Origin of the sequence: Microbispora sp. H10830, assembly GCF_014161375.1 — a bacterium.
GTDB classification, from domain to species: Bacteria; Actinomycetota; Actinomycetes; order Streptosporangiales; family Streptosporangiaceae; genus Microbispora; species Microbispora catharanthi.
The window spans coordinates 55,401-109,722 of sequence record NZ_JABBWX010000018.1; the positions used below are offsets into that span (position 1 = coordinate 55,401).

The 54,322-nt window shown below is 70.6% G+C and carries 63 protein-coding genes and 1 tRNA gene (2 of these 64 only partly in view); 29 read left to right on the forward strand and 35 right to left on the reverse strand.

Annotated features, from left to right (window positions below; genetic code table 11):
* A protein-coding gene (locus HHX35_RS44865) for a GH1 family beta-glucosidase (RefSeq protein WP_182902909.1) crosses the window boundary here: on the forward strand, positions 1-1,087 show its 3' end. It extends 1,268 nt beyond the left edge of the window; 1,087 of the gene's 2,355 nt are visible here — the last part of the coding sequence; the start codon falls outside the window, past its left edge; it ends in the stop codon at positions 1,085-1,087.
* 59 nt (positions 1,088-1,146) lie between these two features.
* Here the strand turns inward: HHX35_RS44865 and HHX35_RS34890 are convergent, their stop codons facing one another.
* On the reverse strand, positions 1,147-1,287 hold the full coding sequence (locus HHX35_RS34890; protein ID WP_220506240.1) for a hypothetical protein: 141 nt from the start codon (positions 1,285-1,287) through the stop codon (positions 1,147-1,149).
* A 97-nt stretch (positions 1,288-1,384) separates the two neighbouring features.
* Here HHX35_RS34890 and HHX35_RS42825 point away from each other — a divergent pair, with 97 nt between their 5' ends.
* The 4 genes from HHX35_RS42825 (at position 1,385) to HHX35_RS34910 (ending at position 4,324) form a co-directional block, all read left to right on the forward strand.
* A complete protein-coding gene (locus HHX35_RS42825; RefSeq protein WP_220506241.1) occupies positions 1,385-1,546 on the forward strand; it encodes a hypothetical protein in 162 nt (53 codons plus the stop codon).
* Positions 1,547-1,640: 94 nt separating this feature from the next.
* Positions 1,641-1,862 carry an EF-hand domain-containing protein gene (locus HHX35_RS34900; RefSeq protein ID WP_182902910.1) on the forward strand — a complete coding sequence of 74 codons (222 nt, stop codon included), beginning with the start codon at positions 1,641-1,643 and terminating at the stop codon, positions 1,860-1,862.
* 96 nt (positions 1,863-1,958) lie between these two features.
* Entirely contained in the window at positions 1,959-2,582 is a 624-nt protein-coding gene (locus tag HHX35_RS34905; RefSeq protein WP_310739511.1) for a TetR family transcriptional regulator, read from the forward strand.
* Between the two features lie 203 nt (positions 2,583-2,785).
* Complete coding sequence (locus HHX35_RS34910; protein ID WP_182902912.1) at positions 2,786-4,324, forward strand: FAD-dependent monooxygenase; 1,539 nt, start codon at positions 2,786-2,788, stop codon at positions 4,322-4,324.
* A gap of 22 nt (positions 4,325-4,346) precedes the next feature.
* Here HHX35_RS34910 and HHX35_RS34915 read toward each other — a convergent pair whose 3' ends face one another.
* Positions 4,347-4,916 (reverse strand): isochorismatase family protein, encoded by a 570-nt coding sequence (locus HHX35_RS34915; protein ID WP_139580458.1) that lies wholly within the window; start codon positions 4,914-4,916, stop codon positions 4,347-4,349.
* A gap of 89 nt (positions 4,917-5,005) precedes the next feature.
* Here HHX35_RS34915 and HHX35_RS34920 point away from each other — a divergent pair, with 89 nt between their 5' ends.
* A complete protein-coding gene (locus HHX35_RS34920) occupies positions 5,006-5,449 on the forward strand; it encodes a MarR family winged helix-turn-helix transcriptional regulator (protein WP_182902913.1) in 444 nt (147 codons plus the stop codon).
* A gap of 4 nt (positions 5,450-5,453) precedes the next feature.
* Here the strand turns inward: HHX35_RS34920 and HHX35_RS34925 are convergent, their stop codons facing one another.
* From HHX35_RS34925 to HHX35_RS34940, 4 genes are read right to left on the reverse strand one after another with little or no spacing between them, the layout of a single operon-like run.
* Entirely contained in the window at positions 5,454-6,689 is a 1,236-nt protein-coding gene (locus tag HHX35_RS34925) for an MFS transporter (protein ID WP_220506242.1), read from the reverse strand.
* 23 nt (positions 6,690-6,712) lie between these two features.
* On the reverse strand, positions 6,713-7,699 hold the full coding sequence (locus HHX35_RS34930) for a pyridoxamine 5'-phosphate oxidase family protein (protein ID WP_182902914.1): 987 nt from the start codon (positions 7,697-7,699) through the stop codon (positions 6,713-6,715).
* Positions 7,699-8,340 (reverse strand): hemerythrin domain-containing protein, encoded by a 642-nt coding sequence (locus tag HHX35_RS34935; RefSeq protein WP_182902915.1) that lies wholly within the window; start codon positions 8,338-8,340, stop codon positions 7,699-7,701. Before HHX35_RS34935 ends, HHX35_RS34930 begins: the two co-directional genes overlap by 1 nt.
* Before the next feature lie 43 nt (positions 8,341-8,383).
* Positions 8,384-11,650 (reverse strand): BTAD domain-containing putative transcriptional regulator, encoded by a 3,267-nt coding sequence (locus HHX35_RS34940; RefSeq protein WP_182902916.1) that lies wholly within the window; start codon positions 11,648-11,650, stop codon positions 8,384-8,386.
* Between the two features lie 125 nt (positions 11,651-11,775).
* Between HHX35_RS34940 and HHX35_RS34945 the strand changes: the two genes are divergently transcribed.
* Positions 11,776-12,315 carry a GNAT family N-acetyltransferase gene (locus tag HHX35_RS34945; protein ID WP_182902917.1) on the forward strand — a complete coding sequence of 180 codons (540 nt, stop codon included), beginning with the start codon at positions 11,776-11,778 and terminating at the stop codon, positions 12,313-12,315.
* A 105-nt stretch (positions 12,316-12,420) separates the two neighbouring features.
* Complete coding sequence (locus tag HHX35_RS34950) at positions 12,421-14,268, forward strand: FAD-dependent oxidoreductase (protein WP_310739512.1); 1,848 nt, start codon at positions 12,421-12,423, stop codon at positions 14,266-14,268.
* Between the two features lie 63 nt (positions 14,269-14,331).
* On the opposite strand, the gene HHX35_RS34955 is transcribed toward HHX35_RS34950, so the two are convergent.
* The 3 genes from HHX35_RS34955 to HHX35_RS34965 all read right to left on the reverse strand — a co-directional run bounded on the left by HHX35_RS34955 (position 14,332) and on the right by HHX35_RS34965 (position 15,833).
* Positions 14,332-14,721: a hypothetical protein gene (locus HHX35_RS34955; protein WP_182902918.1), complete on the reverse strand. Its 390-nt coding sequence runs from the start codon at positions 14,719-14,721 to the stop codon at positions 14,332-14,334.
* A complete protein-coding gene (locus tag HHX35_RS34960; RefSeq protein ID WP_182902919.1) occupies positions 14,718-15,275 on the reverse strand; it encodes a MarR family winged helix-turn-helix transcriptional regulator in 558 nt (185 codons plus the stop codon). Before HHX35_RS34960 ends, HHX35_RS34955 begins: the two co-directional genes overlap by 4 nt.
* Positions 15,276-15,347: 72 nt before the next feature.
* Entirely contained in the window at positions 15,348-15,833 is a 486-nt protein-coding gene (locus HHX35_RS34965; protein ID WP_182902920.1) for a MarR family winged helix-turn-helix transcriptional regulator, read from the reverse strand.
* Between the two features lie 83 nt (positions 15,834-15,916).
* Between HHX35_RS34965 and HHX35_RS34970 the strand changes: the two genes are divergently transcribed.
* Positions 15,917-16,561, forward strand: coding sequence for an FMN-dependent NADH-azoreductase (locus HHX35_RS34970; protein WP_182902921.1), 645 nt, complete (start codon positions 15,917-15,919; stop codon positions 16,559-16,561).
* 102 nt (positions 16,562-16,663) lie between these two features.
* Here the strand turns inward: HHX35_RS34970 and HHX35_RS34975 are convergent, their stop codons facing one another.
* Both HHX35_RS34975 and HHX35_RS34980 read right to left on the reverse strand, forming a co-directional pair.
* Positions 16,664-18,181, reverse strand: a complete 1,518-nt coding sequence (locus tag HHX35_RS34975) for an alpha/beta hydrolase domain-containing protein (protein WP_182902922.1) — start codon at positions 18,179-18,181, stop codon at positions 16,664-16,666.
* 88 nt (positions 18,182-18,269) lie between these two features.
* Positions 18,270-18,659, reverse strand: coding sequence for a nuclear transport factor 2 family protein (locus HHX35_RS34980; protein ID WP_220506243.1), 390 nt, complete (start codon positions 18,657-18,659; stop codon positions 18,270-18,272).
* Positions 18,660-18,714: 55 nt separating this feature from the next.
* Here HHX35_RS34980 and HHX35_RS34985 point away from each other — a divergent pair, with 55 nt between their 5' ends.
* The 4 genes from HHX35_RS34985 to HHX35_RS35000 all read left to right on the forward strand — a co-directional run bounded on the left by HHX35_RS34985 (position 18,715) and on the right by HHX35_RS35000 (position 21,292).
* Positions 18,715-19,674: an RNA polymerase subunit sigma-70 gene (locus HHX35_RS34985; RefSeq protein WP_310739513.1), complete on the forward strand. Its 960-nt coding sequence runs from the start codon at positions 18,715-18,717 to the stop codon at positions 19,672-19,674.
* 17 nt (positions 19,675-19,691) lie between these two features.
* A complete protein-coding gene (locus HHX35_RS34990; protein WP_182902924.1) occupies positions 19,692-20,297 on the forward strand; it encodes a DUF1707 domain-containing protein in 606 nt (201 codons plus the stop codon).
* A 64-nt stretch (positions 20,298-20,361) separates the two neighbouring features.
* Positions 20,362-20,535, forward strand: a complete 174-nt coding sequence (locus HHX35_RS34995) for a hypothetical protein (RefSeq protein ID WP_182902925.1) — start codon at positions 20,362-20,364, stop codon at positions 20,533-20,535.
* A gap of 25 nt (positions 20,536-20,560) precedes the next feature.
* Entirely contained in the window at positions 20,561-21,292 is a 732-nt protein-coding gene (locus HHX35_RS35000; protein WP_182902926.1) for a 50S ribosomal protein L11 methyltransferase, read from the forward strand.
* A 102-nt stretch (positions 21,293-21,394) separates the two neighbouring features.
* On the opposite strand, the gene HHX35_RS35005 is transcribed toward HHX35_RS35000, so the two are convergent.
* The 7 genes from HHX35_RS35005 to HHX35_RS35035 all read right to left on the reverse strand — a co-directional run bounded on the left by HHX35_RS35005 (position 21,395) and on the right by HHX35_RS35035 (position 27,417).
* The gene (locus tag HHX35_RS35005; protein ID WP_182902927.1) at positions 21,395-22,207 is read right to left on the reverse strand and encodes an AAA family ATPase; all 813 of its coding nucleotides are present in this window, start codon (positions 22,205-22,207) and stop codon (positions 21,395-21,397) included.
* Between the two features lie 106 nt (positions 22,208-22,313).
* Positions 22,314-23,222 (reverse strand): hypothetical protein, encoded by a 909-nt coding sequence (locus HHX35_RS35010; protein WP_182902928.1) that lies wholly within the window; start codon positions 23,220-23,222, stop codon positions 22,314-22,316.
* Between the two features lie 236 nt (positions 23,223-23,458).
* Positions 23,459-23,941 (reverse strand): hypothetical protein, encoded by a 483-nt coding sequence (locus tag HHX35_RS35015; protein ID WP_182902929.1) that lies wholly within the window; start codon positions 23,939-23,941, stop codon positions 23,459-23,461.
* Positions 23,942-24,384: 443 nt separating this feature from the next.
* Positions 24,385-24,813 carry a hypothetical protein gene (locus tag HHX35_RS35020; RefSeq protein WP_182902930.1) on the reverse strand — a complete coding sequence of 143 codons (429 nt, stop codon included), beginning with the start codon at positions 24,811-24,813 and terminating at the stop codon, positions 24,385-24,387.
* A 168-nt stretch (positions 24,814-24,981) separates the two neighbouring features.
* Positions 24,982-25,926: an acyltransferase domain-containing protein gene (locus HHX35_RS35025; RefSeq protein WP_182902931.1), complete on the reverse strand. Its 945-nt coding sequence runs from the start codon at positions 25,924-25,926 to the stop codon at positions 24,982-24,984.
* A 138-nt stretch (positions 25,927-26,064) separates the two neighbouring features.
* Positions 26,065-26,652 carry a thioredoxin domain-containing protein gene (locus HHX35_RS35030; protein ID WP_182902932.1) on the reverse strand — a complete coding sequence of 196 codons (588 nt, stop codon included), beginning with the start codon at positions 26,650-26,652 and terminating at the stop codon, positions 26,065-26,067.
* A 258-nt stretch (positions 26,653-26,910) separates the two neighbouring features.
* Positions 26,911-27,417, reverse strand: a complete 507-nt coding sequence (locus tag HHX35_RS35035; RefSeq protein WP_310739515.1) for a GNAT family N-acetyltransferase — start codon at positions 27,415-27,417, stop codon at positions 26,911-26,913.
* A 1,058-nt stretch (positions 27,418-28,475) separates the two neighbouring features.
* Between HHX35_RS35035 and HHX35_RS35040 the strand changes: the two genes are divergently transcribed.
* Positions 28,476-29,048 (forward strand): DUF6461 domain-containing protein, encoded by a 573-nt coding sequence (locus HHX35_RS35040; protein WP_182902934.1) that lies wholly within the window; start codon positions 28,476-28,478, stop codon positions 29,046-29,048.
* 840 nt (positions 29,049-29,888) lie between these two features.
* On the opposite strand, the gene HHX35_RS45230 is transcribed toward HHX35_RS35040, so the two are convergent.
* Positions 29,889-30,113 (reverse strand): DUF2283 domain-containing protein, encoded by a 225-nt coding sequence (locus HHX35_RS45230; protein WP_182902935.1) that lies wholly within the window; start codon positions 30,111-30,113, stop codon positions 29,889-29,891.
* 314 nt (positions 30,114-30,427) lie between these two features.
* On the opposite strand from HHX35_RS45230, the gene HHX35_RS35050 reads away from it, so the two are divergent.
* Together HHX35_RS35050 and HHX35_RS35055 are read left to right on the forward strand one after the other, a co-directional pair.
* Entirely contained in the window at positions 30,428-30,748 is a 321-nt protein-coding gene (locus HHX35_RS35050; RefSeq protein WP_182902936.1) for a hypothetical protein, read from the forward strand.
* Positions 30,748-31,389 carry a nucleotidyl transferase AbiEii/AbiGii toxin family protein gene (locus tag HHX35_RS35055; protein WP_182902937.1) on the forward strand — a complete coding sequence of 214 codons (642 nt, stop codon included), beginning with the start codon at positions 30,748-30,750 and terminating at the stop codon, positions 31,387-31,389. The genes HHX35_RS35050 and HHX35_RS35055 overlap by 1 nt, the downstream gene beginning before the upstream one ends.
* A 119-nt stretch (positions 31,390-31,508) precedes the next feature.
* Here HHX35_RS35055 and HHX35_RS35060 read toward each other — a convergent pair.
* From HHX35_RS35060 to cysS, 3 genes are all read right to left on the reverse strand, one after another.
* Positions 31,509-31,584: transfer RNA gene (locus HHX35_RS35060), tRNA-Thr, on the reverse strand.
* Between the two features lie 51 nt (positions 31,585-31,635).
* Complete coding sequence (gene rlmB, locus HHX35_RS35065; protein WP_182902938.1) at positions 31,636-32,595, reverse strand: 23S rRNA (guanosine(2251)-2'-O)-methyltransferase RlmB; 960 nt, start codon at positions 32,593-32,595, stop codon at positions 31,636-31,638.
* 22 nt (positions 32,596-32,617) lie between these two features.
* Positions 32,618-34,012 carry a cysteine--tRNA ligase gene (gene cysS, locus HHX35_RS35070; RefSeq protein WP_182902939.1) on the reverse strand — a complete coding sequence of 465 codons (1,395 nt, stop codon included), beginning with the start codon at positions 34,010-34,012 and terminating at the stop codon, positions 32,618-32,620.
* Positions 34,013-34,350: 338 nt separating this feature from the next.
* Between cysS and HHX35_RS35075 the strand changes: the two genes are divergently transcribed.
* Positions 34,351-35,862, forward strand: a complete 1,512-nt coding sequence (locus HHX35_RS35075) for a DUF2637 domain-containing protein (RefSeq protein ID WP_182902940.1) — start codon at positions 34,351-34,353, stop codon at positions 35,860-35,862.
* A gap of 153 nt (positions 35,863-36,015) precedes the next feature.
* Here HHX35_RS35075 and HHX35_RS35080 read toward each other — a convergent pair whose 3' ends face one another.
* The 3 genes from HHX35_RS35080 to HHX35_RS35090 all read right to left on the reverse strand — a co-directional run bounded on the left by HHX35_RS35080 (position 36,016) and on the right by HHX35_RS35090 (position 37,436).
* The gene (locus HHX35_RS35080; protein WP_139580418.1) at positions 36,016-36,285 is read right to left on the reverse strand and encodes a GlsB/YeaQ/YmgE family stress response membrane protein; all 270 of its coding nucleotides are present in this window, start codon (positions 36,283-36,285) and stop codon (positions 36,016-36,018) included.
* A 192-nt stretch (positions 36,286-36,477) separates the two neighbouring features.
* Complete coding sequence (ispF, locus tag HHX35_RS35085; RefSeq protein WP_139580417.1) at positions 36,478-36,936, reverse strand: 2-C-methyl-D-erythritol 2,4-cyclodiphosphate synthase; 459 nt, start codon at positions 36,934-36,936, stop codon at positions 36,478-36,480.
* 17 nt (positions 36,937-36,953) lie between these two features.
* Positions 36,954-37,436, reverse strand: a complete 483-nt coding sequence (locus HHX35_RS35090; RefSeq protein ID WP_030510364.1) for a CarD family transcriptional regulator — start codon at positions 37,434-37,436, stop codon at positions 36,954-36,956.
* A 257-nt stretch (positions 37,437-37,693) separates the two neighbouring features.
* Between HHX35_RS35090 and HHX35_RS35095 the strand changes: the two genes are divergently transcribed.
* A complete protein-coding gene (locus tag HHX35_RS35095) occupies positions 37,694-38,344 on the forward strand; it encodes a copper chaperone PCu(A)C (protein WP_310739516.1) in 651 nt (216 codons plus the stop codon).
* Positions 38,345-38,437: 93 nt separating this feature from the next.
* Here HHX35_RS35095 and HHX35_RS35100 read toward each other — a convergent pair whose 3' ends face one another.
* Both HHX35_RS35100 and HHX35_RS35105 read right to left on the reverse strand, forming a co-directional pair.
* Positions 38,438-39,127 (reverse strand): response regulator transcription factor, encoded by a 690-nt coding sequence (locus HHX35_RS35100; protein WP_182902941.1) that lies wholly within the window; start codon positions 39,125-39,127, stop codon positions 38,438-38,440.
* On the reverse strand, positions 39,124-40,314 hold the full coding sequence (locus HHX35_RS35105) for a cell wall metabolism sensor histidine kinase WalK (RefSeq protein ID WP_396781437.1): 1,191 nt from the start codon (positions 40,312-40,314) through the stop codon (positions 39,124-39,126). The genes HHX35_RS35100 and HHX35_RS35105 overlap by 4 nt, the downstream gene beginning before the upstream one ends.
* 104 nt (positions 40,315-40,418) lie before the next feature.
* Here HHX35_RS35105 and phoU point away from each other — a divergent pair, with 104 nt between their 5' ends.
* Positions 40,419-41,078: a phosphate signaling complex protein PhoU gene (phoU, locus tag HHX35_RS35110; RefSeq protein ID WP_139580415.1), complete on the forward strand. Its 660-nt coding sequence runs from the start codon at positions 40,419-40,421 to the stop codon at positions 41,076-41,078.
* Positions 41,079-41,256: 178 nt separating this feature from the next.
* Here phoU and HHX35_RS35115 read toward each other — a convergent pair whose 3' ends face one another.
* The 3 genes from HHX35_RS35115 to mshA are packed head-to-tail and all read right to left on the reverse strand — an operon-like array spanning position 41,257 to position 43,858.
* Positions 41,257-42,000, reverse strand: coding sequence for a phosphoglyceromutase (locus HHX35_RS35115; RefSeq protein ID WP_182902942.1), 744 nt, complete (start codon positions 41,998-42,000; stop codon positions 41,257-41,259).
* A gap of 39 nt (positions 42,001-42,039) precedes the next feature.
* Positions 42,040-42,525 (reverse strand): YbjN domain-containing protein, encoded by a 486-nt coding sequence (locus tag HHX35_RS35120; protein ID WP_182902943.1) that lies wholly within the window; start codon positions 42,523-42,525, stop codon positions 42,040-42,042.
* Positions 42,526-42,535: 10 nt separating this feature from the next.
* Positions 42,536-43,858: a D-inositol-3-phosphate glycosyltransferase gene (gene mshA, locus HHX35_RS35125; protein WP_182902944.1), complete on the reverse strand. Its 1,323-nt coding sequence runs from the start codon at positions 43,856-43,858 to the stop codon at positions 42,536-42,538.
* A gap of 118 nt (positions 43,859-43,976) precedes the next feature.
* Here mshA and HHX35_RS35130 point away from each other — a divergent pair, with 118 nt between their 5' ends.
* From HHX35_RS35130 to HHX35_RS35140, 3 genes are read left to right on the forward strand one after another with little or no spacing between them, the layout of a single operon-like run.
* Complete coding sequence (locus HHX35_RS35130; RefSeq protein ID WP_310739521.1) at positions 43,977-44,726, forward strand: SDR family NAD(P)-dependent oxidoreductase; 750 nt, start codon at positions 43,977-43,979, stop codon at positions 44,724-44,726.
* Between the two features lie 38 nt (positions 44,727-44,764).
* Positions 44,765-45,586: a class I SAM-dependent methyltransferase gene (locus tag HHX35_RS35135; RefSeq protein WP_182902945.1), complete on the forward strand. Its 822-nt coding sequence runs from the start codon at positions 44,765-44,767 to the stop codon at positions 45,584-45,586.
* A 26-nt stretch (positions 45,587-45,612) separates the two neighbouring features.
* Entirely contained in the window at positions 45,613-46,140 is a 528-nt protein-coding gene (locus HHX35_RS35140) for a GNAT family N-acetyltransferase (RefSeq protein WP_259405679.1), read from the forward strand.
* Between the two features lie 17 nt (positions 46,141-46,157).
* On the opposite strand, the gene HHX35_RS35145 is transcribed toward HHX35_RS35140, so the two are convergent.
* Complete coding sequence (locus HHX35_RS35145) at positions 46,158-46,676, reverse strand: O-acetyl-ADP-ribose deacetylase (protein WP_182902947.1); 519 nt, start codon at positions 46,674-46,676, stop codon at positions 46,158-46,160.
* A 51-nt stretch (positions 46,677-46,727) separates the two neighbouring features.
* Between HHX35_RS35145 and HHX35_RS35150 the strand changes: the two genes are divergently transcribed.
* The 5 genes from HHX35_RS35150 to HHX35_RS35170 all read left to right on the forward strand — a co-directional run bounded on the left by HHX35_RS35150 (position 46,728) and on the right by HHX35_RS35170 (position 49,391).
* On the forward strand, positions 46,728-47,084 hold the full coding sequence (locus HHX35_RS35150) for a BlaI/MecI/CopY family transcriptional regulator (protein WP_142564955.1): 357 nt from the start codon (positions 46,728-46,730) through the stop codon (positions 47,082-47,084).
* Positions 47,081-47,995: a M56 family metallopeptidase gene (locus HHX35_RS35155; protein WP_182902948.1), complete on the forward strand. Its 915-nt coding sequence runs from the start codon at positions 47,081-47,083 to the stop codon at positions 47,993-47,995. Before HHX35_RS35150 ends, HHX35_RS35155 begins: the two co-directional genes overlap by 4 nt.
* A gap of 68 nt (positions 47,996-48,063) precedes the next feature.
* Complete coding sequence (locus tag HHX35_RS35160) at positions 48,064-48,498, forward strand: helix-turn-helix domain-containing protein (protein WP_139580406.1); 435 nt, start codon at positions 48,064-48,066, stop codon at positions 48,496-48,498.
* Positions 48,499-48,501: 3 nt separating this feature from the next.
* Positions 48,502-48,861, forward strand: coding sequence for a hypothetical protein (locus HHX35_RS35165; protein ID WP_139580405.1), 360 nt, complete (start codon positions 48,502-48,504; stop codon positions 48,859-48,861).
* A gap of 179 nt (positions 48,862-49,040) precedes the next feature.
* The gene (locus HHX35_RS35170) at positions 49,041-49,391 is read left to right on the forward strand and encodes a DUF2516 family protein (protein ID WP_240809470.1); all 351 of its coding nucleotides are present in this window, start codon (positions 49,041-49,043) and stop codon (positions 49,389-49,391) included.
* A gap of 7 nt (positions 49,392-49,398) precedes the next feature.
* On the opposite strand, the gene HHX35_RS35175 is transcribed toward HHX35_RS35170, so the two are convergent.
* Together HHX35_RS35175 and HHX35_RS35180 are read right to left on the reverse strand one after the other, a co-directional pair.
* Positions 49,399-50,370, reverse strand: a complete 972-nt coding sequence (locus HHX35_RS35175) for a magnesium transporter CorA family protein (protein WP_182902949.1) — start codon at positions 50,368-50,370, stop codon at positions 49,399-49,401.
* Between the two features lie 113 nt (positions 50,371-50,483).
* A complete protein-coding gene (locus HHX35_RS35180) occupies positions 50,484-50,900 on the reverse strand; it encodes a VOC family protein (RefSeq protein ID WP_182902950.1) in 417 nt (138 codons plus the stop codon).
* Positions 50,901-51,011: 111 nt separating this feature from the next.
* Here HHX35_RS35180 and HHX35_RS35185 point away from each other — a divergent pair, with 111 nt between their 5' ends.
* The gene (locus HHX35_RS35185) at positions 51,012-52,643 is read left to right on the forward strand and encodes a DUF2207 domain-containing protein (protein ID WP_259405680.1); all 1,632 of its coding nucleotides are present in this window, start codon (positions 51,012-51,014) and stop codon (positions 52,641-52,643) included.
* Here the strand turns inward: HHX35_RS35185 and HHX35_RS35190 are convergent.
* Complete coding sequence (locus tag HHX35_RS35190) at positions 52,638-53,243, reverse strand: ABATE domain-containing protein (protein WP_182902951.1); 606 nt, start codon at positions 53,241-53,243, stop codon at positions 52,638-52,640. The genes HHX35_RS35185 and HHX35_RS35190 overlap by 6 nt on opposite strands.
* A gap of 85 nt (positions 53,244-53,328) precedes the next feature.
* Between HHX35_RS35190 and HHX35_RS35195 the strand changes: the two genes are divergently transcribed.
* Complete coding sequence (locus HHX35_RS35195; protein WP_182902952.1) at positions 53,329-54,210, forward strand: alpha/beta fold hydrolase; 882 nt, start codon at positions 53,329-53,331, stop codon at positions 54,208-54,210.
* An 11-nt stretch (positions 54,211-54,221) separates the two neighbouring features.
* On the opposite strand, the gene HHX35_RS35200 is transcribed toward HHX35_RS35195, so the two are convergent.
* A protein-coding gene (locus HHX35_RS35200) for an asparaginase (protein WP_182902953.1) crosses the window boundary here: on the reverse strand, positions 54,222-54,322 show its end. Its footprint extends 841 nt past the window's final position; the window shows 101 of its 942 coding nt (coding positions 842-942); its start codon lies beyond the right edge, outside the window; its stop codon occupies positions 54,222-54,224.

Here is a 54,322-nt window from a genome sequence, read left to right on the forward strand (position 1 = left end):
CATCGTCCACGTCGACTTCACCACCCAGCGGCGGCTGCTCAAGGACAGCGCGCTGTGGTATCGCGACGTCATCAAGCGCAACGGGCTCGGCGCGGAGCGGCCGAAGCGGCCCACTCTAGAGACCGTCGCCGCGCGCTCGGGCGTCTCCCGGGCCACGGTCTCGCGGGTCGTGAACGGGGAGGCGCGGGTCAGCCCCGATGTGCGCGCCGCGGTGCTGCGCGCCGTGCAGGAGCTGGGCTACGTGCCCAACGCCGCCGCCAGGAGCCTCGTCACCCGGCGGACCGACTCGGTCGCGCTCGTCCTGTCGGTCCCCCGGCACGGCGGCGAGGCGCTGACCTCCGCCGTCGTTCAGTACGTCACCAGCGTCCTGGAAGGAGCCGGCAAGCAGATCACCCTCATGCTCGCCGACACGGCCGAGAGCCATCGGCGCATCATCCGGCACGTGGAGGCGCGGCAGGTCGACGGCGTCGTGCTCGTCCCCCCGGACGGCCCGGACACGCTCACCGAGCGGCTCGCCCGCACCGGGGTGCCGGTCGTGCTGCTCGGCAAGCCCGCGATCGCCTCCCTCGTGCCGCACGTGGACGTGGACAACGCGGGCGGCGCGAGGGAGGCCACCCGGCACCTTCTCGACCGGGGCCGCCGCCGCGTCGGGGTGATCTGCGGCCCCATGGACCTCGTCGCCGTACAGGACCGCCTCGCCGGGCACCTGGCCACGCTCCAGGAGGACGGACTTCGGCCGGTGATCGCGCTCGCCGGCCTGGACAGCGGGTCGGGCGCCGCCGCGGCCCGCGAGCTGCTGTCCGGCGACCAGGACCTGGACGCCGTTTTCGCCACCTCGGACGAGCTGGCGATCGGCGCGATGGAAGCGGCGCGCGAGAAGGGGCTGCGGGTGCCGGGAGACCTGGCGGTCGTCGGCTTCGGCGACATCCACGCCGCCTCCTGCACGACCCCGGCGCTCACCACCGTCCGGGTGCCCGCCGCGGACCAGGCCCTGGCCCTGGCGCGACTGCTCCTGTCCCGCCTCGACGGCCGCCACACCAGCTCCGTCGTCCTCCCCACACGCCTGGTGGTCCGCGCCACGACCTGACCCTCGCGGGCGGGACTGCCGCCAGGGGAGCGCAGGACGCCCGGCCGGCTCCGTCCGTGTCAGGGTTGGGTGTCGAGCCACTCCTGGAAGGTGGAGCCGGCGAGCTTGGCGTGAGGGCTGGGCAGGAGGCCCCCGCCGGCGGCGTACTCGGCATCGGGCAGGCCGGGGTCGTCGACGCCGACGGACGGCGGCGGAATCAAACACGCCCTGCTCCGGCCCATCGTGGGGGTCGGCCAGGTGGCTCGCTTGCCGGCCGTCGGCTGATGGCGGCGCGGCGCCGACAGGTCGGCCGAGCCGGTGCAGATCAACGGTGGCCCGGGGCTGCTCGTCCGGATCGACGGGGAGATCGACGGCGTCCTGGCGATTCGGCTCGAGAGCGGCTACGTCAACGGCGTCTACCACGTGCGCAATCCCGAGAAGCTGTCGGATGTGGAGCGGGAGACCGCCGTGAGCCGCTGAGGCCGCCGTTCGCAAAGCTCGGCCTGCCATCGATCTTTCGCGCCGTACGGCATAGGTTGTCTGGTGTCGTCCCCCGGTGCGAAGGCAGGTCCTTGTGACTCAAGATCTCAGCCACGAGCGGTTCGAGACCCTCAAGCGTGAATTCGAGGCGATCGACGGCGACGGCGACGGCTTCATCACCGAGGCGGAGCTGCGGTCGTACTTTCCCGGCCTGCCACCGGAGGCGATCGGCGCGCTCGACCGGGACGCCGACGTGGACGCCGACGGCCGGTTCTCCCTGGAGGAGTTCATCCGCCTGACCGGCGCCGACGACTAGAGCCGCCGCCCACCGGGCGCACAAAAAGTGCGCCTCGCGCAAATTTACGTCTCACGCATCTTTGCGTGGCACGCAAGTAGTTGTATGGTGGTCCATGTGAGCAGGGAAGGCGAGCGTCCGGGGCTGCGCGAGCGCAAGAAGCAGGAGACGCGCATCGCGCTGAGCTGGGCGGCGATCCGGCTCGCCGTGGAGCGCGGGCTGGAGAACGTACGCGTGGAGGACATCGCCGCGGAGGCGCGCGTGGCTCCGCGGACCTTCAACAACTACTTCTCCAGCAAGGGCGAGGCGATCGCCGCCAGGCACCTCGAACGCGCCCGCCTGATCGCACAGGAGCTGCGCCGCCGTCCGGCGTCGGAGCCCCTGTGGGAGGCCATCAAGATCGCCGTGGTCACCCAGCTCGCGATGGGCGCGAGCTACGACGCCAGGCAGCCGGACCAGCAGTGGCAGACCGGCATCCGGCTCATGGTCAGCGAGCCCTCGCTGCAGGGCGAGATGCTCAAGGCCAACGCCATCGCCGAGGACGAGCTGGCCGCGGCCATCGCCGAGCGGACCGGCACCGACGTCGCCCGCGACCTCTACCCGCGCCTGGTGGCGGGCGCGGCCGGGGCAGCGATCCGTGTGGCGATGGACCAGTGGTTGCGGGCCGATCCGCCGGTGCCCGTCGGACCGCTCATCGAGGACGCGCTCGACCGGCTCTCCGCCGGACTGCCCGAGCCCTGACGGATGGACGCCCCCGCGGGGGCGTTCCCGAACTCGCGATGTGACGTGCCACGCCGGCACGCCGCTCGGCCTTTCACGCCCTGACACGAGGCGCGGTAAGCAACCGCGCCGTCCCGTCATTCGCCATGCCGCGAATTCGCCATGCCTTCCACCCGCCACGCCTTCCATTCGCCATGACCGCCGAATCCCCAAGGAGGACCGCCATGACCGCCGACGTCGTGATCGCCGGAGCCGGACCGAACGGGCTGATGCTCGCCTGCGAGCTGAGCCTGGCCGGAGTGCGGCCGATCGTGCTGGAACGCCTGCCCGGGCGTACGGAGGAGAACCGGGCCAACGGACTGGTCGGCCAGGTCGTACGCGCCCTCGACCGGCGCGGCCTGTACGAACGACTGAGGGGCAGCTCCGAGCCGCCCCGGCCGGCCCCTGCCTTCGTGTTCGGCGCGATGCCCCTCGACCTCGGCAGGCTCGACGACAATCCGATGTACGGCCTGCAGGTGCCGCAGCGCCGGATCGAGCAGGTGCTGGAGGAGCGTGCCCTCGAACTCGGCGTGGAGATCCGCCGGGGACACGAGCTGACCGGGCTCTCCCAGGACGAGGACGGCGTCACCGCGGAGATCGCCGGGCCCGAAGGGCCCTATCGGCTGCGAACCCGCCACCTCGTCGGCGCGGACGGCGGGCACAGCGCCACCCGCAAGCTGTGCGGCATCGCCTTTCCCGGGGTGACCAGGGACGACTCGGTCTCTCGCAACGCGCACGTCACCATGCCCGCCGAGCTGATCGACCCGGTTACCGGTGGGCTGAACGTGCCCGGCTACGGACCGATCCCCCCGTTCATGCACCACCGCACCGACCACGGCATGTTCGTGTACGCGCCGTTCCCCACCGGAACGCTGGTGAACGCCACCGAGTGGAACCAGGACGGCGGCGACGAGCCGATGAGCCTGGACGAGCTGAGGGAGAGCGTGCGCCGCGTGCTCGGCGTCGACCTGCCGTTCGGCCCGCCCGAGGGCCCTGGCCCGCACCAGTTGCGCCGCCTGAGCGGCGGCAACACCCGCCTCGCCGAGCGCTTCAGGGACGGCCGGGTGCTGCTGCTTGGCGACGCCGCGCACGTCCACAGCGCGATCGGCGGTCCGGGACTCAACCTGGGCCTCCAGGACGCGGTCAACCTGGGCTGGAAGCTGGCCGCCGAGATCCACGGCTGGGCCCCGCCCGGCCTGCTCGACACGTACGAGACCGAGCGGCGCCCGGCGGCCGAACGCGTGGTCATGCACACTCAGGCGCAGTCGGCGCTCATCGCCCCCGGGCCGGAGGTCACGGCGCTGCGCGTGCTGTTCACCGAGTTGCTGCGCGACGAGCGGACCACCAAGCACATCGCGGACATGATGTCCGGGGCGGACATCAGGTATGACCTCGGGGGAACCCACCCCCTCACCGGGTGCCCGGCCCCCGACCTGGTGCTGGAGACGGAGACCGGCTCCGTACGGCTGGCCGAGCTGACCAGGACCGCCCGGCCGCTGCTCATCGACCTGACGCCGGACGCCGCGCTCGCCGGGGCCCTCGACGGGTGGCGCGACCGGGTGGACCTCGTCACCGCGAAGACGGGTCAGGAAGGCCTCCCCACGGCGCTGTTGCTGCGCCCGGACTGCTACGTGGCCTGGGCGTCGGACTCCCCCAACCCGGACGCGAAGGAGCGCGACACCCTGCGTACGGCCCTGGCCTCCGCCTTCGGCCCGGCCCGCTGAGTCTTTCGGCGCGCTGGGCGGATCAGGCGAAGGCGGCGAGGATCGACTCGGTCGTGTCGATCTGCGCGATCCGCGGCAGGATCACCCCGAGAGCGTTCTCGTGGGCCGAGGCGACCAGGTCGGTGACCGCGTCGGAGGCCACCGCGATCTCGTAGCCCCGCTCCCGGGCGCCGCGCGCGGTGGACTCCACGCCGATGCTGGTGGAGATCCCCGCCAGCACGATCCCCGTGATCTTCCGGCGGCGCAGTTGCAGGTCGAGCTCGGTGCCGTGGAAGGCGTCCCAGCCCCGCTTGGTGATCGCGATGTCGGTCGGCCCGTCCGGCACGCGCTCGTCATACTCGGCGAAATCCGGCGCGGGTGCGATCGCGGGCCCGGGCGCGTCCGTCCGGGCCCGCAGCACGTCACCGCCGTCGGGGGAGAACGCCACCCGCACCCGCACGACCGGAAGGCCCCGCTCGCGGGCGGCCCCCGCGAGCCGGGCGGCGTTGGCGACGACCTCGGCCGCCGGATGCGCGGTGGGCAGAGCGGTGATCCCCTTCTGCAGGTCGATCAGGACGACGGCCGTACGGTCGTCGAGCAGTGTGACGGGCATGTGAGCTCCTTCAAATATAGACAGCGGAACTGTACAGCCATGCTGAATAGATTGCCAGCAAGGCTGTGCATCTCGGCTACGCTGAGCCCATGAGGGACGCGTCCGAGGTCGCCGCCGAGCTGCGGCTCGTGGTCGGGCATCTGGTCAGGCGGGTGCGCGAGGACGACCCGATACCTCCCGGGATCATCGCGGTGATCGGCCTGCTCGGCCGGCAGGGCCCGATGACCACCAGCGAACTGGCCGCCGCCCGGCGGGTGCGCCCGCAGTCGATGGCCCGCACCGTCGGCCAGCTGATCGACCAGGGGCTCGCCGAGCGCGGCACGCATCCCGTCGACGGCCGCAAGGCCCCCGTCTCGCTGACCGCCGCCGGGCTCGACGCCCTGGAACAGGTGCGCACCCGGCGGGCCGACTGGCTCGCCGAGGCGATCGAGGACACGCTGTCCCCCGCCGAGCGGGAGACGCTGGCGGGCGCGGTGGACCTGGTCCGCCGCCTGGTCGACTGGGAGCCGTCCGGGCCGGGCCGCGGGACGTGAGCCGTCAGCCGGTGGCGCCGGACAGCTCCGGGTTCTGCTGGCGGATGGGCGTGAAGAACGCGGCGACCGCGATCAGCAGGCAGGCCGCCCCGGCCAGCAGGCAGACCACCTCGACCCCGTGCCGCTGCGCGCCCCAGGTCAGCACGGCCGCCCCCGCCGGGCCCAGCGAGAAGTGGATCGTCCAGAAGGCCGAGGTGACCCTGCCCAGCAGGTGGTCGGGGGTGACCTGCTGGCGCAGCGACATCGAGCAGATCCCGGCCACGCTGACGCAGGCGAGGTAGGCGGCAGCCGTCGCCCCGGCGACGGGGACACCGGTGGACACGCCGAGCCCCATGACGGCGAGCCCGGCGACCGCGATCGCCCCGATCCAGGAGGCGCCGAACCCCAGCCTGCGGCGTACGGGACCGACGAGGAGCGAGCCGGCGACCGTGCCCAGCGCGGCGACCGCGAGCACCACCCCCACGGCGCCGTCGGACTGGCCGAGGTCGTGCTTGAGGTGATAGATCAGCACGTCGGTCAGCCCGAGGGTCAGGAAGATGAAGAACGACAGCAGGACGGTCAGGGCACGCAGCACCGGCTGCCGCCACAGGAAGCGGGCCCCGGCGAGCAGCTCGTGCCAGGGCCCCCGTGCTTCCTCCGGCGAGGGCGAGGGCGCCGGCTGCCGCCTGAGCCGGATCAGCAGGACGCCCAGCGCGGAGACCCCGAAGCTGGCCGCGTTGATCGCGATGGCGGCCGTGGGGCCGAACCAGCCCGCCACCACCCCGGCCAGCAGCGGCCCGCCGACCCCCGCCGCGGCGGCGGTGGCGCCCAGCCGCCCGTTGGCCTCGGTGATCCGGTCCGCGTCGACCAGACCCCGCACCGCCGTGACGTACGCGACCTGGAAGACCATGCCGATCGCCTCGCTGAGCGGCAGGACCACGTAGAGCAGCCAGACCTTGGGCCCGAAGGCCCAGGCGACCGGGACGATGCCATACAGCGCCATCCTCGCCACATCGCACCAGATCAGCAGGCGCCTGCGGTCGAGCCGGTCGACCAGGACCCCGGCGAAGACCCCCGCCGCCACCGACGCGGCGCTCGCCAGGCCGGTCAGCAGGCCCATCTGCGCGACCGATCCGGTCACGTGCAGCACGAGCAACGGGACCGCGATGAGGGCGAACGAGTCCCCCGCGACCGACAGCGTCTGGGACGCCCAGAACACGGAGAAATCCCGGTTACGCCACAGCTGCGATCCTTCTGCCACCTCACCATGCTGCCGTACGTAGATCAGGTGCGGGGGCGGCGGACGCTGGGGACGGGCTGGCCGCGGCGGGCGGCCTCGGCCTTCAGGCGCTTCCTGAGCAGGCTGCCCTGTCCGAGGAACGACCGGAACCGCTCGCGGCTGCTCCCGGCGAGGCTCCAGTCGTTCAGGGCCCGCTCGACCCGTACGCTCAGCCGGTCGCCCTCCCCCGTCGCGGTGCCGACGAGCACCACGTTCTCCTGCCATTCCAAGCCCGGGCCGTGCCGATGGAAGGTGAGGCACACCGGCCCGGCGACGGCTTCGACACCCGCGGGCAGCAGCAGGTCGAACCCCGCCTCGGTGCGTACGGCCGAGCGGGTGCGCACGGCCAGCGGCATGCCGCCGGCGTCGACCATGGTGACGACGGGCTCGCCCAGGCGGGCCGCGCGGCCGGCGAAGGGCCGCCAGTCCGCCGGCGCGACGGACCGGCTCGGCAGCCGGGGGCCGTTCGGAGCAGGGTCGGAGACGGGCGCGGCCGCCTCACCGGGCCGGATCCACACCTCCGGTGTCCCGGACAGGTCGCCCTCGGGCCACCAGACGATCCGCTCCGGGGTCACCTCCACATAGATGCGGGCGAAGTACCACCCCAGCCGCTTCGTCAGGAACCACGGCGTCCCGGCGAAGCCGGAGCCCGCCTTGGCCAGGGACTCCCGGACATACCTGTCGGTGTTGGCCTGCAGATCGGCGTCGCGTACGGCGGCCCGGCCCTGCACGAGGACGACGGGCGGCCGGTCGAGGCCGCTGCCTTCGGCGGAGGAGTACAGCAGCGCGACGCGCGGGTCGCGGCGGGCCCGCTCCGCCTTGTCGGGATAGGTGAGCCCGGTGCTCACGTCGAGCGTGCCGCCCGCGCCGACGTACGGCGTGACCGGCCAGGTGACGGGCCGTCCGTCCCGGGTGAGCGAGGCGTACTCGCAGACCACGGCGCGGCCGAACAGCTCGGCGGCCTCGCGCGGCCAGGTGGTCAGGGTGGTCATCACGACTCCAGGGGTGCGGGCAGAGAGATGGACACGCCGTACAGCCGGGCGAACCGCCGCTGGTAGGCGGGCCACCAGAACAGGCGGAACATCAGCCGGGCCACGACCGGCAGGTCCGCGAACGCGGCCGTGAGCAGGGCGGGGTCGGCGCTGGAGACGAGCCACCCGAAGACGATCGGGACGCGGCGGCCGAAGTCGGCCATCGCCTTGCGCCTGTCCGCCTCGATGTCGTCGGGTGTGAGGTGCCGCAGCATCAGCGGCACGGCCGTGCGCTCCTCGTGGTCGAGGTGCTCGTTGACCAGCTCGTGCAGCCGCCGCAGAGCGGGAACGCGCTCCGGCAGGGGCGCCGCACGGTCGGCGGCGACCGCCACGAGCGGGTCGAGCACGGCGTGCTCGGACTCCAGCTCGGCCAGCACGTCCCCCGCCTCGGGGGCGTGGGCGACGAGCGTGGGCCACAGCGTGGTGTCCTCGTGGGTGTGGTGGGCGTGGAGCATCTCCAGCAGGAGTGCGAGCTGCTCCTCCAGGAGTTCCTCGTGCTCGCGGTCCCGGGGGGCGCGGCACGCCTCGGCGAGGCGGCCGAACTCCGCCCGGAAGCCGGCGTGCATCAGCAGGAAGCCGGCGAGGTGTTCTTGTGTGATCATCTGCTCCCTCACGTGTGTGGGGAACAGCGTGCGTTTCCTGCCCTTATGAGCACTTGTCGAGGGCTTGTCGGGCCCTTGACAGCCAGTAGCCCGCACCCGCCTCCTCCAGGACGCGCACCGCCTCCCGCAGATGGGCCCGCGCTCCCGCACGGTCCCCCAGCGCCAGCAGCGCCTCACCCAAGTGGCCGTCGTACGCCCCGTCGACGGTGGTGCAGGTGCCGTTCACGTGCAGCAGGCCGGCGAAGGGACGGAACGCGTCGTAGACCTCCCGCACGACGTCCAGCTCGCCGAGCCGGATCGCCGCGTGCAGCCGGCACATGGTGGCCATCGCCCAGTGGTAGTCGCGCGGCGGTGGAGGGGTCTCACGCAGCAGCCGCAGAGCACGCTCACGCTCGCCCAGGTCCGCCAGCGCGTACGCCAGGACGTAGGCGAGCCCCGCCAGGCCCGTACGCCGGAACATCTCCTCGATCCATTCCACTTCCGCGCCGAGGCGGTCCTCCTGCAGGAGCGTCTCGGCCCGCACGGCGAGCATGCCCACCTCGAAGTACGCGAGGTCGGAGAAGGACAACGTCGCCCTGACGGGCTCGAAGTGGCGGGTCGGCTCCGGCACGCCCTGGAACAGGTCGAGCCCCACGTGCGCGATCGCCGCCTGCAGCGCCAGCGTCGGGTTGTGCAGGCCGCGCAGCAGCGCGTCGGTCTCCGTCAGCAACTCGCGCGCCTCCGCCACCCGGCCGTACTCGACGTGATGAGCGACGAGGTGGAGTTGTGCGATCACCTGCAACTGGGACGACAGATCCGGCTCCGCCAGCAGGCGCCGCGAGGTCTCGGCCAGCTGGTCGATGAAGTCCTGCCCCTGCATGGCGAGCAACCGCAGGTGGAGCACGCGCCGCAGCAGCATGGGGTCGCCCAGTCGCTCCGCCGCCGCCACGGCCTGCGACGAGACCCGCTCGACCTGGTCCTCGCCGCCGGTCTGGGCCAGCACGACGGCCCGCACGGCCTGCGCGGACGTCCAGGCGGCGGCGTTTCGCGGCAGCTCGCGCACGGCGCGCTCCATCGACTCCCGCAGGACGCGCACGTCCAGACCATGCCGGAAGGGAACCCAGACACCGTGCCCCATCGCGATGTCGGCGGCCCTGACGGCCCGCTCCAGGTCGTCTCCGGCGAGTGCCAGCGCCTGTTCGATCGCCTCGTAGCCCTCGTCGTACCGCCCGGCGGCGTAGCGGCTGTCCGCCAGGCCGACCGCGAGCTCGAACCGCTCGGCCGCCTCCGCTCCGGCGAGCTCGGCCGCCGCCAGCGCCTCCTGCCATGAGGTGGCCGCGTCGTCGAGCGCGTGCCTGCGCATGGCCGCACGCGCGGCACGGGCGGCATAGTCCATCGCCATGCGGGCCGGCTGCGGGCCCAGCTCGGCCGCCGCCAGCCAGTGCCGCGCGATGGTCGCCGCCTGGTCGTCCCGATCGCCGTACGCGCGGGTGAGCACGCCGGCCAGCCGCGCGTGCACGCCCGCCCGCCAGAGGCGGGAGCGGCGCGACAGCAACGCGTCGGTCACCAGGGCGTGGGCGAACACGTACCCACCCAGCCTGGCGCCCGACTCGCGGATCAGACCGGCCGCCAGCGCCGCGTCCAGCGAGGGCACCAGGTCGCCCAGGTCGCGCCCGGCGACCTCGGCCATGACCCGCGCCTCGAACTCGTCGCCCGCGACCGCGGCCAGCTCCAGCAGGGCGGCCGTCTCCTCTCCCAGCCCGGCCACCCGGTGCAGCACGACGTCGAGCACGCCCTGCGGCAGCTCCTCACCCGCCCGGGCCAGCTCGGCGAGGAAGAACGGGTTCCCCCCGGTGCGCCCGCGCAGTTCCCCGGCCTTCCGGCTGCCCGGGTCGCGGCCGGACAGCTCCCGCACGAGCGCGCGCACCTCCTCGGTGGCGAGCCCGTCGAGGCCCAGCCTGCGCGCGCCGAGCCGGGACAGCGCCGACAGGGTGGCGGTCAGCACCGACGCCTCGTGCCGCCGGAAGCTGGCCACGACAAGCAGGCCCGGCCGCGCGGTGGACGCGACGTGGACCAGCAGGCGCAGCGTCGCGTCGTCGGCCGCGTGGACGTCCTCCAGGACGACGGCCACCGGGCCGAGATCGGCCAGGAACGTCCCGACCGCCTCGAAGAACCGCAGCCGCGCCCCCTGCGCGTCGTACGCCGGGATCGCCTCCACCCCGCCCGCCAGGAACGTGCGGACCTCCTCGGGCAGGACGGCGCCGGGTGCCGCGTCCGCGAGGTCGCGCAGCACCTGCTCCCACGGCCACAGGGCGGGCGCCGTCTCGTGGTCGGGGCTCGACCCCCATCCCACCGGGACGCCGGCGGTCGCGCGGAACCTCCTGAGCAGGCTGGTCTTGCCGACACCCGGCTCGCCGTCCACGAGCACGACCTGCCGGGCCGTGGATGCCGCCTTCACGGCGGCGGCCAGGAACTCCAGCGCGCTCTCACGTCCCACGAACGGCCCGTCGTCCGCGCGTCGCCCGGGGCCGGGCCGTCGTGGGGGCGGCGCGGCGGGTCTCGCCGCCGCGGTCAGCGCGGCGTCCTGGCGCAGCACGGCGGTCTCCAGCTCGCGCAGCCGGGGCCCCGGATCGATGCCCAGCTCGCCCGCCAGCACCTCGCGCACCCTGCGCAGGCACTCCAGCGCCGCCGCCTGACGGCCCGACCGATAGTGGGCCAGCGCGAGCAGTTCCCAGGCCCGCTCCCGCAGCGGGTGGTCGTGCACGAACGGTTCGAGCCGCGCGACCACATCCGTGTGGCGTCCCAGCTCAAGCAGTGCCCCCGCCAGCCCTTCGACCGCGTCGAGCCGGAGCTGCTCCAGTCGGGCGATCTCCGGCCGCGCCCACTCCTCGGACCGCGCGTCGGCGTAGGCGTCGCCCCGCCACAGGGCGAGCGCCTCGGTGAGCACGGCCGCCGCCTGCTCGTGCCGTCCCTCGTCCAGGTGTCCCGACCCCGTGGACACGAGCGCGTCGAAGTCCCGCGTGTCGAGGCCGATCTCGCCGGTCATCAGGCCGTACCCGTCCGCCGCGCTGACCAGGACCGTGGCCGGCGCCCCCGCCTTCCGGCCGGGCTCCAGGCGGCGGCGCAGGTTGGAGACGTACACCTGAAGGCTGCCCTGGGCGCTCGCGGGCGGGCTGCCGCCCCAGAGCCTGTCGGCCAGCACGTCCGCCGGGAGCACCCGATCGGCGTTCATCACGAGGAGGGCCAGGAGCGCTCGCTGCTTGGGCGGCCCGGCTGGTACGACCTGCCCGGCCACGACGAGTTCCATGGGACCGAGGACGTTCAGCCGCACGGGCCAATGCTAGAGAGACGGCTTGAACCGGTCCAGCCGTGACTTTCCCGGCCCACCGGACGACACCGGCAGGGATACGATCGCCCGGCAGCGCGGACGGTACCACGAGCGGAGGAGACGACCGCATGGCGGACGAGGACACCACGATCCGGCTCATCCGGGTGGACGACGCCGAGGTGATCGCGGCGCACCGCGCCCGCGACAGGCGGGCGTACACCGCCTGGGAACCGGCCCAGCCGGACGAGTTCTACACGGCGGCCGGGCAGCGCCGGCGCATCGAGGCGCTGCTCGCCGAGCACGACCGGGGCGAGCGCTGGCCGGCGGTCATCCTCGCGGGCGGCGAGGTCGTCGGTCAGGTGACCGTGAGCACGATCCTGCGCGGCCCTTTCCGGAAGGGCTTCCTGGGCTACTGGGTCGCCTCGGCCTTCGACGGCCGGGGTCACGCGACCCGGGCGGTCAGTCAGATACTCACCGTGATGACCGAGGAGCTCGGGCTGCACCGCGCGGAGGCGCACACCCGGATGGACAACCTGGCCTCGCAGCGGGTGCTGCGCGCCAACGGCTTCCGCCCCTGGGGGGTCGCCCACGCCCACATCTTCCTCGACGGGGCATGGCATGACGAGGTGTTCTGGGAACGAATGCTGGACGACACGCCCTCGTCTTGACCATTGCCTGGGACACCAGTTGCCCGACCCCGGCGCGTCGCGTGCCGTCGTATGACCTTGACCCCGAAACTCACTCTCCGTAATCGACTCGCGGAGGAGGAGTTCGTGGTCTCAATCGACCGTCGGGGATTCGCCAAGCTGGCCGGGCTGGGCGCGGTGGGATCGGTCATGAGTCCGTCCCTGGGCACGGCCCCCGCCTCGGCGGCGCGCGCGCCGTACGCGGGAGAGCGCTGGCAGACCTGTCTTCAGGTGGCGCGCGACCACCTGCTCGTCGACAAGGACGGCAACGACCTCAAGCACCGATACCTGCAGGTGCTCATCGACAACGGCCTGCCCAGGACCCGCACGCCCAAGAAGGTCCTGATCGTCGGGGCCGGGATCTCCGGCCTGGTGGCGGCTACGCTGCTGAAGCGGGCCGGGCACCACGTCACCGTCATCGAGGCCAACGGCAACCGGATCGGCGGCCGGATCAAGACCTTCCGTACAGGCTTCCGGGACAGGCGGCAGTACGCCGAAGCGGGGGCCATGCGCATCCCGGACTTCCACCCGCTGACGCTGGCGCTCATCGACAAGCTGGGGATCACGCGCCGGCCCTTCTACAACGTCGACGTGCCGCCCGGCGCCGTCCCCCGCGGACCGGTGCCGCCGGTCGTCTACACCTCATACACCGGACAGGAGTGGCGTTCCGGCCCGTCCAAGGGCGCCTTCACGGCGCCCCCGCGTGTGAACCACACGTTCATCCATGTCAACGGCATCACCCAGCGGCGCGACGAGTACGCGAGGGATCCACGCAGGATCAACGCGTCGTTCGGCCTCAGGGACGACCGGACCGCGGCCGAGATCCTCGACGCCGCCCTGGACCCGGCGAGGGACTACTTCTCCGTACGCAGGGGCGACAAGCGGATCGACAAGCCGCTGCCCGAGCAGATCGAGGGCTGGGCCCGGCTGCTGTACGACTTCGACGGCTACTCGATGTACGCCTACCTCAAGGAGCACGCGAAGCTCGGCGACGAGGCGATCGACGCCATCGGCACGCTGGAGAACCTCACCTCCCGGCTGCCGCTGTCGTTCATGCACACGTTCCTCACCCGCAGCCTCGTGAACCCGGCCGTGACCTACTGGGAGATGACCGGCGGCAGCAGGGAGCTGCCGTACGCGCTGGAGCCGGGCCTGCGCGACGAGATCCACATGGACCGCAGGGCCGTACGGATCGAGACGTCCGGACGCCGCGTGCGCGTCTCGACGGTCAGCGAGGCGGGCAGCACGGAGTCGGAGTTCACCCGGCAGACGCCGCGGGAGACGTTCGAGGGGGACGTGGCGATCATCACGGTCCCGTTCTCCGCGCTGCGCCACGTCGAGATCGCGCCGGCCCTGTCCTACCGCAAGCGCCGCTCGATCATGGAACTGCACTACGACTCCGCCACCAAGGTGCTGCTGGAGTTCCGCAGGCGCTGGTGGGAGTTCACCGAGGAGGACTGGAAACGCGAGCTCGGCGGCCGCCACCGGCCCGGGCCGGTGGCGCACACGATGGGCGGCGGGTCGGTCTGCGACAACGCCAACCGGTTCATCTACTTCCCCTCGCACCCCGTGCCGGGCAGCGAGGGCGGCGTCGTGCTGGCCAGCTACTCGTGGGCCGACGACGCGACCCGCTGGGACTCGATGGACGACGAGGAACGGTACGGCTACGCGCTGCGCGGGCTCCAGGAGGTGCACGGAGACCGCGTCGCGGAGTTCTACACCGGCCGCGGCCAGACCCAGAGCTGGATGCGCAACCGCTACGCCTTCGGCGAGGCGGCGGTCTTCACGCCCGGCCAGATGACCGAGGTCCACCCCGCCATCGCCGTCCCCGAGGGCCCGCTGCACTTCGCCGGCGAGCACACCTCGCTCAAGCACTCCTGGATCGAGGGCGCGCTGGAGTCGGCCGTACGCGTGGCCCTGGAGGTCAACGGCTGACCCCCTACTCCCGCGGGGTCCTTCGTGCCCAGGGGCCCCGCGGGTTCACCCGGACAGGCGTGGTCAACGCCCGAAATCCGGCTCGATCTCCGCTCTCATCGGCTGCCAGGGCGACGCGTCGAACACCAGCATGATCGAGACGATCTTGCCGTCGTCCAGGCGGAAGTGCTCGGCCGTGCGCTGCGTGCCGGCCGGCGTCGCGGTGTGCACGTCGTACACGAGCGTCGCCTCGGCTTCGCCGTACAGCTCGCTGATGAGGTCAACCCCGGTCACGATCGACACGAACCCCGGCAACGTCGCCAGATGCCCGGCCCGGTCGTCAGAGCTGAAGAACGGGCTCTGGAACCGGAAGGGCTCCCCCAGATGTGCCGCGGCGGCGGTCGCGTCCCCGCGGAAACGTGCCTCGTGATACCCGCGTACGGCGCGGCGCGTCTGTTCCTGCGTGGCGTTCACGGCTGGGATCCGATCTGACGGAGGTGGGCGGAGAGGCGCTGCTGGTTGGCGGCCAGGCGCAGGCACAGGTCGCGCAGGACGACCAGTTCTTCGGGCGTGAACCCCTGGAACAGCGCCTTCATGGCGAGCCTCGACGGCTTGCGGAAGTCGTCGATCCACGCCCGGCCGGCCGGGGTGATCTCGGCGAGGACCGAACGCCGGTCACTCGGGTCGGGGACCCGGCGGACCAGCCCGTCGCGTTCGAGGGTGTCCACCAGGCCGGTGACGTTGCGGGAGCTGACCCCGGCGGCCCGGGCGAGCTCGCCGATGCTGATCCCCCGCTCGCTCGCGGCGAGCCGGATCAGCAGGTCGAGAGCGCCCGCGCTGACTCCTCTGCCCTCGGAGCCGTGGGAGCGGAGGCGCTCGACGGCGTGACAGGCGGTGCGGACGGCCGCGCTCGCCTCGAACGCGGGCAGATCACCGTCGTCGCCGGCGATCCACGCCATCGCCGCCCTGGCTCGCGGGTCGTAAAGGAAGCCGTCCTGATCGTTCTCATAGCTATCTACGTCCTTCATAGTAAGAACATAGATTAGTACGTACTTCCGGATTTTGGGATCCTCTGCTGGAAGCAGGCGGCCCTGCCGCTCTCAGCAGGGTGGGGCTTCGTCGCAGGCGGCCACTTCGGCGCAGGCCTCCGCACTGCCGCCGGCCACCTGCTGGAGCAGGCCGTAGAGAGTCTCACGCTGGTCGTGGTCGAGCGCACCGAGCACCTCGTCCTCGACCGCCGCCAGCGCGAACTCGGCCTTCGCGAGCCGCTTCGCGCCGGCTTCGGTGAGTTCGACGATGTGCCTGCGGCGATCCTCCGGCGACCGCCGCCGCTCGATCAGCTTCTCGGCCTCCAGGTCGTTGAGCAGCCCGACGACATTGGTCCCGTCCATCTCCAGCGTGCTCGCGAGCGCCTGCTGGGTGCTGCCGCCACGGTCCCGCAGCACCGTGAGGGCGACGAGGTGGCGGGGACGCAGGCCGAGCGGCGCGAGCACCGACTCGGAACGTAGACGCAGACGGCGCGCGAGGTGGTCGAGCAACGCGCCGCACCGGTGCACCGGCTGGTTGACGACGGGCAGGGACGCCATGGTCCAACTCTAGCCGACTTGACCTGCGATAGATGGAAGGCTAATCATTGACAAAGCACAAACCATCTGTGGAGGGCGAGGAAATGTCCCATCTGCTGCACATCGACGCGAGCATCCAGGGCGAGCGTTCCGTCAGCCGCAAGCTCACCGCGAGGGCCGTCGCCGCCTGGCGCGCCACGCATCCCGGGGGCACCGTCACCTACCGCGACCTGGGCAGCACCCCGCTCCCGCATCTCGACCAGGACAGTGGCCTGGCCCGGATGGTCCCGCGGGAGCAGCACACCGCGGCCCAGGCGGCCTCGTGGAGGTTGACGGAACAGCTGGTCGGCGAGGTGAGACAGGCCGACACGATCGTGCTCGGGCTGCCGCTCTACAACTTCGGGGCGCCCAGCGCCGTCAAGTCCTGGGTGGACCACCTCATCGCCCCCGGACTGTCGTACGACCCTGCGACGGGCGAGGGCCTGCTGGGAGGGCGTGACCTCCTGGTCCTCGCGAGTCGCGGCGGCGGCTACGGGGCGGGGACCCCCCGCGAGGGATGGGACCACGCGGAGCCGTGGCTGCCGCACGGCCTCTCCATGACGGGCCTGCGGCCCCGCTTCATCACGGCCGAGCTCACCCTCGCCTACGTGACACCGGCGATGACCGAGCTGATTCCGCTGGCCGACAAGAGCCTCGCGGCGGCGGAGCAGGCGATCGACGGTCTCTGGGCTGCCGCCGCCGTCGCGTGAGGGAGCCCGGCGGAAGTGGGCATCCGGGCGGAAAAGGCCCCTTCCCGGACGCGGGAAGGGGCCTTCGCCGTCGAGGGAAGGGGCTTCGCCCCGGTGGCCGCGTCAGCCGCCGACGCCGGAGTTCTCCGCGGCGGTGACGATCGTGGTCGCGTCCTCCGGCAGGAGGTATCCGGCGCTCACCGACGCCTGCGCGGCCGCCCGCACCTTGCTCACGTAGTCGGCGTGCGTCGGGTAGAGCCGGGCCAGCACCGGCTCGGCCGTACGCGGCAGGAACGGGTCGGACGGGTCGCCCAGGTTGTGCCGGTCCCACGGGTCGGCGTCGCCGTTCCACGGGTCGCGGGCGCCGTAGAGGCCGCAGAATACGCCACTGCCGCTGGTGTCCCGCTCCCCCGTGAGCGTGCGGGTCGGCACCGCCATGTCGGGGAGCCGGACGCCGCCCACGGCCAGGCCCGTGGCCGGGTCGCGCAGCTCGGGGTGCAGCGACGCCCCGCTCGGCGGCCGGGGCCCGCCCCTCGCCCAGGCGGCCAGGTGACGCAGCGCCGCGTTCATGGAGTAGTGGCCGGGTCCGTCGTTGAACGGCGCCGACCCGGCGGCGCAGTCGGCCCGGGGCGCGGCGGAGCCCGCCGACTTCTGCACCGTCGGGTCACCGAGGTCGTACGCCCACTGGTCGCCGTGGGCCGTACCGGCCAGCTCCCAGTGCACCACCCGGTCGGTGTCCGGCTGCCGGGCCGCGAACGCCGTCGGTACGTCGGTCTCGGTGAGCACGACGAACGTCGGCACCGGCAGGTCCGTACGGATCCTGCTCGGGTTCGGCATCGCCAGCACGTCGATCAGACTGCCGCTGATCGGGGAGCCGACCGCGCCGTTGCTGTGGATCATGAAGCCGTCGTAGACCTTCGACACGGGCTGCACCGCGTTGACGTACGTCGTCATGAAGCCGGCCGACTGCGACTCGCCGTCGGCGAGCAGCGTCGTGACGTGCAGGCCGCCGAGCGGATCGGGCCCGTTCGGCGTGCGCAGCGCCTGCCCGGCCTGGGAGAAGATGTCGTACGCGTAGGCGTCCCCGGGGTGGACGAGGCTGCCGTACCGCGCCGGGTCCCAGCCCTTGAGACCGCTGATCTCGCCGAGGCCGCCGTTGACGCCGACCTCCTGCGCCGAGACGCCCACCCACGCGTAGCCCTTGCGCAGCAGTTCGTCGCGTTCGAACCAGTAGTCCGGGGACAGGTCGATCTGGCCGCTGACGTTGAGCCATTCGACCACGACCGTTCCGTTGAACCTCGCCGGGTCGACGGGCCGGCGGACCAGGAGCCGGGTCTTGTACGCGGCGCGGCCGGCCGCCCGGACGTTCCACCGGCCGTCCGACGTCCAGATGCCGGACTTGGCGTAGGAGGTGGCGGTGCCCTCGATGAAGTACTCGCTCTCCGTGAAGCCGAACGAGCCGAGGTCCTCCGCCGCGGCGAGGAACGGGAAGCCGTGGTCGCCGGCGGCCGGGACGCTGATGGCAGGGCTCGCTGCCGCGGCCTGGGCGGCCGGCGGGGCGCCGAGGAGGGCGGCGGCGAGCGCCGCCCCCAGCGCCGCGGCGGTGATCCGCCGCCGGGGGGACCGGACGGGTACGCGCACGGGTTACCTCCGTGAGACGAATGTCGGGGAGGCACAGTGTCGCCCGCCCCGCCCGGCCGGGTAATCGGCGGAATCACCTGCGTTGGCCCTAGCCCTGGCCGGCGCCGGCCTGGGCCTGCCGGCGGCGGAATTCGTCGAACGGCGTGCGGTCGAAGACGAACCGGTTGTAGACGATCTTCCCGTCGCGGACCGTGACGCATTCGGCCGCGGGCGCGCTCTTCGCCGGGATCGTCTCCGCGTCGTACATCATCAGGGCCCTGTCGTCGTCACCGAACGCCGCGATCATCTCCGTCCTGACGAGGAACCGTTCGGCGAAAGGCGCCAGGAAGTCCCGGTACGCCTGGATCCCGACGAGCCGTCCCGCCGGGGCGTCGAGCACGACGTCGCCGGCGATGTAGCCGGTCGCGAGGTCGAGGTCCCCGCCGGTCCACGCGCGGTGGTAGGCGAGCGCGATCTGCAATGCTGAGCTGGTCATCATGTCTCCTTCCGGTGCTGCCTTGTACGACACCGAAGACCCGCGGAACGGAACGGTCGTGGCGGAAATCGCGTTCGAAGAACTCACGGCCTACCGGCAGGAGCTGCTGCTGCACTGCTATCGCCTGCTGGGCTCGCTGACCGACGCGGAAGACGTGCTGCAGGAGACGTTGCTGGCGGCCTGGCGTGGCCTGGACGGCTTCCAGGGCCGTGCGTCGTCGCGGTCGTGGCTCTACCGCATAGCCACCAACCGGTGCCTCAACGCTCTACGCGACCGCGGCAGGCGGATGCCGCCCGCGCCCAGCCCGCCGTTCCAGCCGCCCGAGCCCAGCCGCCACGGCGACGTACGGTGGCTGCAGCCGTACCCGGACGCCCTGCTCGAGTTCGTGCCGGACGCCGCCCCCGGCCCCGAGGCGCGCTACACGGCACGGGAGGCGGTCGAACTGGCCTTCGTCGCCGCGCTCCAGCGGATCCCGCCGCGGCAGGCCGCGGTCCTGGTGCTCTGCGACGTGCTCGGCTATCCGCTGAGCGAGGTCGCGCCGATGCTCGGCACCAGCTCGACCGCCGTCAAGGGTCTGCTGCAGCGGGCACGGGCCTCGCTCGGCCATCGCCGTGCCGAGCCACCGGCGCAGGGGCCGGCGCAGGGGTCGGCGCAGGAGCGGCATCTGGTCCGCCGCTTCGCCGAGGCCTTCACCGGCGACGACATCGACGCTCTGGTCGCCCTGCTCACCGACGACGCGTGGCTGTCCATGCCGCCCGCGCCGCACGAATACCGCGGTGTGGTGGCGATCGCCTCGTTCCTGCGGGCGAGCGCCGCGTGGCGGGCGGGCCGGCGCCTCGAGTTGGAACCCACCCGCGCCAACGGGCAACCGGCGTTCACCTGCTCCCTCGACGGCGAACCCACCGGGGTCATCGTGCTCACGCTGAGCGGCGGCCGCGTCCGCGGCATCACCCGGTTCCTCGACGACCGGCTACAGGAACATTTCGAAGCGGGACGAACTCCCTGTCGGGTCGAATGAGAACTATCGTGACCAGCATGGAAAATCCCCCCCAGCGCCGGGACTCCCCGACGTCCCACCTGCGCGCCTCGGACAGCAACAGGGACCAGGTCGCCGCTCTGCTCGGGGAAGCCCTGAGCACGGGCCAGCTGAGCCACGAGGAGTACTCCGAGCGGCTCGACAGCCTCTACCAGGCCAAGACCGTGGGAGAGCTCGAGGTCCTCACCCACGACCTCCAGGTGGAGCGGCAGCGACCGGCCGCGAGCCCGGTGTCCTATGCGCCGAACGCGAGCACCGAGCCCGACAACATCATCGCCGTCTTCGGCGGCGCCGACCGCAGGGGCCGCTGGCGGGTACGACGGCAGACCAAGGCGCTGGCCGTCTTCGGCGGCGTGCGGTTCGACCTGACCGAAGCCGAGTTCGAGGCGAAAGAGGTCGAGATCACGATCAACGCCATCTTCGGCGGGGCCGAGATCATCCTCCCGGAGGGGGTCGAGGTGCGCTGCCAGGGCGTCGGCGTCTTCGGCGGCTACGACGTGCACAACAGCCCGGACGTCGACCCGTCGGCACCGGTGGTCGTGATCAAGGGCCTGGCGCTGTTCGGCGGAGTCAGCGGCAGGTTCCGGCGCCGCCGCGACCGCTGAGCCTGAGGGACGCCGCGCGAGGAACCACGAAAATCGGTGGACAGCGCCGATATCGTCCCAAGGTGTGACAATCCTCGACGGTGACCGGTTCGTCGCAGACGGGTTCACCAAGATGGAGGCGGTGGTCCCGCGCGAGGCCGGCGACGCCGCCAGGGAGCTGCTGCGGCGGCGAATCGGGTTGTCGCCGCACGACCCGTCAGGCTGGACGCAGCCGGTGGTGCGGGCGGCCTGCTGGTGAGACGTCACGAGAACGGCCCCGCGTCGTGACCTATCGGCACGCGACCGTCCGGGGCGACTACGCCGATCTGGCCAGCGGCGCTGTGCTGCACTCGGCTCCGGGGTTTCCCGCCTTTCCCGTCCGGCTGGCCACCGAGATGTTTCTGCGCGCGATGGAGCTGCGGGGCGGCGGCCGGGCCACCGTGTGGGATCCGTGCTGCGGCAGCGGCTACCTGCTGACCGTGATCGGGCTGCTGCACCGTCGCCGGATCTCGGCCGTGCTGGCCTCTGACATCGATCCGGCCGCCGTCGGGCTCGCGGAACGGAATCTGGCCCTGCTGACGCGAGCCGGGCTTGCGGCTCGCGCCGTCCATCTCGCCGAGCAGGCCGAGCGCTGGGGCCGCGCCTCCCACACGGCGGCGGCCGAGGCGGCACACCGGATCGCGAGCAGCCTGAGCGCCGACGGCGGTGACGTGCCCAACGCCGTGTATCAGGCCGACGTGTTCGACGCCGACCGGCTTCTCCAGATCCTCGACGGACGCCCGCCGGACGTGGTGATCACGGACGTGCCCTACAGCGAGCAGACGTCCTGGCACGGGCCCAACGGCGCCGACGGGGTCGCGGGCATGCTCAACACCCTGGGCGCGGTGCTCGGCGAGAACGCGGTGATCGCGGTGGCGGTCCGCGGACGCAAGGCACCGCGGGCCGACCGCCTGCGTACGTGCGCGTCCTTCAGAATCGGGACCAGAACGGTAGCCCTGCTACGGCCTCAACCGTGACGTGACGCCGGTCCGCAACCGGTCAGCAGCCGTCTTCGCACCAGCCGCCGCCAGGTGATGGTAACGGCGATGTCGGACGGAGTCGGTCCTCGCGACCGAGCCCTAGTCGGGCAGATCGAGGCCACGCGCCTTCAGCGCTTTGCGAGCTCGGTGGACACATTCTTCCGCAGAGCCTGCGTCGGCTCGGACAACCCATCCTTCCTGGCTCTGCCCTCCACCGCTTGCGTGGAACGTCCATGACCGGGCGCCTCCACGCTCGGCGTCGACCCTGAGCAGGGCGTTGACGTCGTGCTCCAGGAGCCATTCGAGCATTGCGACCGCGTGCTGAGCAGGCCCTTGGTGATCAACCCGGGCGCCGCCGCCGGAGGCGTCGGTCATCGCTCTTCGGCGTATCTGTTCTGCCAGCTCGTCTATGTCCACGACCTCGGTGGTGTTCACACGGTGGACGGGGCCGAGGGCGAGTGGTCTGGCTTGGCGCGCCCATTCCTTCCACTGCTGATCATCAACCTGGGAGTCATGGTGGATGGGGTGCCGGTCAGCGGATCGTTTCTCGTATCGCCGGCGAGCGAGAGGTGCGGGGATGTCGCACCACACCTCCTGGATGACGGTGACGTCGGCTTTCTGCAGGCCGGCGACGACGATTGGCCGCATGTTCGCAAGCCATGGGCTTTCGAGCACCGCACCGCACCTGGTATCGGCGAGGAGCGCCCAGAGGGTTTCGCCTGCTGTGGCACCGAGTCTCTGGCTCCATTGCCGAGCGGTCAGGCCTGGTGGTGCGGTGACGCCGAGTGTGTCGGCGAGGGTCTCCTTGATGCGGTCCTTGCTGAGGAGAGGGAGGCCGAGAGCGTTGGCGAGGCCTTTGGCGAGGGTTGTCTTACCCGAGCCGGGCAGGCCGTTCACGAGCACGACGAGCATTCGGCGATGGTAGATCATGGCTCGCAGGTGGAAGCGGCCCGAGCCGCCGCCGGCGGTGACGGTGGCTCCGGCTTCGCGGGCGATGAGGACGCTCGCCGGCGATCGCTCATCTTGCGTCGAGGTCCTCGAAGCCCAGCTTCAGCCAGCTCTGCCCCACGACGACGTGAAGCTCACTGCCTCGCCCCAGCAGAGTCGCGGACCTGGGCACCGGTCGCCCATCGGGCATCACCAGCTGTGCGGGACGACCCGCCGAAAAGACTTCTCCCTGAATGCGCCCAGCCACCAGCCGATGCCGGTCCCCGCCATAGCCGCCGACGAGAACGACTCGGTCATCGGCGACTACAAGCGCATGAGCGCCGTGCACCTCCGTGGACCAGCCGGCGACCGCAGCAGCCCGGATCCGCACGATCGGGAAGTCGGTGTAGTAGTAGGCCCAGGCATCCTCCCCCGCCACATTCAACGCGTAGCAGTCGGAGATCGCGCCGAACTCGCCGTCATACGGGTAACGCCACGCGATGCTGAGGTCCGATCGAAAGCGGATCAGTCCAGGGGAGCCGATAGGTGCAGGAGTCTCCGCCTCTCCCCAGCCGAAGTTGCCGTACACACCTTCGTCGAAATAGCTCACCCATGTCTCGCCGGAGGGTGTCGTCTGCACGTCGGCGATCCCGTCTCCCAGCACGCCCTTTCGCAGGAGCTCCCCGTCGGCGTCGTAGACGGCGGCGTTGGACTCGGCCGTCCCGTCACGCCAGCGGCATCGCGCGCCCACCAGGAGCACGCCCCCGTCCGGCAGCGGCTGGACATGGCTGTGCGCGAGTGGTTGCCCGACGATGGACACCATCGTCGCCTGGTGGGGACTGTACGTTGCGACGTGTACCGGGACGGGCGCGGCCTCTGGTTGGACGGTCCGTGCGGTCAGCGCATCGGCGTTCTCCCGCGACGCCCACACGACGACCAGCTCTCCCTCGGAACCTGCCGCCACCCTCACCGGCTCCGCATCCTGGAATGGTGCGACCACGTCCGCATGGTGGCGCAGCCTGGCAACGCCCGCCTTCCGACTTCTCCCGCTTCGACCTGGCATGGGGATACGTTATTGATCGCGTGGCTGGATCACGACTGAAATACCTGGCCATTGCACCGACCGCGCCGCTCATCCGCGCCCGGCCGCACCACGCTTCGGGGTACGCCCACGTGAGCAGCGAGCAGATGGCGCCTTAGGAGCCACCCGCTCGCGGCTCCCGGAAAGGCTGTGCATCACGGGCCTGCGATTGCGATCGGCCGCCAGAACTGGAACTTGTAGATCTCGGCCCGATAGATATAAGGGGGGAAGTCGGTCTCCCGATCGTTCTCCAGCGTCTTGTGTTGCGCCCGAACGAGCCAGGTGCTGTCTCGGTGGCCCAGGTCCAAGAGGCAGTGATGGGGGTCGGTCTCTCCGAAATATCCCATGAGTTGGATCTTTCCTGAGCGGAGGAAGATCCCACCGGTCCACGAGCGATCCCAGGCCGGCTCGGCCAGGGGAGGTTCGCCACTCCACAACTCCAACCGGACGTACGGTCTTACGTCCCCGTGGGGCTGGCAGACGAGCCCATTGGGCCCGACCTCGACCCAGTCGCCCTGTCCTTGCCACTCCTCCTCCCAGGGAGCGGTCTCCTCGCGGATGACGACGGTTTCGTCGACCACCATCCAGGGTTCCTCGTCGTACGCCTCCTCCACGAGGTACGAAGCCAGCTCTCCCAATGCAGTCGGTCCTCCTAGTCCGCGATTCATCGAATCGGCCAGCATGTTCCCCGAGATGGATTCAAGCAGGCGGGAGCGACATTTATTGATCACTGGTATGTGGTGGGGAACGGCCAGCGGCGCGCAATTCGGGGGCGGGGGGCTGAGCAACCGTGTCTTACTCAGGCAGATCGAGACCATGAGCCTTCAGCGCTGTGCGCGCTCGATGAACACATTCTTCCGCGGAGCCCGCGTCGGCTCGGATGAACCATCTCTCCTGGTTCTGGTTTCCCCCACTGGCGTGGAAGGTGATCACGTCCACGGCCGGACGCCACCGCGCTCAGCGTCGACCCTGAGCAGAGCGTTGACGTCGTGTGCCAAGAGCCATTCGAGCATTGCGATCGCGTCCATCACAGCACCGTACGGCTCCGGTGGCCCATCGTGAGCGCCGGCGATCCCCGGGCTCAGCCTTGGCCGTGTCCTATGATCAGCCATCGGCCGTCGACGAGCCTCAGTCCGAAGGGTTCGCTCCAAGGACCGTCCGGCCGCGTCACCGGCTCGCATTGCAATAGATCGAAGGAGACATACACCTTCACGCACGTATCTCCAGGCGCACAAAACTGGTCTTTCTCGGGGCCCTCGATCTGCAGATCGGTGACCGACACCCAGTTCTGGAACGGGCTGTCAGGGGCTTCAAATTCCAGCTCGTCGTCCCTTGCCTCGTGAACCAGGAGTGCGCGCGCGGTCTCCTTGTCCCGCCCCGCTATAGCAGCGAAGTATGTACGTACCACCTCCTCAGGAGGAGCGTCCCGAGGAGGTGGAGCCACCTTGTGCTCCTCGGGGAGGCGACATCCACAGCCGGGCAGAACCAGCAGGCCGAGGAGAATGACCACGACCAGTGAAATACGGCCGCCACGTGACGTGCACATGGGCACACTCACCCACCTCCCAGGTCACGAGCCATGTACCTCTGCGGGCGGAAGGCGAGCGGAGGGCGATCAGCTCGGGCACGCCCGGCAGGATGCGGCGGGATGTCCGCGAGACAGAGCCCAGGGGTATGGCTAGATCGGGAAGCGGCCGCGGCGCCACTGCCAGTGGCGGCCGGCCTTCAGGTGGTCGACGATCGCGCGCTGGAGCACGGTGCGGCGCGGCAGCTGGTCGAGCGGCGTGGTCAGGGTGCGGAACACGAATCGCAGCACCTCGACATCGGCGTCTATCCCTTCCGGTTCCTCGTAGGGCTCCAGCTCGAACCTTCGCTGGAACCGGACGATGTTGGAGTCCTCGGGCAGGTACTCCAGCAGCTGCGGGTCGAGCAGCCAAGAGCCGCAGGAGAACGCCGTGTAGCGCTCGTCGGGAAAGTGGTGCGGGAAGAACGCGCGGGCTTCGTCGAGCGACGCCGCGATCGCCTCCGGGGTCATCGGCCCCGACTCGGGGATGTGCAGGCCGATGGCGGTGTCACCGCGCTGATACTGCAGCCGGCCCAGCTCGTAGACGCCGCCGCGCGCGTGCAGCGTCAGCCAGCTCTGCATGACCGGCCAGCCCTCGCCGTGCATCCGCCGGTCGATCGCGAGGTTGCGGCCCAGATCCGCGAGGGTCACCCATGACACGGCATCGGCGATGCCGTGGTCGCGGTGGTACCCCATGACGACGTCGACCAGGGCCAGGTACGCGTACACGTAGAGATGCCGCCAGGCGGGGCCCCGTTCGCGCGGCAGCTCCGGACCGGGCGGCAGCCAGCCATGGCCCCCGAGATCGGCGCGGACCAGGGCGATCGAACGGTCGAGCAGCCAGCGCAGCTCCGGAGTCCACAGTGGAGAGTCGGGGTCGGGCCAGCCCGCCATGATCTCGGCGGCGTCGTCCGGCCGCACCGCGAGCCGGTCGAGGATCGCGGGCGCGTCGGCCTTGGCGGGCAGCGGAGCCGACGGCCGGTCGCCGGCGAGCCGATGCACGCGCTCGACGTCCTCGACGGGTACCCCGAGCCGGGCCGCGGTGTCGTCAAGATCCACGCGGACGACCCTACCGCCGGTGGGCGTCTTCCACAGCCCCCTACCGCTCGGGCAAAGCACCCGGTCGCTCATCGTGGACCTGGTCCAGCAACCTCCACGAACTGGAGGACGCCTATTCGCTCTGACGCGAACGGCACGTCATCCTTGCCCCGCTTCACGCCAGCTTGCCGTCCAATCGAGGTCTTGGCCCTGATATCGGATCGTGGGGGTACCTGTCACTCCTCGGCTGAGGGCCAGCGCGGTGACGGCGTCGGCCCGCTCCGCGGTTTCTGAAGATTTGAGACACGCTGTGAACTCCGCGACCGGAATGCCGACCTTTCTTGCGAGCTGTACGAGCTGCTCATTGGGGAATCCGCCCTTCTGGAACTCGTCCGGCTGATGGGCGTAAAGCTCATCGTGATATCTCAGCCACTTGCGTGGATCCTGAACGCAAAGGGAGGCGATCAGAGCCCGTCGCGAGTTCTCTCGAGTGATTGGCTTGTCATCCCGGAAGATGGTCAACGGGTGGATCATGACGGCTATCGCCCCTTTGACAACCATTTCTCGCGCCAGCGCGTTGTTGTCGCCCTGCTCGAACTCCAGGCAGACCGGGCACTGGTAGTCCTCGTAGATCTCCAACGTCGGGCCCGCCACATCAAGCTGAGCTATGCGGACGGTGCCATCCCACTCCAGTTCGACCAAGTCGTCGACGACGGCACCGGCGCGCGCGGCGACAGTCGGAGCCACAACAGGTTCTTCACGTGTGCCGCAACCGGCCGCTACCGCCACACACGCAAACGCGACAAAGAACCTCAGAAGCCGATTCGGGCGCGGAGCCATATGCACCTTCAAGATCTCTACGAGTGACAGAAACGCCACTTTAGTGATCTATGTGCACCTGTCTCTACCGCTTTGTGAGAGGCTCATGACGTCTACGGCCACCCGTTAGCGAGATCACCTGACGGATGCTCTTCGGGGAGTTGATCGCGGCCGGTGCTCCCGTCTCTACCTCGGATCGAGTACGCGCGTCATCCAGATCGTGTTGCCGCGTTCGGCGTCCTCGGTGATGCGGTCGCTTCGGTGGAAACCGAGCTTCTCGAGGACGCGGAACGAGGGTGCGTTCCACTCCCGCACGGTCGCCCAGAGTCGTCGACGTCCTGTTCGCGTCGCGGCTTCGATGACCGCACGAGCGGCTTCTGTCGCGTAACCCCGGCCGTGAGCTCGTCGTGCCAGCTCGTACGCGATCTCAGGTTCGTCGAAAGATCCCTGGCCGGCGGTCAATCCGCAGTACCCGATGAACTCACCGGTGTCTCGCAGCTCGATCGGCAGCAACCCGAGCCCCGGATCCGCCATCAGCGGATTGTTGCGGAGCCAGCCGCGGATGTCCTCGACCGTCGGGCGTCCGTCGGCGTCGATCCGCCGTACCGCTCGTGGATCCCGCTCAAGCCATAACCCGCGGAACTCCTCGGCATCCGACGGCGCCCACCGCCGCAACCGCAGCCGCTCGGTCACCAGCTCCGCCGGTAGATCCTCATAGGTCCCCACCCGACCAACCTAAACCCGGTGCCGACCAAGACCGGAGATGACGGCAAGAGGCGGACGGTCCACCGCGGCCCCAGCGAGAACGGCACCCTACAGGTCTGCCACCCCCACCAGTCGTGGCCAGCCCCGCGTTAGCAAGATCGCCGGCCTGGCTCAGATCCTCCATCGCCTGAAGCACGTCGACGACAACCTGGTCAGCCTGGTGCTCATGGTCGGGCCATGTTCCGGGGTCTCCCGAACCGGGTGTCAGCGTGGAAGATCCGCAGGGAAAGTTTCAGCCCTTGTTCGGCATGATCGCAGGTCACCTTGTAGGGGAATGATGGCGGGGAACGTGACCTGTACTGATATCGCCCGCGCTGCAATGCTTCGCGGTGGAAGTTCGGCGCGACATCCACTGCAAGGAGAGTAAGTGCGGAAAATCAGAGCTTTAGCCGTCGCCGGCGCTTTGGTCACTGGGCTGACAGTCATCGCGAACGCCGTCCCCGCGCATGCCGATACGCTTCGTAACGTCTACTACTCCTCGTCCGACTGCTATCGGTACGGGGACTACGGCGTCCAGAACCACCTTTGGAACTGGTATCACTGTGATTACCAGTACAACCTCTGGTTCCTTTACAGCGTCCCTTAAAAGTTCCTCGACGGCCGAGAGCGGACCCAACCGGCTCGGGTTCACTGGTCGCCGGGCAGAAAGGATTCCACCCGGCGACCGGCTCGTTCACGTGATGCTCATAGGACGGTGACCGGTCGCCGCTGGTGCACTGACTGGCGAGCTCTTCAGCAGATAGGTGGCCAGGGCCCTTCTGCCGTCCGGGCCACCGCGATAGGCGTTGGTGACTCCGGTCCATCAGGGAAACCCTAGTCGCCGGTCGTCGGAACGCCGTTCAACGTCATCTCGGTGTGACATTGGTGCCGTGAATCCTTCGATGCGGACGTTGGTGCAGCGCGCCACGCCGCTTCGCGCCCGGCCCTATCCTCCCGTGTGATGACCGGGTTCTGTTCCTGTCGGTGGCGGCTGGCAGCATGACGACATGACTATGCGGCCCCTCGATATCTCTTGGCTCTGCGGCGAATACGCCGAGGAGTGCTACAGCTTCATCTACATCCGTGCCAGGCCCGAACAGGTGGTCGCCCGCCTCGGCGGTCGATGGGAGGACTTCACGCCGGGCCCCTTCCCCGACGACCCGGATTACTACTCAGGCTCTGGGGAGCCTCTCGGCGTCACCTCCATCGGCGATTGGACGTTCGTCTTCGACCCCGACTGGCTCGGCACCCACGAAGACGTGATCACCAAACTCTCCGAGGGCACCCGCCTCGTCTCCCAAGCCGCACTCGCCATCAAGGACATGGACTACTTCTACTGGTGTGAGGACGGCGAGATCCGATTCGCCTGGGGCGGCGATGACGGATATCTGACGGAGATCCCGGACGAACTCGTGGATACGATGGCGGAGATCGACAGGCTTTACCCATCGGGTCCTCGGCTCTACCGAGGGCCGGCTTTCCTCCTCGTCGAGCACCTGACCGGGATCAGGCCGACGGAGCAGCTGCTGAAGGGCTCTACGTTGATGTGGGGTGTCGTCCCAGAACCGGCCAAGTCGTAACGTTGGCCGGCAGTGAGCCTTTTCCTCCTGATGCCGCAGATCAGAGCGGGTGAACCGGCGGAGGTGAACACTCAGGCCGTCGAGCAGGCCGTCGGTGATGTCGAAGGCTGGTCGGAGCACGACTGAGACTCGCGGCACCACCCATCCCGCCCCGTCTGACCACCTCGTTCGCCGTCGACCCACCGCGGAGCGGCAGCGGGCCGGCGACGGAGGGGCAAGCCCGGCCTCGCGCGTACGTCAACCGGTCGCCGTCCCTCAGTCATTGGAAGCCATCGGTAACGGCCGGGCTTGAGCCGTAGGAGCTGGTCTGCCTGGCTTGCCTGGGTCGATGGCGGGCGAGGTGATCAGGGCTCCTCAGCCACCTAGGAGCCTCGACTTCCGCGATCACCTCGAGGCCGGAGATCCCCGCCGGAGGCAAAAGAAGACCTCGGCCCGCTACGGCGCGTCCGCCTGGTTGTGGCGGCCAGTGTCGCGCCCGTCGTCCTGGTGGTCGAGCTTCCCGCGGTTGTCATGCGTCTGCCTGTCAGGCGCGGCTCGCTGCGACGCATGATGCGGTTCGCCCGCTCCCTGATGGTTGGGTCGTCCTGGAGGTCCTCCGCGCGCCGTGGAAGGGCCATGGGCTGAGTCATCTCCGGGATCAGGATTCGGATGGCGATCGAGCCGGGTCGTAGCCGGCGTCCCGGTTCACGTCGTCACGGCCCGGCTCGGCCACTCCGACCCGGCGATCACGCTCCGGGTGTACGCCCACGTGATCAGCGAGCAGATAGCGAGCGCGGCCGAGGTCTTCGCCAGCTCGATCGGGAATTCCGCCTGAGCCCTGCCGCTGTCAGAGGCGCTCCCCTACCTGGGAGCGCCTTCTTTGTTGCCCCTTTCGCCTGGCCACGTGGCGAGGATCTCGATACCGATCACCCTGCCGTTCTCGTCCAGGTCCAGGTTCACCATAGGCCTGTCTACGGTCACCGTCTCAGCGACACCGCCGGGTGGAATCGGGCCGTGCAGGTAAACGTAGGCCGCTCCGGCTTTGGGATCGTATGTCCACGTGCCCGGGTGCTCTTCCAAGGACATCTGGTCTACTGTCAGCAGGGGTGTTAGCAAGATCCCAAGACTGTCCAGACAAGCACAAGGCCCCTGACAGCGAAACCGCTGTTCAGGGGCCTGTCGTACGAGAGCCGCCTTGGGGAATCGAACCCCAGACCTTCTGTTTACAAGCAGGATCAAGGTCGTCCACCGCCGTCCACAGCTGTCACTATGCCTTCGTCGCTGCCCCCTTTCAAAGGTGCGTCGTTCCGGCACCGTCCATGCCGGTCCAGGGCTGTTGTTAGCAACCGCGTTAGCAAGATCGACCTGACGATCAGCGCCGAATCGGTCACACTGGATGCATGGACGCCAAGGGATACGGGGCGCTCCGCCCTTACGTCGTTCCCGTGACTCTGGAAGAGCTCACCGGGCCGACAGAGGGCGTCATCGTGCTGCCCAGACATCTCGATTGGGGGCCGGAGCGCCGCTACCACTTGGACCAGATCTCCGATGCACGACTGTTGTACATGCGGGTGATCCGGGAAAGCGCCACTCCTGAGGACCTGCGACGCTTCCTCAACGCCTCGCTCCTGCGCAAGCTCTGGCCTGAATTGGTCCTACCCCCTCGCGTCCGCGCTCTGTGGCTCGACCGATTCCCCGAACTGCAGCGTCAAGCCGCCTGATGGACGACTTCCACCGTCGTCTGGCTGGCATCGCCCTGGCGGCAGCTGCCGATCACGGGTTCGCTCTGGCAGGCGGCTACGCCGTACAGGCTCACGGCGTGCTCGAACGGCCCAGCGAGGACATCGACCTGTTCACCTCCAGCCTGCGCGACGACTTCTCCGAAGGAGTCGCGAAGATCTGCGACGCCTATATCGAACACAGCCTGGCGATCAAGGTTGACGTCGACAGTCCCCAGTTCGTACGGCTCAGCGTCTCCGAGCCCGCAACGGGCCGGACCAGCAAGGTGGAACTGGCCGCGGATCTCCGCTCGCACCCACCGGTCACCATGGAGATCGGCCCGGTCGTCCACCTCGATGATGTCGCGGGAGGGAAGGTCGAAGCCTTGTTCACCCGAGCCGAGGTCCGCGACTTCATAGACGTCGACGCCTTCCTGTCCACCGGCCGGTTCACCCGCGAACAACTGCTCGACCTCGCTGCGTCCCGCGATCTTGGCTTCGACCGAGCCGTCTTCGCCCAAATGCTCTCCGCCCTGGAGCTCTACCCGGACAGCGAGTTCCTCGCCTATGGCTTGGCTGAGCCCGAAGTCCGTCTGCTCCGGTCACGGTTCAACGACTGGCGAGCGGCACTGACCAACGAGTGATCAGCTCATTACGAGTGGAATGCGCTGTCCCTGACGGCCCTTCGCTCAGCTCAGGAGGTCACCAGTGCGGGCGGACTTCAGAAAGGCCCCCACCCGATGATGGGAGGGGGCCTCTGAGCTGGAGCCGCCTTGGGGAATCGAACCCCAGACCTTCTGTTTACAAGACAGATGCTCTGCCGATTGAGCTAAGGCGGCCTGTTACCCAGACGAGTTTAGTGGGCCGAGGGCCGTACCGTCACGGTGAAATCACCGGCGGCGGTGACGGGCGACCTCGTAGAGGGCGATCCCGGCGGCCACACCGGCGTTCAGCGACTCGGCGGCGGCGTTCATGGGGATGCGGGCGATCTGGTCGCACGCCTCCCTGACCAGGCGGGACAGGCCCTTGCCCTCCGAACCGACGACCACGACGAGCGGTTCTGCCGCGAGTTCGACGTCGGCGATGTCCACTGTGGCGGTGCCGTCGAGGCCGACCACGAACAGGCCTTCCTCCCGGTACGCCTGGAGGGTCTGGGTGAGGTTCGACGCGCGGGCGACGGGGAGGGTCGCGAGCGTGCCGGCCGAGGTCTTCCAGGCGCCGGCGGTGACGCCCGCCGAGCGACGGGACGGGACGAGCAGCCCGTGCGCGCCGAAGGCGGTCGCCGAGCGCGCGATGGCACCGAGGTTGCGCGGATCGGTCACGCCGTCCAAGGCGACGATCAACGGCACCTCGGCGGCGTCCCTGGCCCGCTCCACGAGCTGCTCGGGATGCGCGTAGTCGTACGGCGGGACCTGCAGGCCGATGCCCTGGTGGACGGTGCTCTCGGTCAGCCGGTCGAGCTTGTCCCTGCTGACCTCAAGCAGCGCGATGCCACGGTCAGCCGCGATCTTGATGGCCTCGCGGACCCGGTCGTCGTTGTCGACCCGCTGCGCCACGTACAGGGCGCTGGCGGGGACGCCGGCACGCAGTGCCTCGACCACGGGGTTGCGTCCGCCGATGACCTCGGGGGCGTCCTCCCGGCGCGTACGGCTCGGCGCACGGGAGGCCGAATTCCCACCGCCCCGCGATTCGCGCTCGATCCGCTCGGCGCGCGCCTTGTCCTTGTACCAGTGCCGCATGTGCGCGGGCGGCGTCGCTCCCTTGCCTTCAAGGGAGCGCCTGACCTTGCCGCCCGTGCCCTTGGTCGGCCCCTGCTTCTTCGACGGCTTCCCTGAAGCCCTACCCGCCATGGTCTCTAGCGTAGGGCCACGCCTACTGTGCCAGCTCCCACCGCGGGCCCTGCGGGGTGTCCTCCACCACGATGCCGGCCGCCGCGAGCTGGTCGCGGATCGCGTCGGCCGCCGCGTAGTCCTTGCGGGCACGCGCGGCCTGCCGCTGCTCCAGCGCCACGGCCACCAGCGCGTCCACGACCTCCCGGAGGCCCGAGTCGCCGGTCGTACGCCACTGCTCCGACCTGGGGTCGAGGCCCAGCACGTCGAGCATGTTCTGCGTCTCGGCGAGCAGCCGGGCGACCTGCTCCTTGTTGCCCTGGGCCAGCGCCACGTTGCCCTCGCGGACGACCTCGTGGACCACGGCGAGCGCCTGGGAGACGTTCAGGTCGTCGTTCAGGGCGTCCACGAACGCCTGCGGCAGCGGCGCGGCGGCGTCCACGTCGTGGATCACCTCGGCGGCCCGCGTGACGAACCCCTCGATCCGGCGGTATCCGGCCGCCGCCTCCTGGAGCGCCTCGTCCGAGTAGTCGATCGCCGAGCGGTAGTGCGCCGCGACCAGGTAATAGCGAAGCTCGACCGCGCGCACCTTACGGAGCATGTCGGGTATCAGCAGCGAGTTGCCTAGCGACTTGCTCATCTTCTCGCCGCCGAGCTTGAGCATGCCGTTGTGCAGCCAGTAACGCGCGAAGCCGTCGCCCGCCGCCTGCGACTGGGCGACCTCGTTCTCGTGGTGCGGGAAGATCAGGTCGACGCCGCCGCCGTGGATGTCGAAGGTGCCGCCGAGATACTTGGTCGCCATGGCCGAGCACTCCAGGTGCCAGCCGGGACGGCCCCTGCCCCACGGCGTCGGCCACGTCGGCTCGCCGGGCTTGGCGCCCTTCCACAACGCGAAGTCGCGCGGATCGCGCTTGAGCGAGTCGGTGTCGGTGTCGGCGGCCGCCCGCATGTTCTCCAGCTTCTGGTTGGAGAGCTTGCCGTACCGGTCTTCGTAGGAGACCACGTCGAAATAGACGTCGCCGCCCGACGCGTACGCGTGGCCCTTGTCGATCAGGCGGCGCATCAGCTCGATCATCTCGGGCACGTGGCCCATGGCGCGGGGCTCGACGGTGGGCGGCAGGCAGCCGAGCTGGTCGTACGCCCAGGTGAAGGCACGCTGGTTGCGCTCGGACACGACGAACCAGGGCACGCCCTCGCCCGCGGCGACTCTGATGATCTTGTCGTCGAGGTCGGTGACGTTGCGGCAGAAGGTCACCTCGAAGCCCTGCCGCAGCAGCCACCGGCGGAGAACGTCGAAGTTCACCCCGGACCTGATGTGCCCGATGTGCGGCGGAGCCTGAACGGTCGCACCACACAGATACATCGAAACCCGGCCGGGCTCGACCGGTACGAATTCACGGACCGTACGCGTGCTGGTGTCGTAGAGGTGCAGGCTCACGAAGGCAAGGCTAACGCCTGACGGCATGGCACAGGGCTACTTGGGCGCCTGTGAACGGCATGGTGTGGCCGATCATGGAAACTTGCGACACATAAGTCCCGATATAACCCGAAACAAAACCCGTAACGATCCGTACAGCAGTCCGCGCGGGCTTCGCCTGCCTCGCGCAGGGCCCGGCCGGACACGCAGCGTCGCCGGGTCACCCTGGGCGCGGGCGGAGACGATCAATAGGGACGCACCCGGGCCGGGACCCCGCCGGACTCTCCGCTTCCGACACCGAACAGGTGATCACGCGGGTGCGATCGATCGTCACTCCGATTCTGTAGGCTCGAAACGCCATGGACGTGACTCCCCCCGGCGCGGCAGGCACGGCCTCCCGCCCGTCCCGAAACACCCCCTCCGGAATCCCGCTGGTGCTGCGCCGCCTGGCCATCGGCCTCGCGGGCGCCGCCCTCGCGGTGCTCGCGGGGGTCGCCTGCGCGCTGTCCTTCGACGACCTGCGGGCTCTGGCCGTCTCCGGGCGCGCCGAGCCGCGGCTCGCCTACTTGTATCCCGCGGCGTTCGACGTTCTGCTGGTCGTCGCCCTGGTCAGCGTGCCGTTGCTGCGGGGCGCGCGTTTCCTGGTCCGGTTACAGGCGGGCTTCGTCCTGCTCCTGCTCCTGGCGTCGGCCGCCGCCGCGAACGCCGCGAACGCCATCGGCGTCTCCTTCGACCCCGACGCCTCCGCTCTCGTCGTCGCGTTGGCGCCATGGGTGATGCTCGCCATCGGGCTGTGGCTGCTGCTGCTCCTGCTGAAGCACGTGCGCACCAATCGGGCCGACCTGGACGACGACGACGACTCCGATGACGACCTGGTGCCCTTCGACGGCGTGCGCGAACCCCGGGCCGCCGTCACCGCCCCCTATCCGGTGGCCGTGCAGGAGCGCCCCGCGCCCGCGCACGCCGTCACCGAGGAGCACGGCGCGCCGCCCCTGCAGCCGGTTCCCGAGGCGGTGGCGCCCCCCGGTTACGTCCCCCCGCTGCCGGTCAGCCCGGTGTCCGAGACCGTCGCGCCACCCGAGTACGCCCCGCCGCTGCCCGTCACCCCTCCGCAGGCCGAGGACGAGGCCGGACCGCGCGGCATCACTCCCGACACCGACGAGGACGGCGTACGGCTATCGCCCGAGGCGATCCCGGAAGCCGTCCCCGAACCCACGCCCGAGATGGTGTCCGAGGCGATGCCGGACCAGGCGCCGGACGAGACGCCGGACGAGCCCGAGGTCCTGCCGGTCGTACCTCCGACGGCGGCGCCTGGCACCCCGCCCGTCACGGAGCAGGCCGATCCGGTCGCCACAGAACCGGTCGCCACAGAACCGGTCGTGACGGAGCCGGTCGCCGAGCCTGCCACGGACGAGCACGCCCGCGACGCGGAGTCCGTCGCCGCCGGGACGGCCGCCCAGCCCACCCCGGAGGCGCCTTCTCCCGCGGAAACGGATGACCGCCCGGCGCAGCCCCGCCGCAACCGTCCCGTGCGCTGGGGCGACCTCGTACGGCCGCACACCGGCGACGTCCTCGTGCACCCCCGCCCCAGACCGGACGAGCCCGCCGACGCCGAGCCGGAGCGGCCCGAAGACGAGGCGGGCGTCGACACCCAGCCGCTCCGTCAGATCAGGGACGTGCCCGACCCCGCCCACGCGTCGGACTGCGCCGACCCGGTCGAGCAAGACGGAAAGCGCGGGCCGCACGCGACGGAAGACGGCCATCGGGATGCGCCGGAATCCAGGGACACCGAGGAGGGCGCCGGGGAGGGAACTGTGCCGATGCCGCCTCCGTCGGGCCGGATGCGCAGCACGCCCCGCCCGCCCGCCTGACAGCGTCCGCGGAAGCCCCCCGTGGGGCCGCCGGCCGAGGTGCGATCCGATGCGCCGGGCCGTACGCACACGCGCAGGCCCGCCCGGCTGGGGAGCCGGACGGGCCTGCGCGCTATGGGGTGAGGGCGGGGGCCGCCCCACCGAGCGAGTGCCTTACACCCGCGACCCTCGCTTGAGGCCGGCGACGATGCCGACACCCACGACGGCCAGTACGACCTGCATGACCAGTTCGATCCAGTCGATGCCATCCGTCGTGGCCACGCCCATGACCTGGGCGATCGCGGTACCGATGAGCGCCGCCACGATACCGACGACGATCGTCAGCAGCCAGCCGATCGGCTGCCGGCCCGGCAGGAACAGGCGGCCCAGAGCGCCGATGACCGCACCGATGACGATGGCGCCGAGAATGGACTCGATTGTCATATCGACCTCCCGATGAGGGTGACCCTTTCATCCTCGGACTGTGGGATACCCCACGGAAGGGAAATATGCGTCCCATGAAAGAAAAAAGAGGGCGGCGGCTCGATTCCGCGCCTTGGTTCGAGCCGCCGCCCACGCGCTAGTGAGACGCTTCGGGTCTCATTCAGGTTGGCATGTCCGATTGGAACGGAACATTCATGCCGGGAGGATCAGGGCGGTCGCGATGGCCGCCACGCCCTCACCGCGGCCGGTGAGCCCGAGGCCGTCGGTCGTGGTCGCGCTGACGCTCACCGGCGCCCCTGCGGCGGCCCCGAGGGCCTTCTCCGCCTCCGCGCGGCGAGGTGCGACCTTCGGGCGGTTCCCGATGATCTGGACGGCCAGGTTGCCGATCTCGAATCCGGCCGCCCGCACCTGGCGGGCCGCCTCCTCCAGGAGAGTCACGCCCGCGGCGCCCGCCCAGCGGGGATCGGAGGTGCCGAAGAGCGCGCCCACGTCTCCGAGCCCGGCGGCCGACAGCAGCGCGTCGCAGCACGCGTGCGCCGCCGCGTCGCCGTCGGAATGACCGGCCAGCCCGGTCTCGCCCGGCCAGAACAGTCCGGCGAGGTGGAGCTCCCTGTCAGACGCGAAAGGGTGGACGTCGACCCCGACGCCCACCCTTGGCGATGTGATGTTCAGGAGTTCAGCACCTCGTCGAGCAGGGCCTCCGCCTTGTCCTCGTTGGTCTTCTCGGCCAGCGCGAGCTCGCTGACGAGGATCTGGCGTGCCTTGGCGAGCATGCGCTTCTCACCGGCGGACAGGCCGCGCTCCTTGTCGCGCCGCCACAGGTCGCGCACCACTTCGGCCACCTTGTTGACGTCCCCCGACGCCAGCTTCTCAAGGTTGGCCTTGTAGCGGCGGGACCAGTTGGTGGGCTCCTCCGTGTGCGGCATACGCAGCACGTCGAACACCCGCTCGAGTCCCTCTTGGCCGACGACGTCGCGCACACCGACGAGCTCGGCATTTTCCGCTGGTACCTGTACGGTCAGGTCGCCCTTGTCGACCTTCAGCACCAGGTAGGTCTTTTCCTCACCCTTGATGGTTCGGGTCGTGATGGCCTCGATCCGAGCAGCCCCATGGTGGGGGTAGACGACAGTGTCGCCGACCTGGAAAGTCATGTGACGAGTACCCCTTCCGCTGTACTCCAGGGTACCACGCGGTTACCGCCTCCCGGAACAGTGAAAGGAACATAACTGCAGGTCAAAGCCTCGTTTTGGGACTTGACAAGCCGCTCACTCTGTGAATCGGCATATGGGACATACCGGATGACCTGCGCTGCTGCGGCGTATGGACCGGGAGCCGACGCCGGACCGGTGACCGGCGCGGATAAGGTGATTGCTGCCCATACACGTGCGTACCAAGGAGACCTGGAACCGTGACCAGCAGCAGCCGTCGCAGGGCGATCGCCATTGCCGCGCTCCTCGCCGCCGCCATCCCTGCACTGGCCGCGTGTGGCGCCGGTTTCGACGCCAACACCAATGTGCCGTACGCCCCGAACGAGGCGGGCGTCCTCTACGACGGCGACGGCGCCGGCAAGGCCTACGGCAAGAACGGCGTCATGATCCCGCAGGCGTTCATCCTCGGGCCGGACTCCGGCCAGCAGCTCGCCGCCGGCGGGTCGGCGCCGCTCTACCTGACCCTCCTGAACAGCACGGGGACCGCCGACCAGCTCACCAGCATCGTCCCCGAGGAGCAGAAGGCCACCTCGGTCAAGGTACAGAGCCCCATCGACCTCCAGCCGGGCACGCTCGCCAAGACCCCCGGGGTCACGGTCGAGGGCTTGAAGACGGCGCTGCGCGGTGGCGAGACCATCAAGCTCACGCTCCAGTTCAAGAACGCCGGCGACGTCGCGCTCACCGTCCCGGTCGTGGCCCGCAGCCGCGAGTTCGCGACGCTGCCGCCCGCGCCGACGGCCCTTCCGACGGCTTCGCCGCTCGCCACCGGGAGCCCGGCGCCGTCGGACACCGCCACCCCGGAGACCACCGGGGCCGCTCCCTCCGAGTCGCCCGCCGCGAACGCCGGCTAGCGGCCGTGTAGACGCGCAGGAGCCCCTGTCCGGCCGGACAGGGGCTCCTTTCATGCGGACGGGGCCGCGCGAGCCGTACGCGCCCCTACGGGCTCACTCGTCGGCGGGGTCGAACTTGTAGCCGAGGCCGCGCACGGTGAGGATGCAGCGGGGATTGGACGGGTCGGCCTCGACCTTGGCCCGCAACCGCTTCACGTGCACGTCGAGTGTCTTTGTGTCGCCCACGTAGTCGGCGCCCCAGACCCGGTCGATGAGCTGGCCGCGGGTGAGCACCCGCCCGGCGTTGCGCAGCAGCACCTCGAGCAGCTCGAACTCCTTCAACGGGAGCTGCACCTGCTGGCCGCGCACGGCGACGATGTGCCGGTCGACGTCCATGCGGACCGGTCCCCCGGTCAGGACGGCCGACTCCACCTCCTCGATGTCGCCCTGCCTGCGCAGCACCGCGCGGATGCGCGCCACGAGCTCGCGGGACGAGAACGGCTTGGTCACGTAGTCGTCGGCCCCCAGCTCGAGGCCGACGACCTTGTCGATCTCGCTGTCCTTCGCGGTCAGCATGATCACCGGCACCTTCGAACGCTGCCTGAGCGAGCGGCACACCTCGGTTCCGGGCAGGCCCGGGAGCATCAGGTCGAGCAGGACGAGGTCGGCGCCGTTGCGGTCGAAGGCGTCCAGCGCGTCGGGGCCGGTGGCCGCCACCGCGACCTCGTACCCCTCTTTCCTGAGCATGTACGACAAGGCGTCCGAGAACGACTCCTCGTCCTCGACGACGAGTACCCGAGTCACTTAGCGGCCTCCTGGGGGATGGTCGTGCTTGGTACGGGGACCGCCTGACCGCCGAACGCGGGAAGGCGAAGAGTGAAGGTCGAACCGGAGCCCTCTTTGCTCCACACCGCGACCTCGCCACCGTGGGCGACGGCCACGTGTTTGACTATCGCGAGGCCGAGCCCGGTGCCGCCGGTGGCCCGGGACCTGGCCGCGTCGACGCGGAAGAACCGCTCGAAGATGCGCTCCTGGGCGCTTTCCGGGATGCCGATGCCCTGATCGCTGACGCTCACCTCGACGGCGTTCCCGGCCGGCCTGGCGCTGATCACGACGCGGGTGTGCTCGGGGCTGTAGGCGACGGCGTTGTCGATGAGGTTGCGCAGCGCGGTGACGAGAAGCTCCTCGTCGCCCCAGACTTTCAGGCCCTCCGCGCCGCCCGCGACGAGAGCGATGTCCTTCGCCGACGCCTTCGTGTTGCACCGGTCGATGGCCTCGTGGACGGTCTCGTCCACGGGCACCTGCGCGGGCGCCGGGATGGGCTCGCCGCCCTGGATCCGCGACAGCGTGATCAGGTCCTGCACCAGGTAGGTCAGGCGGGCGGCCTCGTGCTGCATCCGGCCGGCGAACCGCTTCACGGCCTCGGGGTCGTCGGCCGCGTCCTGGACGGTCTCGGCGAGCAGGCTCAGCGCGCCGACCGGCGTCTTGAGCTCGTGGCTGACGTTGGCGACGAAGTCCCTGCGCACCGCCTCGACCCGCTGCCGCTCGGTCTGGTCCTCGGCGAGCACGAGCACCTGTCCGTGGGAGCCGAGCGGAGCCACCCGCACCGCGAACGACGTGGACTCCTGCCCGAACTTGCGGCCGGCGGTCTCTATTTCGCTCTCGCGGATCTCGCCGTCCCTGCGGACCTTCCTGGCCAGCGCGAGCAGTTCGGCGGCCATGAGGGACTCGCCGCGTACGAGGCCGAAGGCGCGCGCGGCCGAACTGGCGCGCAGCACCCGGTCCTCGCGGTCGAGGACGACCGCCGAGGAGGGCAGCACGGCGAGCACCGACGCCACCCCCGGAGGCAGGCCGTCGTCCACCGGTTCCGGTGTTCGGGGCTTGTCCGTCTGCCGTCGGATCGCGAGCATGACGAAGGAGCCGAGGACGAATCCGCCCATCGCCGCCAGGCTCGCCAGCAACTCGTTCACATTCAGCAGCCTAGGCGGCATTTCTGGTTCTTCCACCTGTCCTACCTGGCACGACGGCCCTGTTTCCGGAAAAGTTCATCCGGCGGTCGGGATTCGTTCATCGACCCGCGCGTAGCGTGGCGGCCATGCGCGACGCCTATCACGAAGAGCTTGCGGCCCTGACCGACCGCCTGGTGGAGATGACCCGCCTGGTGCGGTCGGCCATGTCGAGGGGGACGACGGCCCTGCTCGACGCCGACCTGCAGCTGGCGGAGAGCGTCATCTCCCAGGACGCCGAGGTCGACCGACTGCACCAGGAACTCGAGGCCTCGATCTTCGAGCTGATGGCCACGCAGCAGCCGGTGGCGGTCGACCTGCGTACCGTCATCACCGCCCTGCGGATGGCCGCCGACCTGGAGCGTATGGGCGACCTGGCCGAGCACATCGCCAAGCTCGCGCGGATGCGCCACCCCGAGTCCGCCATCCCGGCCGAGCTGCGTGACACGTTCGTCGAGATGGGCGCCATCGCCGAGAACCTGATCACCAAGGCGGGCAGCTGCATCGCCTCCCGCGACGTCGACCTCGCCAAGGAGCTGGAGGCGGACGACGACGCGATGGACCGCCGTCACCGGCGGCTGTTCCGCGTCCTGCTCTCCAAGGACTGGGAGCACGGCATCGAGGCCGCCATCGACATCACGCTGGCCGGCCGCTACTACGAGCGGTACGCCGACCACGCCGTACGCGTCGCCCGCGACGTCGTGTACCTCGTCACGGGTACGCGCGACGCGGACGCCCTCGCCGGCTGACGCGGCGGCGTACGGGGGCGCGAAAGCCCCGGTCCTCGGGGGGCCGGGGCTTTCTGCGTTTCATCGCGGGCCGTCGAACTCCTGGTCATGGTGTTCCCCGGTACGGCGAAGAAGCCCGTCGTCTACAAGTAAGGCCGCGCTCCCCGACGGAGCGCGGCCTTCGTGAGAGACGTGAGGGTTACTTCTTGCCCTGGTTGGCGACGGCCTCGATGGCGGCCTTGGCGGCCTCGGGGTCGAGGTACTCGCCCTTGCCCACCGGGCGGAAGTCGGCGTCCAGCTCGTAGCGCAGCGGGATGCCGGTGGGGATGTTCAGGCCCGCGATCTCGGCGTCGCTGATGCCCTCCAGGTGCTTGACCAGCGCGCGCAGGGAGTTGCCGTGCGCCACCACCAGCACGTCGCGGCCGGCCGCCAGGTCGGGGACGATCTCGTCGTACCAGTACGGCAGCATGCGCCCGACGACGTCCTTGAGGCACTCGGTGCGCGGCACCAGCTCCGAGGGCAGCAGGGAGTAGCGGCCGTCGCCGAGCTGGGAGTACTCGTCGTCGTCGGCGATCGGCGGCGGCGGCACGTCGTAGGACCGGCGCCACAGCATGAACTGCTCGTCGCCGAACTCCGCACGGGTCTGGGCCTTGTCCTTGCCCTGGAGCGCGCCGTAGTGACGCTCGTTCAGCCGCCAGGAGCGCTTCACCGGGAGCCACAGCAGGTTGGCCGCCTCAAGCGCGATGTTGGCGGTCCTGATGGCCCGGGTGAGCACCGAGGTGTGCACCACGTCGGGCCGGATGCCGGCCTCCAGGAGCAGCTGACCGCCGCGCCGCGCCTCCTCCTCGCCGGTCGGCGAGAGTGTGACGTCCACCCAGCCGGTGAACAGGCCTTTGACATTCCATTCGCTCTCGCCGTGCCGCAGCAGCACCAAAGTCGCCATGCGGCCAATCCTATCGGCGTGCGGCAGACGTCCCGTTGGTCAGGACTCGACCACCCGCGCGAAGGCCCGGAGGTTGGCCAGCGACTCGCCGCGCTTGACCCGCCACTCCCACTCGCGCCTGATGGACGTCGCGAAGCCCAGCTCGAGTGCGCGGTCGAACGACTCGTCCGAGTAGGTGAGGACGCAGCCGAGGACCCGGTCGATCTCCTCCTCGGTCACCGCGTCCAGCGGCAGCCGGCCGACCAGGTGCACGTCGCCCGTGGCGTCGACGGCGAAGTGGACGCCGTACATCGAGCCGTTCTTGTGGAGCAGCCAGCGGTAGAACTCGGCGTGGTTCTCGTCGGGCTGCCGGCAGAAGAACGCCTCGATGTTGAGCGCCTGGTCGCCGACGACGAGCCAGGTCAGCGTGGCGAGCTTGTGCTGGCCCGGCAGCCTGACCAGGAACGCGCCCGGCTTCGGCCGCTCGTAGGACAGCTCGGCGGACTCCAGCGCCGACGCGATGACGGCTTCCAGATCCGGTCTCATACCGACCACCCTATGAGTTGACCGCGATGGGGGTCCGGTGGAGCTGGGCCATGGCGCCGGCGTACACGTCGGCCAGCCGGGCTGCGGTCGCGGACCAACCGAAGCCCGTGGCGTGCTGCACGGCGCTGGCGGCCAGCTCGGCGAGCCGGTCCGGGCGCCTGGCCAGCACGGCGAGCTCGCGCGCCCAGTCGTGCGGGTCGTGTCCCGCCACAAGCACGCCGGACACGCCGTCCTTGACGGCCGTGCGCAGGCCGCCGACCGCCGCCGCGACGACGGGCGTGCCGCACGCCTGCGACTCCAGCGCGACCAGCCCGAACGACTCGTTGTACGAGGGCACCACGGTCACGTCGGCGGCCCGATACCAGTCGGCCAGCTCCGGCTGCGGCGCGGGCGGTGCGAGCCGTACGACGTCGGCGATGCCCAGCTCGGCCGCGAGGTCGCTGAGCAGGGAGGGATGGGCGAGACCGTTGCCGCTGGGCCCGCCCACGCAGGCCACGACGAGCCGCGACCGCAGCGAGGGGTCCTCCACGAGCATCCGGGCGGCGGCCCTGAGCAGCACGTCGGGGGCCTTGAGCGGCTGGATGCGGCCCACGAAAAGCAGCACGTGGGCGTCCTGCGGCAGGCCGAGGCGGCGGCGCGCGGCGCCCTTGGACTCGGGCTGGAAGACGGCGAGGTTCACGCCGGGGTTGACGACCGCCACCCGCTCGCGCGGCGCGCCGTACAGGCTGATCAGCTCCTCGGCCTCGGCGGCGGTGTTGGCGACCAGGCGGTCGGCGACCTCCACGACCTGCTCCTCGCCGAGCACGCGCATCGCCGGCTCGGGCTTGTCGCCCTCGGCGAGCAGCGCGTTCTTCACCTTGGCCATGGTGTGCATGGTGTGCACGAGCGGCACACCCCAGCGCTCCTTGGCCAGCCAGCCCACCTGGCCCGACAGCCAGTAGTGCGAGTGGATCACGTCGTACCGGCCGGGGTCGTACATCGCCTCGGTGCGCAGCACACCGGACAGGAAGCCGCACAGCTGCCCGGGGAGATCGGCGCGGTCGAGCTCCTCGTACGGCCCGGCGGTGACGTGGCGCACGAGCACCCCCGGACTCAGCTCGGCGACCGGAGGCAGGTCACGGGCGGTGCGGCGGGTGAAGATCTCCACCTCGATGCCCAGCGCCGCGAGACGTTTGGCGACCTCGAGGATGTAGACGTTCATGCCACCCGCGTCCCCGGTACCCGGCTGGTCCAGCGGGGACGTGTGCACGCTGATGGTCGCGACGCGGTTGACCCGACGCCGTAACACCGACACCCGAACCACCTCCGAAAGCGTTATAACCACCAAAATCATCACTGGATTCCCCGACATCGGTGAGAACCGGGGGTCCTGAGAGGATGTCGCCTGCCGATCGAGGCGATGTGGAAGGACGATGGCGGTGACGATGACCAATCCCGCGGCGACCGAGACCGTGGTCAAGACCGCGGTGGTGACCGGCGCGAGCAGCGGCATCGGCGAGGCGACGGCCCGCCGGCTCGCCGCGGAGGGATACCGGATCGTGGCGGCGGCGCGACGGCGGGACCGGCTCGACAAGCTCGCGGCCGAGGTGCCCGGCGTGCGCCCGGTGACGCTGGACGTGACCGACCAGGCGTCGGTGGACGCGCTGGCCGCCTCGCTGGACCGCTGCGACGTCCTGGTGAACAACGCGGGCGGCGCGTTCGGGCTCGAACCGGTGGCCGAGGGCCGGGTGGACGACTGGCAGCGGATGTACGACGTGAACGTGCTCGGGTCCCTGCGCATGACCAGGGCCCTGCTGCCGAAGCTCATCGAGTCGGGGGACGGCGTGCTGGTGATGCTCACCTCGACGGCCGGGCTCGTGTCGTACGAGGGGGGCGGCGGCTACTGCGCGGCCAAGCACGCCCAGACCTCGATGACCGAGACCCTCCGCCTGGAGTTGTGCGGCGACCCGGTGCGGGTCGTCGAGATCGCGCCGGGCATGGTGATGACCGAGGAGTTCGCCGTGACCCGCTTCCGCGGCGACGCCGAGCGTGCCGCCAAGGTGTACGAGGGCGTCCCCGACCCGCTGAGCGCCGACGACGTCGCCGACGTGATCGCCTTCGCCGTGACCCGCCCGTCGCACGTGAACATCGACAGGCTGGTCGTCCGGCCGCGCGCGCAGGCCGCCCAGCACAAGGTGCACCGGGTCGCGCCGAGTAGATGAGCACGGGTGGATGAGCGCGGATAGATGAGCGCGGGGACATGAGGCCGGTCCGGCCCGGCCGTCCCGTGGGGACGGTCACGCGCGGCACCACCGGGCACAACCGGCTGCGCCGCTGCGACCGCTGGATCGCCGCCGTGTACGGCCCGCTGCTGCGCTCGGCCCGGGCGGGGGCGGCGCCGCTGGTGGTGGACCTCGGCTACGGCGCGTCCCACACCACCACGACCGAGCTGTTCACGCGGCTGCGCCGGGTCTGCCCCACGGTCGAGGTGGTGGGCGTGGAGATCGCCCCCGAGCGGGTCGCGGCGGCCAAGCCGTACGAGCGGGAGGGGCTGTCGTTCGTCAGGGGCGGATTCGAACTGCCGGTCCCCCGCCCGCCGATGATCGTGCGCGCCTTCAACGTGCTGCGGCAGTACGGCGAGGCCGAGGCGTGGGAGCACTGGGACCGGCTGCGGGGCGGTCTGCACCCCTCGGGTGTGCTCGTGGAGGGCACCTGCTCGGAGGTCGGCCACCGGGCGACCTGGGTGGCGCTCGGCGCCGAGGGGCCGCGCACGCTCACCTTCGCGGCCCGGTTCACCGGCTTCGAACGCCCTTCCGACCTGGCCGAGCGCCTGCCCAAGACGCTGATCCACCGCAACGTCCCGGGCGAGCGCGTCCACGCGTTCCTGACGGACTGGGACCGCGCCTGGGCGACCTGCGCCTCCTTCGGCGCGTACGGCACGCGGCAGCGCTGGATCAGGGCGGCCGAGCTGCTGGCGCGGGACTGGCCGGTGGAGGCGACCCCGCCGACCGGCGGCCCCGGCCGCTGGCGGCTCGGCGAACTGACCCTGCCCTGGAGCGGCGTCTCCCCCCGCGATCGATGAGTCCGGCGGTTGATAACGTCCCGCCCATGCGTTTCGTCCTCGACCCGGAGTTGACCCCCGAGCTCTTCGAGGAGCTCCTGAGCTGCTGGGCGGAGGTGACCAACGCGGGCGGCGCGGTGGGTTTCGTTCCTCCCGTGACGCCGGACGACGTCAGGCCGACGGCGGACAAGGCGTTCGCCCGCACGCGCGCGGCCGCCGGGCCGGGGGCCCCCGACAGCCTCCTCGTCGGGTTCGGTGACGACGGCGCCGCGGGTGCCTGGCTCATCCTGGGCGACAACGGCTCGGGCCTGCGGGCGCACTGGCGATGGCTGCTGCGGGTCATGGTCCACCCCAAGCACCAGGGCAAGGGGTACGGCAGGGCGCTGCTGCTCGCCGCCGACGACGCCGCCAGGTCGCTCGGCCTGGAGGCGTTGCAGCTCACCTGCCGCGGCGGCACCGGGGTCGACCGCTTCTACGCGAGCGTGGGCTACCGGGAGGTCGGCCGGGTGCCCCGCTCGATCCGGGTGGCCCCCGGTGACGACCGCGACGAGATCTACATGCTCAAGTGGCTCTGAAAGTTTTGGCCTAATGCTTATCCGATGTCCCGTAGGGCCGAATCGAACACCGCATAGGCTGCGGTACTGAACAGCACGAAGCGCACCTCTTCCACCACGGTCGGGGCGGCCTGCCGTATCGCGGTGATCGCGATGCGGGCGGCGTCCTCGACCGGCCACCGGTAGATCCCCGTGGAGATCGCGGGGAACGCCACCGTGCCGGCGCCCAGCGCGTCGGCGACGACGAGCGACTCCCGATAGCAGGAGGCCAGCAGATGGGATCGGTCCTCGCTCCGCGAGTACACGGGCCCGACCGTGTGGATCACCCATCGCGCGGGCAGGCGCCCGGCGGTGGTCGCGACGGCCTGACCGGTCGGCAGTCCCCTGCCGTACCGGGACGCGCGCAGCGCCCGGCACTCCTCGAGGATCTCGGGGCCCCCGCGCCGGTGGATGGCGCCGTCCACCCCTCCGCCGCCCATGAGGGACGAGTTGGCCGCGTTGACGATCGCGTCCACCCGCTGCTCGGTGATGTCGCCTTCGACCAGAACGATTTTCATGCCGCCCACCTCTCTACAGGACGTAGTACTACCCCGGGTAGGCTGAAAGACGTGAAGGGACTGGGAGAGCTTGAACGCAGCATCATGGACATCCTCTGGGCGGAGAACACCCCGCTCACGGCTCGCGAGGTAGGACGCCTCATCGAGGACCGCGACCTCGCGCCGACGACCGTGATGACCGTGCTCGACCGGCTGGCCCGCAAGGGCTTCCTCACCCGCACCCGCGACGGCCGCGCCTGGCGCTACCAGCCCGCCGCGAGCCGTGACGCGTACGTCGCCGAGCTGATGCTCGAAGCCCTGGACCTGACCGGCGACCGCGACGCGGCGCTGACCCGCTTCGCCCGCGCCGTCTCCGGGTCGGAGGCCGAGATCCTGCTGAAAGCCCTCACGGAGCTGGAGGAAGAGTGATCGCGGCGGCGGTCTTAGCGGCGCTCGCGATGATCTGCGCGGTGGCCGCGTGGCGGCTGACGTTCGCGCGCTGGACCTGGCGTGCCCCGCGCACGGCGATCCTGCTGTGGCAGTCGCTCGGGCTGACCTGGGGACTCGCCTCCATCGGCGCGCTGCTCGCCTTCGCGCTCGACCCCTACCGCAAGGGCGTCGTGCACGGGCTGGCGGAGTTCCTGCTGAGCGTGGAGTTCGGCGTGCGCCAGCCGTACGACTACCTCCGGCTGGCCGCGCTGATCGCGGGCCTGTCGCTGCTCGCGGTGCTGGTGGCCCTGCCCCTCGCGGCCGGGGCGCAGACGCTGCGTGCCCGCCGCCGGCACCGGCTCCTGCTCGCGCTGGTCGCCAGGGACGAGCCGGCCGTGCCCGGCGTGCGGGTGGTCGACTTCCCCGGGGCCGCCGCCTACTGCCTGCCGGGGCTCAAGTCGCAGGTCGTCATCAGCGACGGGACGCTGCACCTGCTGTCGTCCGCGGAGCTGGAGGCCGTGCTGGCGCACGAGGCCGCCCACGTACGGGAGCGCCACGACCTGGTGCTGCTGCCGTTCGCCGCGCTGCGCCGCGCGCTGCCGTGGTCGAAGCTGGTCCGTGACGCGCAGGCGTCGGTCGAGCTGCTGGTCGAGATGGCCGCCGACGACCGCGCCCTGCAGCGGTGCTGCCCTCGCAGGCTCGCCACCGCCCTGCTGCGCTTCGGCACCTCTGCCGCGCTGCCCACGCCGCAGGGCGCGCTCGGCGTGTCCGCGCCGTCCAGCGTGATGGCCCGGGTCGACCGGCTCGTACGGCCCGAGGTCGCGCTTCCGGCCGCCCACCGCTTCCTGATCCTGGCCGGATCGGTGGTGCTCGCCACCAGCGCCCCGCTGCTTTGGCTGCTTCCTGGATGAACCATGGGTGCTAGCTGGAATTATCCGTCGAGTTTGCAATTGCAAGCAGTGCGATGCAGACTGGGGGCATGGAACTGCCCAAGGTCGCCTCGCTCGGTGAGTACATCCGCCAGCAGCGGCAGCAGGCGAAGATCTCGCTTCGTCAGCTCGCCGCGCAGGCAGGTGTGTCCAACCCTTACCTGAGCCAGGTGGAACGGGGCCTGCGCAAGCCGAGCGCGGAGATCCTGAACCAGATCGCGAAGGGTCTGCACATCTCCGCCCAGGCGCTCTACGTCCAGGCCGGTCTCATCGAGGACCGCGAGCCGCACAGCGACGTGCTGGCCGCGATCCGGGCCGACGTCACACTCACCGGGCGGCAACGCCAGGTGCTGATCGACATCTACGAGTCGTTCCGTAAGGAGAACCGGGCCGACACCGCCCAGCCGCCGCAATCGGCTGAGCATCTCGGGGACGACCCGGTTCTCCCACGCGACGGCATTACACCGGATTCGAGGGAAGGATAGCCCATGACCATCACGACCCAGGCCAAGAAGATCACGGAGTCCAAGCCGTTCTACGCGCTCACGGGCGCCGGCGACTACGCCGTGGAGAAGGCCCGCGCCTACGCCTCCACCGTGCAGGACAAGGCGGAGGTCGTCGCGCGCGAGCTCCCGGAGAAGGCGAAGGGCTACGCCGACGCCGCCACCGCGCGGTTCAACCGGCTGTACGACGACCTGGCCAGCCGTGGCCGCAAGGTCGTCAGCCGGGTGAGCGGCGAGGCCGCGCTGGAGCTGACGGAGGTCTCGGAGACCGCCGAGCCGGCGATCGCCGCCGAGACCACCTCCAAGCGGACCGGTCGCGCCCGCGCCACCACGAGCCAGGGCTGATCCGCGGCCCACGCGAGCGAAACGGCGGCGGCCCGCCTTCCCTCCGGGGGAGGCGGGCCGCCGCCGTTTCGCGGACGTTCGCGGCTGCCGGTCGGGATGTTCACCGAGACCGGCCCTCGGCGCCCGCGCCACCTGTCGGCACCGCCCATTAGTCTGGGGGCGTCAGTGACTGTGACCGTGTGGGAGAGTCCATGTTCGGGCTGTACGGCATCCTCGACATCGTCTTCTGGCTGCTTTCTGTCGGGGCCTTCGTTTTGTCCGGCTGGGCGCTGGTGCACGCCCTGCGGATCCCCGCAGGCGCCTTCCCCGCGGCCGGCAAGCAGACCAAGCGGCTCTGGCTGATCATCCTCGGCCTGGCGACGCTGTTCACCTTCGCCGCCGCGATCAACTACCTGGGCATGGGCATGGGGCTGCCCAACATCTTCACGATCGCCGCCGTCATCGCGGCGGGCATCTACCTCGCCGACGTGAAGCCCGCGGTCAACGGCTACCGGGGTGGCGGCAACCAGGGGCCGTACGGGCCCTGGTGACCTGCCGTCAGAGCCAGTCGCGGGCCCGGAACACCCGGTAGAGCGCGGCCGAGGCGACGACGATCAGCGCGATGGACGTCCAGAACCCCGACGAGTGCCCGAAGCCGGGGAACGGGATGTTCTGGCCGTAGAAGCCGGTGATCAGCGTGGGCACCGCGATGATCGCGGCCCAGCTCGTCACCCGCTTCATGATGAGGTTCATCCGGTTGCTCTGCATGGTCAGGTGCGTCTCGCGGATGTTGCTGACCAGGTCGCGCAGCGACTCCGTCCACTCCGTGGCCCGCAGCACCTGGTCGTACACGTCCTGGAAGTACGGCGTCATCTCACCGTCGTCACTCAGGCCGTTGCGGCGCAGCAGCGTGTTCACGGCCTCCCGCATGGGCATCACGATCCGGCGCAGCGTCACCAGGCTCTTGCGCAACTCGAACGTGCGCCGCTGGTCCTCGGGGCCGACCGGCCGGTCGCCGAACACCGTCCCCTCCAGGTCCTCGACCTGCTCGTCCATCGCCTCGACGGTCTCGAAGTGGCTGTCCACCACGTAGTCGAGCAGGCCGTGCAGCAGGAACGCGACGCCGTGCCGGGACAGGGCCGCTCCCTCGTCCCAGCGCCGGACCACCTCCTTGATGGAGAAGTCGTCCGACTGGCGCACGGTGACCAGCGCGTTCTTCGTGATGAAGGCGGTGGCGGGAGCGATCCGCACCTGGCCGGACTCGCTGTCGAAGGCCGCCGCGTAGACGCTGAGGAACATGTGGCTGTCGTAGACGTCGAGCTTGGGCCGCTGCCGGTGCTGCAGCGCGTCCTCCACCGCCAGGGCGTGCAGTCCCAGCTCCTCGCTGATGGCGTGGAGGTCCTCCTCGGTGGGGGCGCACATGTCGAACCACACCACCGCGGACGGGTCCTCGACGAGCTCGGAGACGTCGGCGACCGGAAAGCCCTCGGCCTCCAGGGTTCCGTTCCGGTACAACCGGGTGTGTCCCATGGACGGCAACCCTACCGATCCGGCGGACGCCGCCGAAGGGGGCGCCCTCCCGGGCTTAGTCAGGAGGACGCCCCCGTCTCGCACGGCACCGGCCACCGGCGGGTGCCGCCGCGTCAGCCCTTGTCGAGCTGCTGGAAGCGGACCATGTTGCCCGCCGGGTCGCGGAAGGCGCAGTCGCGGACGCCGTACGGCTGGTCGATCGGCTCCTGCAGGACCTCGGCGCCGGACTCGCGGATCTTCTCGAAGGTGGCGTCGCAGTCCGGGGTGGCGAAGACGACGGCGCGGATCCTGCCCTTCCCGAGCAGGTCGGTCAGCGCCGCGAGGTCCTCCGGCGAGATGCTCGGGTCGGCGTTGACGGTCTCGAGGACGATGTTGACGTCCGGCTGCGACGCCGGGCCCATGGTCAGCCAGCGGGCGCCTCCATACCCGACGTCATTGCGCAGTTCGAGGCCGAGAACGTCCCGGTAGAAGGCGAGCGCCGCGTCGCCGTCGTCGACCGTGATGTAGCAGTAGTGAAGGGTGAGTTCCATGCCGATGACGCTACGGCCGGCGGTGTTCCCCACGCTTCTCGATTCCTGACCGGTCCGGCGGCCCGCATCCGATCCCCAGTTGGAGCACCGGGACCGATAGAGTTGCGGCTCATGGTGGATCTCGCGCGCCGGCTCGGACTGGCGGCCCTGCTCGCCGTCCTCGCCGCCTCCCCCGCGCTCGCCGTCCTCGCCGCCTCCCCCGCACACGCCGTCACCGCGGCTACCGCGCCTCCGGCGAAGGACGAGGTGACGATGGAGCTCCGCGGGAACGGCGTGCTCCATGTGAAGGAGACGGTCGCCCCCGCCGGCGAGACGGTCAAGCGCACGCCGCTCACCCGGACCCGCTTCGACGACGGCCACGACCGCGTCTACCGCATCTCCAACGTCAAGGGCGGCTCGTACGACGGGGAGACCCTGACGTTCAAGGGCACGGTGGAGTACGACGTGACGGGCGCCGTGACGCCCACGGCGTCGGGCGAGGAACTGCGGTGGTTCGCGGTGTCCGGCCCCGTGCAGGACGCGGTCGTCACCGTGACCGGCCCGGGCCGGGTGCAGAACCTGTCCTGCTTCGCCGGCGAGCTGAGCGCGGCCATCGCCTGCACCAGCGCCTCGACCGAGGAGACCGGCACCACCTCCACCTTCGAACAGCAGGGCCTCGGGGAGGGCCAGACGCTCACGGTCGTCGTCGGCTACCCGAAGGGCGCGACGGGGGCCCGGCCGATCCTGGAGCGCAGGTTCGAGCTGTCCACCGCCTTCACGCTGAACGCGGTGACCGGCGGCTCGCTGGCGGCGCTGCTGGTGCTGCTGCTGGGCGGCGTGGGGCTGCTCTACTGGACGCGGGGCCGCGACGCCCGCATGGTCGGCAGCGAGTCCGGCCCGGTCAGCGGCCACCGCGACGGGCACTTCAGCCCGCCGGACGGCGTGCGCCCGGGACAGATCGGCACGCTGTTCGACGAGCAGGCCGATGTGGTCGACGTGACCGCGACCATCGTGGACCTCGCCGTGCGCAACTTCCTGCGGATCGACGAGCGGCCGCGCCAGACCTACGACACCCCCGACTGGTGCCTGGTCAAGCTGCCCGGCGCCCCGGTCGGCCAGCTGCTGCCGTACGAGCGCGCCCTCTACGACGCGATCTTCGACGGCCGCGACAGGGTGCTGCTGTCGGAGCTGCACGGGTCGTTCGCCGCCCGCCTGGCCAGCGTGCGCGACGCGTTGTATCAGGACGTCGTGGCGCAGGGCTGGTTCGCCCGGCGGCCCGACTCCACCCGGTCGCGCTGGACGACCCTCGGCCTGGCCGTGGTCGCGCTCGGGGTGATCGCCACCGTCCTGCTCGCCTGGCTCACGACTTACGGCCTGCTGGGACTCGCCCTGATCATCGCCGGAGCCGCGCTGGCCTTCGGCGCCCAGTACATGCCGGCCAAGACGGCCAAGGGGGCCGCGGCCCTGGCGCACACGCTCGGGTTCCGGGAGTACCTCGCCGGAGCGAGCGTCGACGACGTCCCCGCCGGCCAGCGCGTGGAGCTGTTCTCCCGCTACCTGCCGTACGCGGTGATCTTCGACAGCGTGGACCGGTGGGCGCGGGTGGTCAGCGCGTTCAACGGCAACGGGCGGCAGACCGACCACCTGTACTGGTATCAGGGCCCGGCCGAGTGGGACCTGTCCAGGTTCGCCGACTCGATGCGGACGTTCGTCATGTCCACCTCCGGAGCGATCTCGACCTCGCGCCAGTTCCGCTCCCTATGAGCCGGAGTCGGCGGCGCGGTGACGCCGGTAGTGCCTGGCGACGCGAGCCCGGTTGCCGCACCGCGCCGCCGAACACCAGCGCCGGCGCGGATGGGCGGGCAGGAACAGCATCGCGCAGTCGTCCGCCGCGCACTCCCGCACGGTCGTGACCGCCGGGTCGGTCAGCAACTCGGCGGCCGCCTCGGCGAGCACCGCCGCCAGCCGGACGCCCGGCGGGCCGTCCCTGCGCGGCACGGCCGTCACGGCGGCGCCGTCCCAGGCCAGCGCGCGGACGGCGGGCGCCGCCCGCTGCGCCCGGTTGAGGCCGCGCAGCGCGCCCTCGGGCGGCCGCAGGCCCCGTCTCGCCTGATCGATCGCGGCCGCCGCGTGCTCACGCACCTCGTGCACCGCGTCCACCGCCGCGGCGAGGTCGTCGTCCGTCAGCGGCGCCTGCCCGCCCTCCGATAGCGCGCCGCCGAGCCGGTCGGCCTGCAGGCCCAGCCAGGTGCGCAGCCCCTCGGCGGTGGCGATCAGGTCGACCGGGCCGTCCGGCGTGTGCGGCCGGGTGTTGACCAGGTCGAGGGCGAGCGGCTCCCCGGTGAGGGGGACCAGATCACTCATGACGCTAATGCTACCTCCATCAATTGACGCATTAGATGACCATCCGCTACAACTAATGCATCATCAGCAGAAGGAGGCATTAGGAATGACGCCGCTCACCGTTCCGCGCACGCTCCACCGGCACGTCGAGGTCGGGGACGTGCGGGTCTTCTACCGCGAGTCGGTGCCGGACGAGGGCGGCGACGACGCCCCGGTGATGCTGCTGCTGCACGGGTTCCCGTCCGCGTCACACCAGTTCCGCCGGCTCATCGACGTGCTCGGATCCCGCTATCGGCTGATCGCGCCCGACTACCCCGGCTTCGGGCACACCGAGGCGCCCGCGGGCTTCACCTACAGCTTCGACAACCTCGCCGACGTGATGGAGGGCTTCGTCGAACGGCTCGGGCTGACCCGGTTCGTCATGTACGTCTTCGACTTCGGCGCTCCGGTGGGATTCCGGCTGGCGACCCGGCACCCCGAGTGGATCGCCGGCCTCGTCGTGCAGAACGGCAACGCCTACGAAGAGGGCCTGTCGGACGGCGCCCGCGCCTTCATCGCGCTGCGCCCGGACGTCGAGGGCGACGAGGACAGGGTGCGGGCGCTGCTGACGCTGGAGATGACCCGCGGCCAGTACGAGGGCGGCACGGCCGATGCCCGGCTGGTGGCCCCGGACGGATGGACCCTCGACCAGCACTTCCTCGACCTGCCGGGGCGCAAGGAGGCCCAGGTGGCGCTGGCCTTCGACTACCACACCAACGTGGAGCGCTACCCGTTGTGGCAGGCATGGCTCCGCGAGCACCGGCCGCCGACGCTGATCACGTGGGGCCGCGACGACATGTTCTTCCCCGAGCCCGGAGCCCACGCCTACCTTCGCGACCTGCCCGACGCCGAACTGCACGTCCTCCACACCGGTCACTTCGCGCTGGAGGAGCGGCTCCCCGAGATCGCTCCACTGATCGCCGCGTTCCTCGGCCGCGTGTGGATGTGACCCTCAGCCGGTCAGGCGGGGCGGACGCGGACCTCTCCGACCGGGACCCCGCCGCCGAACAGGGGGGCGGTGGCCAGCCCGGCCAGCTCCGGAGCGTCGATCCCGGCGGCGC

Coding starts and splice junctions, on each gene's coding strand:
- HHX35_RS34910 (WP_182902912.1), top strand. CDS start 2,786: ATGACCGCCGACGTCGTGATCGCCGGAGCCGGACCGAACGGGCTGATG.
- HHX35_RS34915 (WP_139580458.1), bottom strand. CDS start 4,916: ATGCCCGTCACACTGCTCGACGACCGTACGGCCGTCGTCCTGATCGAC.
- HHX35_RS34920 (WP_182902913.1), top strand. CDS start 5,006: ATGAGGGACGCGTCCGAGGTCGCCGCCGAGCTGCGGCTCGTGGTCGGG.
- HHX35_RS34930 (WP_182902914.1), bottom strand. CDS start 7,699: ATGACCACCCTGACCACCTGGCCGCGCGAGGCCGCCGAGCTGTTCGGC.
- HHX35_RS34935 (WP_182902915.1), bottom strand. CDS start 8,340: ATGATCACACAAGAACACCTCGCCGGCTTCCTGCTGATGCACGCCGGC.
- HHX35_RS34945 (WP_182902917.1), top strand. CDS start 11,776: ATGGCGGACGAGGACACCACGATCCGGCTCATCCGGGTGGACGACGCC.
- HHX35_RS34960 (WP_182902919.1), bottom strand. CDS start 15,275: ATGAAGGACGTAGATAGCTATGAGAACGATCAGGACGGCTTCCTTTAC.
- HHX35_RS34965 (WP_182902920.1), bottom strand. CDS start 15,833: ATGGCGTCCCTGCCCGTCGTCAACCAGCCGGTGCACCGGTGCGGCGCG.
- HHX35_RS34970 (WP_182902921.1), top strand. CDS start 15,917: ATGTCCCATCTGCTGCACATCGACGCGAGCATCCAGGGCGAGCGTTCC.
- HHX35_RS34980 (WP_220506243.1), bottom strand. CDS start 18,659: ATGATGACCAGCTCAGCATTGCAGATCGCGCTCGCCTACCACCGCGCG.
- HHX35_RS34990 (WP_182902924.1), top strand. CDS start 19,692: ATGGAAAATCCCCCCCAGCGCCGGGACTCCCCGACGTCCCACCTGCGC.
- HHX35_RS35005 (WP_182902927.1), bottom strand. CDS start 22,207: ATGCTCGTCGTGCTCGTGAACGGCCTGCCCGGCTCGGGTAAGACAACC.
- HHX35_RS35040 (WP_182902934.1), top strand. CDS start 28,476: ATGACTATGCGGCCCCTCGATATCTCTTGGCTCTGCGGCGAATACGCC.
- HHX35_RS45230 (WP_182902935.1), bottom strand. CDS start 30,113: ATGTCCTTGGAAGAGCACCCGGGCACGTGGACATACGATCCCAAAGCC.
- HHX35_RS35050 (WP_182902936.1), top strand. CDS start 30,428: ATGGACGCCAAGGGATACGGGGCGCTCCGCCCTTACGTCGTTCCCGTG.
- HHX35_RS35055 (WP_182902937.1), top strand. CDS start 30,748: ATGGACGACTTCCACCGTCGTCTGGCTGGCATCGCCCTGGCGGCAGCT.
- rlmB (WP_182902938.1), bottom strand. CDS start 32,595: ATGGCGGGTAGGGCTTCAGGGAAGCCGTCGAAGAAGCAGGGGCCGACC.
- HHX35_RS35075 (WP_182902940.1), top strand. CDS start 34,351: ATGGACGTGACTCCCCCCGGCGCGGCAGGCACGGCCTCCCGCCCGTCC.
- HHX35_RS35080 (WP_139580418.1), bottom strand. CDS start 36,285: ATGACAATCGAGTCCATTCTCGGCGCCATCGTCATCGGTGCGGTCATC.
- HHX35_RS35090 (WP_030510364.1), bottom strand. CDS start 37,436: ATGACTTTCCAGGTCGGCGACACTGTCGTCTACCCCCACCATGGGGCT.
- HHX35_RS35105 (WP_396781437.1), bottom strand. CDS start 40,314: ATGCCGCCTAGGCTGCTGAATGTGAACGAGTTGCTGGCGAGCCTGGCG.
- phoU (WP_139580415.1), top strand. CDS start 40,419: ATGCGCGACGCCTATCACGAAGAGCTTGCGGCCCTGACCGACCGCCTG.
- HHX35_RS35115 (WP_182902942.1), bottom strand. CDS start 42,000: ATGGCGACTTTGGTGCTGCTGCGGCACGGCGAGAGCGAATGGAATGTC.
- HHX35_RS35120 (WP_182902943.1), bottom strand. CDS start 42,525: ATGAGACCGGATCTGGAAGCCGTCATCGCGTCGGCGCTGGAGTCCGCC.
- mshA (WP_182902944.1), bottom strand. CDS start 43,858: ATGATTTTGGTGGTTATAACGCTTTCGGAGGTGGTTCGGGTGTCGGTG.
- HHX35_RS35135 (WP_182902945.1), top strand. CDS start 44,765: ATGAGGCCGGTCCGGCCCGGCCGTCCCGTGGGGACGGTCACGCGCGGC.
- HHX35_RS35140 (WP_259405679.1), top strand. CDS start 45,613: ATGCGTTTCGTCCTCGACCCGGAGTTGACCCCCGAGCTCTTCGAGGAG.
- HHX35_RS35145 (WP_182902947.1), bottom strand. CDS start 46,676: ATGAAAATCGTTCTGGTCGAAGGCGACATCACCGAGCAGCGGGTGGAC.
- HHX35_RS35160 (WP_139580406.1), top strand. CDS start 48,064: ATGGAACTGCCCAAGGTCGCCTCGCTCGGTGAGTACATCCGCCAGCAG.
- HHX35_RS35165 (WP_139580405.1), top strand. CDS start 48,502: ATGACCATCACGACCCAGGCCAAGAAGATCACGGAGTCCAAGCCGTTC.
- HHX35_RS35175 (WP_182902949.1), bottom strand. CDS start 50,370: ATGGGACACACCCGGTTGTACCGGAACGGAACCCTGGAGGCCGAGGGC.
- HHX35_RS35180 (WP_182902950.1), bottom strand. CDS start 50,900: ATGGAACTCACCCTTCACTACTGCTACATCACGGTCGACGACGGCGAC.
- HHX35_RS35185 (WP_259405680.1), top strand. CDS start 51,012: ATGGTGGATCTCGCGCGCCGGCTCGGACTGGCGGCCCTGCTCGCCGTC.
- HHX35_RS35190 (WP_182902951.1), bottom strand. CDS start 53,243: ATGAGTGATCTGGTCCCCCTCACCGGGGAGCCGCTCGCCCTCGACCTG.
- HHX35_RS35195 (WP_182902952.1), top strand. CDS start 53,329: ATGACGCCGCTCACCGTTCCGCGCACGCTCCACCGGCACGTCGAGGTC.